This is a genomic window from Hydrogenophaga sp. NH-16, assembly GCF_004006415.1.
Lineage (GTDB): Bacteria > Pseudomonadota > Gammaproteobacteria > Burkholderiales > Burkholderiaceae_C > Hydrogenophaga > Hydrogenophaga pseudoflava.
In genome coordinates this window covers 4,657,775-4,710,000 of sequence record NZ_CP029344.1, presented here as the reverse complement: position 1 = coordinate 4,710,000, position 52,226 = coordinate 4,657,775, and the positions used below count along the sequence as shown (strand labels likewise).

Genomic DNA, 52,226 nt, shown 5'->3' with positions numbered 1-52,226 from the left:
GAAGGTACGCTAGGTACGGTCGGACATCGTGCTAATAGTGCAATGGCATAAGCGTGCTTAACTGCGAGACTGACAAGTCGAGCAGATGCGAAAGCAGGACATAGTGATCCGGTGGTTCTGTATGGAAGGGCCATCGCTCAACGGATAAAAGGTACTCTGGGGATAACAGGCTGATACCGCCCAAGAGTTCATATCGACGGCGGTGTTTGGCACCTCGATGTCGGCTCATCTCATCCTGGGGCTGTAGCCGGTCCCAAGGGTATGGCTGTTCGCCATTTAAAGAGGTACGTGAGCTGGGTTTAAAACGTCGTGAGACAGTTTGGTCCCTATCTTCCGTGGGCGCTGCAGATTTGAGGAAGCCTGCTCCTAGTACGAGAGGACCGGAGTGGACGCACCTCTGGTGTACCGGTTGTCACGCCAGTGGCATTGCCGGGTAGCTAAGTGCGGAAGAGATAACCGCTGAAAGCATCTAAGCGGGAAACTCGTTCCAAGATTAGATCTGCCGGGGCCTTGAGCCCCCTAAAGGGTCGTTGAAGACCACGACGTTGATAGGTCGGGTGTGGAAGCGCAGCAATGCGTTAAGCTAACCGATACTAATTGCCCGTGAGGCTTGACCCTATAACTTTGACGAAACCACGTGTCTGAAAAGACGGTTCGTGCAAATGTCTTATGCCCTCATGACTAATATCATGACGTTGGCAGCAATCAAAAACAGCTGATTCGAAACTCTATGAATTCGTCTGGCTGAACAGCCCGTTCAGCCAGGCAACAAGTTATGCCTGACGACCATAGCGAGTTGGTCCCACTCCTTCCCATCCCGAACAGGACAGTGAAACGACTTTGCGCCGATGATAGTGCGGGTTCCCGTGTGAAAGTAGGTCATCGTCAGGCTATTATTGAGAAGGCATGCAGGAACAGAAGATCGCCGGCGACGGCGTCGTCACCGGCTGGGGCACGATCAACGGCCGCCAGGTCTATGTCTTCTCCCAGGACTTCACCGTGCTCGGCGGCTCGCTGTCGGAAACCCATGCCCAGAAGATCTGCAAGATCATGGACATGGCGATGAAGAACGGCGCCCCGGTGATCGGCCTCAACGACAGTGGCGGCGCCCGCATCCAGGAAGGCGTCGCCTCGCTCGCCGGTTATGCCGACGTGTTCAAGCGCAATGTCGATGCCTCCGGCGTCATCCCGCAGATTTCCGTCATCATGGGGCCTTGCGCCGGTGGTGCGGTCTATTCGCCGGCCATGACCGACTTCATCTTCATGGTGCGCGATAGCTCCTACATGTTCGTCACTGGCCCCGACGTGGTGAAGACCGTCACCAACGAGATCGTCACGGCCGAGGAACTCGGCGGCGCCGGCACCCATACGAAAAAGTCCTCGGTCGCCGACGGCGCCTATGAAAACGACATCGAGGCGCTGGAACAGGTCCGCCTTCTGTTCGACTTCCTGCCGCTCAACAATCGCGAAAAGCCGCCGGTGCGGCCCTTCCACGACGACCCGGCCCGCATCGAGAACCGCCTCGACACGCTGATCCCGGACAGCTCAAACAAGCCCTACGACATGAAGGAGCTGATCTACGCGCTCGCCGACGAGGGCGATTTCTTCGAGATCCAGGAAGCCTTCGCCAAGAACATCATCACCGGCTATATCCGCATGGAAGGCCAGACCGTCGGCGTCGTCGCCAACCAGCCCATGGTGCTCGCCGGTTGCCTCGACATCGACAGTTCGCGCAAGGCCGCCCGTTTCGTCCGCTTCTGCGATGCCTTCAACATCCCGATCCTCACCCTCGTCGACGTGCCCGGCTTCCTGCCCGGCACCGCCCAGGAATATGGCGGCGTCATCAAGCACGGCGCCAAGCTCTTGTTCGCCTACAGCCAGGCCACCGTGCCGATGGTCACGCTCATCACCCGCAAGGCCTATGGCGGCGCCTACGACGTCATGGCCTCCAAGCATATCGGCGCCGACATCAACTATGCCTGGCCGACCGCCGAAATCGCCGTCATGGGCGCCAAGGGTGCGACCGAAATTCTCTACCGCTCCGAACTCGGCGACGCGGAAAAGATCGCCGAGCGCACCAGGGAATACGAGGTCAACTTCGCCAACCCGTTCAAGGCCGCCGAACGGGGTTTCGTCGACGAGGTGATCATGCCGCATTCCTCGCGCCGCCGCATCGCCCGCGCCTTCGCATCGCTGCGCAACAAGCAGGTCGGCACGCACTGGAAGAAGCACGACACGATCCCGTTGTAAGGATATTCAAAGTGCCCCACATCGAGACGCACAACGGTAACCCGTTCATTCCAGAAAGGTGTCCGTTGCCATACAGGACGAATCCCAGCATCGGAACTGAAAACAATGGCACGCCGTTTCTCATAAAGCCCGAGGGCTTCAGCGGAACGCGCCTGAGAACCCATGAGCGCGTAGGCGCGTATTTTGTTCATCTCCTATTCTTCTACTCACTCTGGAGAGCATTTGGCAGCCCCCCTTTTCCGCGACTGAATTTGGATGCGAAGCGTCTAGGGTATTTGATGAGCGACAATGTCGTGGAGTTTGCGGAACCGACGGCCGAGGACTGTGAAACGTCCTACACGGCGTCTTTAAGAATAGACGAATCCAACGCACGTTCAGCATTTCCTGCGGCCTTCATCGACTAAGCAGGATTAAACTACGATTCGCGAACTTTAACGACTACAGGCACTTATGTCTCGCTAAGGCCGCTTTGAGTTGAAGGCCGCCACCAATGAACTGGACCACAGCTAATGGCAAAGCCCCCCGAAATGACCAAGCATCGCGGCTTTCCGTCGGGCCTGCCCGGCCATGGTCATCATTTCACCATTCGGCGCGCCAATGAGAAGGGCGCGACGCCGCTCAAGCCCCTGCAGCGGCTCGCCCGCCCCAACACGATCGAGCAGAAGGTCGACGCCGCCTTCCTGCATGCGCTCTGGCATCACTTCGGCGACGAACCGTTTGAGCGCGGCAATCTCGATGCCGGGCGGCTCAACCTGCTGTTCGGCCGCGAGGTGGTGCCGGCGGAAACACCGTTCGACCCGACCTCCTACCAGGCCCTTCTGCGGATCGACGAACGGGTGGCCCGCAAGAATTTCCCCGAATCCTTCGAAGACGTGTTCGAGGTCTGACGCCATGGCCAAGGAACCCCTCATGCCCAAGCATCAAGGCTTTCCGGCCGGAATGCTCGGAACGCAATGGCAGTTCACCATTCGACGGGCCAACCCCAAGGTCACGCCGCTCACCGCCTGGCCGCGCCATCGCACCATGGACAAGTCGGTGGCGGTCGCCGACATCGAGTTCGTGCACGCCCTCTGGCGCTATTTCGGAACGGAGCCGTTCCAGCGCGGCAATCTCGATGGCGAGCGGCTGTGCCGCCTTTTCGGGCGCGAAGTGCTGCCGGCGGAACGGGCCTTCGACCCCGCCTCCTATTTCGCCCTGCTGAAACTCAATGAACCGCTGGCCCGGAAGAATTTTCCGCAAGCCTTCGACGACACAATGGAAGCCGGTAAGCCATGATCAAGAAACTGCTGATCGCCAACCGTGGCGAAATCGCCTGCCGCGTCATCAAGACCGCGAAGAAGATGGGCATCAAGACCGTCGCCGTCTATTCCGACGCCGACCGTGACGCGCTGCATGTGAAGATGGCCGACGAGGCCGTGCATATCGGCCCGGCGCCGTCCAACCAGTCCTATATCGTCATCGAGAAGATCCTCGAAGCGATCCGCCAGACCGGCGCCGATGCCGTGCATCCGGGCTACGGCTTCCTCTCGGAAAACGCCGTCTTCGCCGATGCGCTGGCCAATGCCGGCATCACCTTCGTCGGTCCGCCGGTCGGCGCCATCCAGGCCATGGGCGACAAGATCACTTCCAAGAAGCTCGCCGCCGAAGCCGGCGTCTCCACGGTCCCCGGCCACATGGGCCTGATCGAAGATGCCGACGAAGCCGTAAAGATCTCCGACCAGATCGGCTATCCGGTCATGATCAAGGCCTCCGCCGGTGGCGGCGGCAAGGGCATGCGCATCGCCTGGAACGCCGAGGAAGCTCGGGAAGGCTTCCAGTCCTCGCGCAACGAGGCGAAGAACTCCTTCGGCGACGACCGCATCTTTATCGAAAAGTTCGTCACCGAGCCGCGCCATATCGAGATTCAGGTGCTCGGCGACAAGCACGGCACGGTGCTCTATCTCGGCGAACGCGAATGCTCGATCCAGCGCCGCAACCAGAAGGTCATCGAGGAGGCCCCCTCGCCCTTCCTCGACGCCGCCACCCGCAAGGCCATGGGCGAACAGGCCGTCGCGCTCGCCAAGGCCGTCGGCTACCACTCCGCCGGCACGGTGGAATTCATCGTCGATGGCAAGCAGAACAAGTTCTACTTCCTGGAGATGAACACCCGCCTGCAGGTCGAACACCCGGTCACCGAACTCATCACCGGCCTCGATCTCGTCGAGCAGATGATCCGCGTCGCCTCGGGCGAAAAGCTGTCCTTCGGCCAGGACGACGTCAAGCTCAACGGCTGGGCGATCGAAAGCCGCCTCTACGCCGAAGACCCCTACCGCAACTTCCTGCCGTCGATCGGCCGCCTCACCCGCTATCATCCGCCGGTCGAAGGCAAGCAGGACGACGGCACCATCGTGCGCAACGACACCGGCGTCTATGACGGCGGCGAGATCTCGATGTATTACGACCCGATGATCGCCAAGCTCTGCACCTGGGCGCCCGATCGCCTGTCCGCAATCGACGCCATGTCGAAGGCGCTCGACAATTTCGAGGTCGAGGGCATCGGCCACAACCTGCCCTTCCTCTCGGCCGTGATGAGCCAAGACCGTTTCCGCTCCGGCAAGATCACCACCGCCTATATCGCCGAGGAGTTCAAGGACGGCTTCACCGGCGTCGCCCCGGACGAAGCCGCCGCCCGCAAGCTCGCCGCCATCGCCGCCGTGATCAACCAGACGCTCCAGGAGCGCGCCGTTTCCATTTCCGGCACGATCGGCAACCACCAGCGCAAGGTCGGCAAGGACTGGGTCGTCACGCTGGCCGGCAATGTATTCCCGGTCACGCTGTCGACCGGCGTCGACGGCATCGCGGTCGCCTTCGCCGATGACGGCAAGTGCGCCGTGACCGGGGGCTGGCTGCCCGGCCAGTTGCATTCGGTCTTCCACATCGACGGCGAGGCCGTCGGCGTGAAGATCAACCTCGTCGGCCCGGCCATCCGCCTGCGCTGGCGCGGCATGGACGTGACCGCCCGCGTGCGCTCGCCGCGCATTGCCGAGCTTGCCAAGCTGATGCCGGAAAAGATGCCGCCGGATACGTCGAGGATGCTGCTCTGCCCGATGCCGGGCGTGATCACCTCGATCGCGGTCAAGGAAGGCGATCAGGTCGAAGCCGGCCAGGCGCTCGCCACAGTCGAGGCCATGAAGATGGAAAACATTCTCAAGGCCGAGAAGCGTAGCGTGGTCAAGAAGATCGCGGTCAAGGCCAGCGACAGCCTCGCCGTCGACGAACTGATCATGGAATTCGAATAGCCATCCCGACCCCTTCTCCCCCGCGGGGAGAAGTGTCGAGCGAATGCGAGGCGATGAGGGGGCCACGGGCACAATGCTTCGCCCCCTCATCCGGCCCTGCGGGCACCTTCTCCCGTAAACTGGGAGAAGGCCGAGGCGGCAAGGCTTGCGCTACCCTCTCCCCGTCTGCGGGGAGAGGGCAGGGTGTGGGGCAAACAGTAACACTAGCCGTCGGTCCGCAGTTTGTGCGGAGCAGGGAGAAGACCGGATGACCGAGAAGACCATCAAGGACTGGGAAGCACTGGCCGAGAAGGAGCTGAAGCGTCCCGCCGACACGCTGACCTGGCACACTCCGGAAGGCATCGACGTCAAGCCGCTTTACACGGCCGACGACCTAGAAGGCATCGACCATCTCGGTTCGCTTCCCGGTTTCGCGCCCTTCGTCCGAGGCCCGCGCGCCACCATGTATGCCGGCCGCCCCTGGACGATCCGCCAATATGCCGGCTTCTCGACGGCCGAAGAATCCAACGCCTTCTACCGCAAGGCGCTCGCCGCCGGCCAGCAGGGCGTGTCCGTCGCCTTCGACCTTGCCACCCATCGCGGCTATGACAGCGACCACCCGCGCGTCGTCGGCGATGTCGGCAAGGCGGGCGTGGCCATCGACAGTGTCGAGGACATGAAGATCCTGTTCGACGGCATTCCGCTGGAAAACATCTCCGTGTCGATGACCATGAACGGCGCGGTCATCCCGATCCTCGCCAACTTCATCGTCACCGGCGAGGAACAGGGCGTCTCCCGCGACAAGCTTTCCGGCACCATCCAGAACGACATCCTCAAGGAGTTCATGGTCCGCAACACCTACATCTACCCGCCGGCCCCCTCGATGCGCATCATCGCCGACATCATCGAGTACACGGCCAAGGAGATGCCGAAGTTCAACTCCATCTCGATTTCCGGCTACCACATGCAGGAAGCCGGCGCGACGCTGGTGCAGGAACTGGCCTTCACACTGGCCGACGGTCGCGAATATGTGCGCGCCGCCCTTGCCAAGGGCCTCAACGTCGACGAGTTCGCCGGTCGCCTGTCCTTCTTCTTCGCCATCGGCATGAACTTCTTCATGGAGGCCGCGAAGCTCCGCGCCGCCCGCCTGCTGTGGACCCGCATCATGCAGGAGTTCGAGCCGAAGAAGGCGTCGTCCCTGATGCTGCGCACCCACTGTCAGACTTCGGGCGTGTCGCTGCAGGAACAGGACCCCTACAACAATGTCATCCGCACCGCCTATGAAGCGCTGTCCGCAGCACTTGGCGGCACGCAGTCGCTGCACACCAACGCGCTCGATGAGGCAATCGCGCTGCCGACCGAGTTCTCGGCCCGCATCGCCCGCAACACCCAGCTCATCCTGCAGAACGAGACCGGCGTCACCAAGGTCGTCGATCCGCTCGCAGGCTCCTACTATGTCGAAAGCCTGACCAACGAAATGGCGGAGAAGGCCTGGGCCCTGATCGAGGAGGTCGAGGCCATGGGCGGCATGACCAAGGCGGTCGATGCCGGCCTGCCGAAGCGCCTGATCGAGGAGGCCGCTACCCGTCGTCAGGCCGCCGTCGACAAGGGCGAGGAAGTCATCGTCGGCGTCAACAAGTTCCGCCTGGAAAACGAAGCGCCGATCGACATTCTCGACATCGACAACACCGCAGTCCGCGCCTCGCAGATCAAGCGTATCGAACAGACGCGCCGCCAGCGCGATCCCAAGGCCGTCGAAAAGGCACTCGCCCGCATCACGGACTATGCCCGCAGCGGCGAGGGCAACCTGCTGGAAGCCGCCGTCGAGGCCGCCCGCGCGCGGGCCACCGTCGGCGAGATCTCGGATGCCATGCGCGTGGTCTTCGGCGACCATGCCGCGACCCCGGAGGTCGTGCACGACATTTACGGCAAGGCCTATGAGGGCGATCCGGAAATGCAGATGCTCTCCGGCCGTCTGACCGACTATGCGAAGAAGGCCGGCCGGCCGCGCATCATGGTCGCCAAGCTCGGCCAGGACGGCCACGACCGCGGCGCCAAGGTGATTGCCTCGGCCTTTGGCGATATCGGTTTCGACGTCGTCGCAGGCCCCCTCTTCCAGACGCCGGAAGAAGCCGCCGAACTCGCCATCACCGAAAAGGTCCAGGTCGTCGGCATGTCATCGCTCGCCGCCGGCCACAAGACGCTCGCCCCGCAGCTGGTCGAGGCGCTGAAGGCCAAGGGCGCCAAGGACGTGATCGTCGTCGTCGGCGGGGTTATCCCGCGCCAGGACTACGACTATCTCATGCAGCACGGCGTCTCGGCCGTGTTCGGTCCGGGCACCAATGTCATGGAGGCGGCGCGCACCGTGCTCGACCTCATCGAGGGGCGCCTGCGCAACGCCTGAAGCGTCAGCCCGCCGCTCCGATGACCGGACGCCCGACTGTGGGGGGGCCGGTGAACGCTTCGGCGTGGCCGCCAACCACGCTGCGCAGGAACTCAATCACCGTGCGCACCCGCGCCACTTGCCTCAGGTCATGATGGCAGGCGATCCAGTAGTGGCGGCAGAGGTCGACGTCGTCCTTCAGCACCGCCTGCAGTTCGGGATAGCGCTCGGCAATGAAGATCGGCAACACGCAGAGGCCGAGACCGTTGAGGGTGGCCGTGAGCTGGGCAAAAATGCTCGAGCTTTGGATATGCGGCCGAATTCGCGGATGGATGTCGCCGAGATAGTCGAGCCCAGGCGCGAAGATCATGTCCTGGATATAGCCTATGAAGGCATGTTCCAGCAGTTCGTCCCGGTTCTTCGGCTCGCCGCGTCTGGCGATGTAATCGCGCGTCGCATAGATCTTCAGGTTATAGTCGGTGAGCTTCTCGGTAAAGTAGGGCCCGCCCTTCGGCGGATCGAGGACCACCGCGACGTCGGCCTCCTTGCGCGACAAGGCCATGATCTGCTGGATGGTCACCAGTTCGAGCGAGACGTTCGGGTGTCGGGTGGTGAAATCCGATAACATGTGCGTGAAGAAGAAGTTGGAAAACCCCTCCGGCGCCGAGAGCCGCACCACCCCGCGCTGCGCCGTCGGCCCGCCCGCCAAATCGGCCTGCAACCGCTCGGTCTCCTGCTCAATCTTCTCCGCCGTCTCGACGAAACGCTGCCCCATGGCGGTCAGCACATAGCCGCGCGGATTGCGCTCGAACAGCTTGACCTTCAGCGCGAACTCCAGCCGGTCGATCCGCCGCGACACCGTCGCATGGCTCGAACGAAGCTGCCGGGCGGCGGTCGACAACTGGCCCGTCCGCGCCACGGCGAGAAAGAATTGCAGGTCGTCCCAGGTAAAATTAAAATTGCTCATACAGCCTCCCTCTGTTCAAAAATGAACAGAGCCTGTTTGCATTTAGTCAGGAACTCCGCTTGCGTCAACGGTAGCTTTCCGGGATCATTCTGAAGCAAAAAACGCCTTGGGTTGCACCAAGGCGTCTCTTGTGTGCCCCCGCTCATCCGTTTTGACACGGACTGCAAGGGAGCCCTTTTTGCTTTTTGTTCAGCCCCTACACTCAACGCCATGTTTCGCAGCCCGATCCAGCACTGCCGCCAATGCGGCGCACCCGTGGTCTACCGCCTGCCCGACGACGGGGACACCAAGCCTCGCGCAGTCTGCACCGCGTGTGCCACCGTGCACTACGAAAACCCGCTCAACGTGGTCGGCACCGTGCCGGTCTGGGGCGAGGACGGGGCCCAGGTGCTGCTGTGCCTGCGCAACATCGAACCGCGGCGAGGCAAGTGGACGTTGCCGGCCGGCTTCATGGAACTGGGGGAAACCACCGCCGAAGGTGCACAGCGCGAAACCATCGAGGAAGCCGGCGCCAGCATCGAGCTCGGGCCGCTGTTCACTCTGATGAACGTCGCGCGCGTGGGTCAGGTCCACATGTACTACCGTGCACGGCTGCTGAATGATCGCTTCGACCCAGGCGTTGAAACCATCGAGGCCCGTCTGTTCACGGAAGAGCAGATCCCCTGGGACGAGATCGCCTTCCGCACCGTCCGTGAAACCCTGGAGTGCTACTTCGCCGACCGCCGAAAAGGGCACTTCGGTTTTCACACCATCGACATTGCCTGACCGACAGAAACGAAAAAGCCCGCAATCGAACGATTGCGGGCTTTTCAATAAATGGTCGGCGTGGCGGGATTCGAACTCGCTACCCCTTGCACCCCATCGAAATATACGTGAAATCTTGCGGGATTTACTGGGACGTTGTGGGACGGCGTTTTTTGTTTTAAATCATATAGATACAAAGAATACTTGATCCCAAAACGTCCCACAAAATACACTGACAGCGTTTTTTTGGTTTACCCCCCGGTTTACCCCCCAGGACCCGTATGACGCGATATCCGAAGTCAGGAAAAGGCAAAAAATGGACGGCGCTGGAGCTCAAGGCCGTGCCCCTGGCGTGGCGCGGCGACATGCTGAGCGACGGCGACGGACTGACCGGTGAAGTCCGCGTTGTTGGCGACCAGACCATCTCCATCCACTTCAAGTTCGCCTTCAAGTGGAACGGCAAAGTGGCCTGGCACTACTGTGGCACCTGGCCGGCCATGTCCATGGAACAGATCCGCCGGCAACGCGATGAGGCGCGTGACCTGGTCCGCTCCGGCGTCAACCCCAACGATCAGAAGAAGGCTGAGCGCATCGAGAACCAGGCCGCGGTCGAAGCGACGATCGCGCAGGCCGCCGCGGAGGCCAGCCAGAACAAGCCCTTCAAGGACATGTTCGACGCCTGGCTGGCCGATGGCGTGGCGCGCAAGGACGGCAACGCCGAACTGCGCCGCTCATTTGAAAAGGACGTGCTGCCCGTGCTGGGCGAGAAGCCCGTGCGCAGCATCACCGAGCACGACCTGCGCAAGGTCCTGCGGACCATGGTGGCCCGTGGCGTGAACCGCATGTCCGTGCGCGTGCACCAGGACCTGGTGCAGCTGTTCGCCTGGGCCGAGAAGCGCCAGCCCTGGCGCGGCCTGCTGATTGAGGGCAACCCGGCCGACTTGATCGAGATCCGCAAGATCGTCTCCAAGGACTTCGACATGGTCAACGAGCGCGACCGCGTGCTGACGGCCAGGGAGCTGCAGGAACTGCAGGCGATCTTCGAGCGCATGGAGGCCGACTACGAGGAGACCCCGGCGGGCCACAAGTACGAGGTGCCGCGCCCGCTCAAGCGCGAGACCCAGCTGGCGATCTGGATCTGCCTGGGCACGCTGTGCCGCATCGGCGAGCTATTGATGACGCGCTGGGAACACGTGGACCTGGTGGAGCGGTACTGGACCATCCCGGTCGAGAACGTCAAAGGGCCAATGGGCAAGAAGCAGGGTCACCGGGTCTACCTCTCGGACTTCTCGCTGCGCCAGTTCCGGGCGCTCAAGGTCCTCACCGGAACATCGCCCTACTGCTTCCCGGCCCGCAACCACAAGGAAGGCACCCACATCGACGTCAAGACCGTGTCCAAGCAGGTGGGCGACCGACAGATCCAGTTCAAGGTCCGCAAGGACCTGTCACGCCGTGCCAACGACAACGCGCTGGTGCTCAAGAGCGGCAGCCATCGCGAATGGACACCGCACGACATGCGGCGCACCGGCGCCACCATGATGCAGGCGCTGGGCATCCTGCCCGACATTATCGACCGCTGCCAGAACCACGTGATGGCCGGCAGCCGGGTGCGGCGGCACTACCTGCACCACGAGTTCGCCGATGAGAAGAAGGCGGCATGGGAGAAGCTGGGGCAGCGGATTGACGCCATCCTGGCGCAAGACAACACCTCGACGCCAGTCGTGCCCACATGAGAATCTGCGCAGATGGTCAGAGACTCAGAGAAAGAGTGAAACAACATCCATCTGCACGAGAACAAAGGCAAAGTTATCGTGCGAATCCGTTGTTATCCACTGCTCAGAGCTGACGCCGGCATCTGACGGCTGCAGTCAGGACCACGGCAGTGACCGATACAGCGCGTGAACTCGCGCCATCGCCTCGTCGAAGTCGGGCAGCTCGCCGTCCACATCGTCCTGAAGACCGGCATACCCTTCGCGCGCCATCTCGACCACCACCTTGTCGTCCATGGACGCGGCGGTCGGTTCAATGCCCTTGCTGCGACAGGAGTCCACCAGCATCTGGTGAATCTGGGCCTGTTCCTCTGCCGTAAACCCTTCAACCGATGCCAGCAGAAGCCAGATGTCGTAGACATCCTGGCGGCGCTTGCGCTTGCGGATGGGCTGTTGCAACAGGGAGCGCATCTTTTCTGCCAGGACGTTGTGCAGCGAGTACGAGTGGATGGTTGCTCCACCCTCCAGCTCCAGCAGTTCGACCTCGAACACTGCTTCATTGAAGCTGTAGTCGATCTCCACCACGCGTGGTGAGTTCTTCGCCTGCAGCCGGGCCATTGCACCCGCGTTGGTCCTGTCAGCGAACCCGATTGTCAACGCCAGGTTGTGGTGCGTCCGATCCTCGCCTTTGGGCTGAACCTTGCGCGACTGCAGACGACAGGCCGTCCCGTAGGGCAGCCGGTCCTCGGCCGCTACCAGCCCTGCTTCGAACTCGGCCAGCAAGGCATCGGCGTTCTCTGCCGTGTACCTCTCGCTGGTCGAAAAATCCAGGTCACGAGTGAATCGGGTGCTGTCGTAGCGGATGGCCAGCAGCAGGCCTCCCTTCATCACCATCCGGGCCTTCAGGTTCTGCGAATGGCCGATGCTGTCCAGGATGATGTGCACCGCTTCGCGGAACCCGCGCTGATCGGCCGGCGCCGCCTCCACCCAGGCTTCAATATCGATCTCGTTCACAAGGCGTCCTCAGTACCACCTGGCATCAGGGACGCCACGTTGATCGAGAGCCTCCACTTCTCCGAGTAATGAGGGACGTACTCCCCGAGGGGGTCCAGCAGCCTGGAGCCGCCGCGCTGGGCCTTCTGCGTCCAGCCATCCACCAGCGGGTGGCTAAGCCGGCAGACCTCGTCGAGCAGGTAGCCCGCACGGACTTTTTCGACCGCGTTGCCATGCTGCTCCACCTCATCGGCGATGAGCGCCAGGTACCTGGCGCCATGTTCGCGGTACGTGTCCACGACGTGCTGCATCCCGCCACAGTTGCCAGGCTCGCGCACCATGTCCAGGAAGGCCCTGCCAACCATGGCGACCCGGATCGTGGGTGACTTGATGGTCTTGAATGCCCCTCGGCTGGAGCGACGCATGAGCTCGACACGTACGCCTTCGACACGATCAAAGACGGGGCGCCTGAGCTGCGGCAACCTGGCCCGCTGAAAAGGCTCCAGATGCTCACTCAGGTCTTTCAGCATCCGGTCCTTCGCCAGCTCCTTCCACTCAGTGTCCGGTGGCGTGGTCAGGTACAGGATCTTGGAGAACCGGTCCGTCAGCCCGTGGAACTCCATGGCGCTGAGGTGAGAGATGTAGGCGAACGGGTCGGCCGCACACGCCACCTCCGTGGCCTTCGGCTTCGCGCGCCCGAACAGGTGGTACACCGTCCCCGGCTTGAAGTCCTTGCTTGGGGAGATCAGGCCAAAGGAACCCAGGCTCTCGACGACCTTCTCATAGAAGCGAAGGGTTGGCTGCTCTTCAAGATGTGCCATCTGTGAAGTCATCAGCACAGCCAGCTCGTAGTCGGTCACGACCGGACGCTCCCAGCTGCCCAGCTTTTCCTGGATGGCCTTCATCACTGATGGCAGATACACTGAGTGATTGACTTCGACCGCCAAGATGTATCCTTTGTGTCCTAAGGACACAAAGGATACATCTTGGCATCGCAACTTGTCAAGTCAACGATTTGACGAAGTTCATGGATCGTCATAAACTGCGTCCTTAGGACGCAGTTTATGACGATCCAGATGGAAATATAAGCTGTCAGCAATCCTAAGCAGGTGTTCCGTTGTCTCGTCGAATAGTTTGTTTCGACGAAAAACGGAACATTCCCGTAGTGCAGTCCGGTCGGGAAGAGGTGCCCAGGATGCATAGAAAAATCGCCGCAGTTGACCCAGGAGGACAACTGTCGCAAGAAAAACATCCATCCAGTCGACCGGACAAGACGGCCCATCGATTCACAACGCCTCGCCCAGAGACGTACCCTGCCCTCACCGCATCAAGCCAGAAAATCGCCCCAGCGCTCACGGCCCAACGCTTCCTCTTCAAAAACCAGCCCGAGACCTAGGATGATCGGCACATGGAAGCGTCCGACACCACCACACAACGCAACTACTACGACGACCTGGCCAGACGCGCCGTGGGCCACGGCCATCCCCTTGAAGCGGCCATCGAGCAGGCTGCAAGCGCCTATCTGGATGGGAAGCCTGCGACACAAGGGAAACGCAAGCTCACCAGAAGGGAACGCGACAGCCAGTTCTGGTTGAGTCGCACGGTGAAAGACTGCCCCACCAGTGCCTGGTCCACCGAACCCATGGTGCTGGCCCTGGCCCGGTACCTCAGTCAGGAGCAGCTTGCGGTCGAAGGCCTGATCAACGCGGTCGCTCGAATCGCGCCCGATGTCCTGATCCGGGCGGTCAGGTACTCCGGGCTGGTCCTGAACCAGGAATCACCCCGGCGAGCGGAACTCACGCTGGCGGGAGAAAGCTGCCCGGCAGTCAGAGAGCTGTGCAGCGTGCTGGACATCTTTGATCAGGCGCATCGGCTGCGAGTGGCGGCAGTGCAGGCCGAAAAGGATCGATTGACCCACCTATCGGCCTTCGACTTCCTGCTCTATGCGAGCCTCTACGCCTTCGAATGTCTGGTGGGCAAAGACATCGCAGCCATGAAGGCCGGGCAAGGGGACGAAAGCCGCACCGAGCTTGCCTGGCATGCCATCAACCATCTGCTGGCCTGGAAGCTGCAGACGGCGGATGAGTCGTCACTGAAGCTGAACGATGCAAGCATTGGCCTTTCCCTGGCCCGACATCTCCGCCCCATTCTGTTCGACGAGGAACGTGGCGGTGTTGATTCATCATCACAACTGAGCCAGTGATCACGTCGAATACTGAGCCACTGGGTTGATGGATGTTCTGGCTACTCGGTTGTGGATAAGTCTATCGGGTCTGCTGTTTTTCGGTCTCCTTTCTGGGCTTTGCTGCGTGGCTTTGATGGTGCCGCGCCAGCGGCACTGGAATGCTTGAATCGCCAGCTCTCATTGCCCGTCTCCACAATGTGGCAGTGGTGCGTGAGGCGGTCGAGCAAAGCCGTGGTCATCTTGGCGTCGCCGAAGACGCTGCTCCATTCGGAGAAGGTGTAGGCAGTCTGGGTCTTCGGTGCAAGCCTGCGCATCCGCATGTCTTCGAGCATGCGCTGGCGCAACGTAAGCGCGCGGTGAACCCATGTTGACCGCGGCCGGCGATCATAGCTGAGAGTCAGATGGCGCCGGGTTGCCAGTGGTGTGGCAAGAGCTCATCGATGCGGCTGGCCTTGTGCGTGGGCAGTCGCGTGAGCACGTCCTTGAGATAGGCATACGGGTCATGCCCGTTCATGCGCGCTGACTGGATCAGACTCATGACGGCAGCTGCCCGCTGGCCCGCGCGCAGGCTGCCGGCAAACAACCAGTTCGAGCGCCCGATAGCAATGGGTCGGATCTGGTTCTCGATCCAGTTGTTGTCTGCTGGCAGTTGCGGGTCATCAATGAATCGTGTGAGTGCCGCCCAGCGCTTGAGGCTGTAGTCCAGCGCCTTGGCCGTGGCCGAGTTGCCCGCCACCTGCTGGCGCTGCAGCACCATCCACTGGTGCAAGGCGTCCAGTATCGGTCGACTGTGCTGCTGGCGCACCTGCAGCCGCTGGGGTGCCGGTGTGTTCTGGACTTCCCGCTCGATCTCATAGACCCGCGCGAACTGCTGCAGGGCGAACTCGGCGATCTGGCTCTTGTTGGCCGCATGCAGCTCGAAGAACTTGCGCCGGGCATGAGCCAGGCAACCGGCTTCTGTCACGCCCAGGCTGAAGCTGGCCTTGTAGCCGGCGTAGTCGTCACAGATCAGGCTGCCGCGCCAGTCGCCCAGGAAAGTTCTGGCATGCTCACCGGCGCGCGACTCGCAGAAGTCATAGACCACTGCCTTCATGCCTTCAAACGCCCCCGGGGCGTAGGCCCACAGGTAGGCCCGGTGTGTCTTGCCGTTGCCCGGCTTGAGCATGGCCACCGGCGTTTCATCGCCGTGCAGCACCCGGTGCCCGAGCACTTCGGTCTTGAGGGCATCGACCAGCGGCTGCAGCCGCGCGCCGCAGGTGCCCACCCATTGCGCCAGGGTCGATCTGGGAATGGCCAGACCGGCGCGAGCGAAGATGTTCTCCTGGCGGTACAAGGGCTGATGATCAGCGTACTTGGCCACCAGCACCTGGGCCAGCAGGCCGGCGGTGGGGATGCCTTTGTCGATGACGTGGGCGGCCACCGGTACCTGTGTGAGGGTCTGGCACTGGGCACACGCCCACTTGCCCCGGATGTGACGCTCGACACTGAAGACGCCGGGCACGTAGTCCAGCTTCTCGGCCACGTCCTCACCGATGCGTTTGAGCTGGCAGCCGCAACCGGGTGTGCTGCAGGTGGTGGACGTGGGTTCGTGGCGGATCTCTCGCCTTGGCAAGTTCGCCGGCAGCGGCGCGCGCCTGGGTTGCTGCTTCTCGATGGCCGCTGGTTCTGGCCGCAGTTGCTCAATCTCGTGCTCGACGGCCGCCAGGTCGCCATCGAGTTCTTCTTCCAGCAGGTTGCGCTGATCAGCGCTGTGGCGCTCGGACTTGGCCGCGAACTTCAGCCGCTTGAGCAACGCGCATTCGTAGGCGAGCTTCTCGTTGAGGGCACGCTGGTGGCGCAGTTCGGCCAGCAGGTGCTGGCTGACTTCACGCAGTTGTTCTGTAAGCGTCGCCTCAACACCCTCTTGACGCAGAGGGCGGGAGGCAGTCAAACGTCCAGGACGTGGCGCAGCAGGGCAAAGCCCACGCGCCAATGGGTGCCGTCGCCGGGGTCGATGGTGGCGGTGCGGCTGTTGATGCGCACGATGGTGCCCACCACGGTCTGCAGGTACTTGTCCTCGAAGGCAACCTTCTCCCCACACCGGAAGTCGTTGCGCGTCGGTCGCGGCGCAGCGGGCGGCTCAGGCGCTACTGCTTGAACATGTGCCGCAGGATCGGGCTGCGGTGGTTCGATCGCGGCGTAGGGCAGCTTCCACTCCTTGCGTTCCCGCAAGTCCTGCAAGGTGACCTGTGTCTCGCGCATGGCCACGACCTTGCCCTGGCGCAGGCTGCCATCGCGCCAGTCCACAAAGCGCACCGTCTGCCCCAGGTGCATGTCCTTGCGCACGGCAATGATGCGCCGCGGATCGGCCAGCAGTCGCTCGATCAGCGTGCTCAGCTGGAACAGCTCCAGGCTGCTGGCGTTCTGCAGGGCGTCCAGCACCCGCGGGTCGATGCCGGGGGCGCTCATGCTGCCCGGCGCTGCTGTGCCCGGTTGGCCCCTGACTGCATCAGGTTCCAGGGCAACAGCTCATCGATGCGGTTGATGGGGTGCTCGGCAATACGGCTGAGCACCTCGCGCAGGTAGGCCTCGGGATCCAGGCCATTGAGCTTGGCCGTCTGCACCAGGCTGTAGATCGCGGCGGCGCGCTCGCCGCCAGCGTCCGAGCCCATGAACAGGTAGTTGCCCCGTCCCAGAGCGACTCCACGCAGCGCCCGCTCGGCGGCGTTGTTGTCCATCTCGATACGGCCGTCATCGCAATAGCGCGTCAGGGCCTGCCAGCGCGTGAGGCTGTAGCCGATGGCTTGCGCCAGTTCCGATTTGGCCGACACCCGCCCCAGCAGGTGGCTCAGCCAGGCGTGCATCTCCTGCAGCAGCGGGCTCGCCCGTGCCTGGCGTTGGACTCGTCGCACCTCTGGTGGCTGCCCTCGGATCTCACGCTCGATCGCATACAGCTCGGCGATGCGCCGCAGCGCCTGCGCCGCGATGGAGGTCTCGTCGCGGCCGCTGCTGAGGTACAGATCCCACCATGGCCTTCGCGCGTGTGCCCAGCAAGCGGCCTCGGTGATCTGGCCTGAGCCGTAGAGCTTGCCCCAACCGCCATAGGCGTCCGCCTGAAGGATGCCCCGGTATTGCCGCAGGTGCCGCTGTGGGTGTTCGCCCTTTCGGTCCGGCGTGTACTGGTACCAGGCCGCAGGCGGCTCGCTCGAACCGATCGGGCGGTCGTCTCTGACGTACACCCACAAGCGCCCGGTCTTGGTCTTGCCCCGTCCGGGCTCAAGCACCGGTACCGGCGTGTCGTCTGCGTGGATCTTGGAGGCTGCCAACGTATAGCGCCCCAGCGCCGCCACCAGCGGGTCCAGCAACTGATCGGCCTGCTCGACCCAGCCGGCCAGCGTGGAGCGCTCCAGCTCAACACCGCTGCGGGCGTAGATGCCGCTCTGGCGGTACAAGGGCAGGTGGTCGCAATACTTGGAGACCAGCACATGGGCCAGCAGGCCGGCGCCGGCCACACCACGTGCAATCGGGCGAGCCGGTGCGCTGGCCTGGAAGATCGTCTGGCAAGCCACACAGACCAGCTTGGGCCGTACATGCCGGATCACCTTGAAGTGCGCCGGCACGTACTCCAGCTGCTCGGACACGTCTTGCCCGATCTTGCGCAACCGGGCACCGCAGGCTGTGCAGCCGCAGGGCTGGCCAGCACTGTCGTGCTGACTGTTGCTGACCTGTGGCAGGTGTTCCTGGACCTCGCGCGGCAGATGCGCCGGCAGGCTGCGATCGATCTGCGCGTCGTTGGCTGGTGTCTGTGTCGATGTGAGCTTGGATCGGGAGGCCATGGCGGCATCGCCGCCATCGATCAAAGGCATTTGTGCCGCCCACTGTTCGCTGGAGTGGCCGAACTCGGCGCGAACGCGACGCAGCAGTTGCAACTTGAGCTTCTCGACCATCAGCTTGAGCAGTGCCACCTCGCTGTCGCGCGCCTCGATGATGCGCAGCAACTCTTCGCGGCTCGGCTGTGATGGGGTAGCTCTGGACACGGCCTCGATTGTGCCGCTCCCCCGCGCGGCAGGCGATCGGGAATCACCCGCAACGGCGACCCTACGCAGCCAACTCTGGCCGGTGCGTGCGCGCCGGCATGCGCCAATCGATGCCTTCGAGCAGCATCGACAGCTGTGCCGGTGTCAGCGATACGCCGCCGCCCGAGGCTTGGGGCCAGACGAAACGCCCGCGTTCGAGTCGCTTGCTCAGCAGCAGCAGGCCCTGGCCATCGAACCACAGCACCTTGAGGATGTCGCCGCGCCGGCCGCGGAAGACGAAGACGTGGCCACTGAATGGGTTCTCGCTCAGCGCGGTCTGCACCATCGCGGCCAGACCATCGAAACCCTTGCGCATGTCGGTGTGTCCGGCCACGATCCACACCCGCGTGTTCGCTGGCAAGCCGATCATGCGCGCAACGCGGTCAGCACCGCCCTCAGTTGCGCGGCATCGACCTGACCGCACAGGCGTATGACGGCGCCGCACAGTTCGATCTCCACCGTGCCTGTGGACGGTTGGGCAATGGTGGTCGCCACCACATCGGCACATGGCTGCTGCGCGAGAACCGTGACGGGTAACAGCGCCTGGGTGTCCGATTGCCAATGCCCCAGCTTCATCCAGTGACGCAGCAGATTGGCGTTGACGCCGTTGCGCAGCGCCAGACCCGCGACCGATGCGCCCGGTCTGCTGGCCTGTTCGACCAGCCAAGCCTTGAACGCCGAGAAATAGATGTGCTTGCCGTTGCGAAGGGTGCGCTCAACCTTCGGGCCGTTCCACTCAGGGGTATGTCCACTGCCTTGCATATGGACACATGCTGCCGTGCTCCTGCCAACCGAGCAACAAGGGCCTTGAGGCCACGCTTACCCTTCGTGGGGACGATCCTCGATTACAGCACTCGCTTCAAGATGGGTTGGCCGGACGCATACGGCGCAACGGCGAAACCGTCGGATGGGGTGCGTTCATGATGGTGCTCCTGTCGTGAACGAGGCCAATTGCCTCGGCTCACAACATCGGCACGTGCGCCCACGCCGTCAACCAACCATCCCGGCTCGGAGACTACCGCGCGAGCGGTTTAGTCCCAAGGCTGGTTCCTGACATTCGTTTACGGTGACCGAGCCGTTCTGGGGTGCGCCAAACGGTCTTTCATTGCGGCGCAACTCCAACGACCGCTCGACCACTTTCACCGGTCACTCTTTAGGGGATAAATTCACCACTTTGAGCGCTATGGTTGGATGCCGGTGCCCCATCAGCAGCGTCCCTTGGCGAGAACCCTAGCCCATGCTCAGATAGTCGGGCTCAGGCTGCGAACTTCAGAGGTCATGGAAGCTGCGCGCTAAGAACGATCGTCTCGATATTGCGGTAGATGCACCTCAAAAGAGGAGCCCGCACCGAGTACAGACTGCACAGTGAGGGTTCCACCATGAGCCTCAACAATTTGCCGACAAAGAGCCAAGCCAAGGCCTGAGCCTTCAAACTCACGGCGCAAGTTCAGTCGCGCGAAAGGTTGAAACAATTTCTCAATATGATGAGGAGCGATGCCGATGCCGTTGTCTTGAACCCTAATGGTCACCAACCCATTGGAGAGTCGTGAGGAAACGTTGATCTTCGGTGCACGGCCTTCTGGAACGAACTTCATCGCGTTGGACAAGAGGTTTTGAAACAGCAGCGATAGCAAGCTTGCATGTCCCATGACCGTGGGCAATGGGTGAATGCTCAGCTGCGTGCCGGTTTCGATGAGTGGAGCGGCCAGAGCATCACACAGATTCGCCAAAAGAAGATCGAGCTGCACCGGTTTGGGTGGGTCACTCTCGCCGCGCTGTAGGCGGGAATAGCGGACCACGTCATCAAGAAGTGAGCGCATTCGTTCGCCGGCATTTCGCATGAGTCGCAAGTAGCGTTGCGCCCCGTCCGGTAACTCCGTGCCATGGTCTTCCTCCATCAGACCAGCAAACTGAACCACCGTGTTAAGCGGTTCCAGCAAATCATGTGAGGAAATGCGTACAAACTGCAGTAGGCCCTCATTGGCCAGCTTGAGAGCTTCGGCGGTCTGTTGGAGTTGAGCATGACTTGCACGCAGGTCTACCATGGCCTGGGCCAGATTTAGACGATCCACCTCCGAGATCTGCTTGAGCGTGTCGTTCGCACGTTTGAGATTCACCTGAGTCTGCACACGAGCACGCACGATAGCGGTTTGGACCGGCTTGGCAATGAAATCCGCTGCACCTTGCTCCAGACCGTTCAGCTCGAAGGCCGGATCAGACTGGGTAGTCACGATGATCACAGGTACGTCAGCGAGCACTGGGTCGCGTTTGATCATCCCCAACAACTCGAAACCCGACATTCCAGGCATCTGGTTGTCGAGCAACACCAAGTCGGGCGGATCATCTTCCATGAGTCGGAGCGCCTCGGCGCCGCTCGTGGCAAAGCGCACGTTGTGCGGTGGACGAACGGCCTTGTCCAACGCTCTTAAGACGCCAATGTCGTCGTCCACAATCAGGATGTCAGCTGCCCAAGAAGATGTGTTCATGTACTCCTTTTGCCAGGTCGGCCTTTGAGGCGGCTTCCACGCCCCCTTGTCTCAGTGCGGGACTGCCGGCACAGCGAAAGCAACCCCGCCTCTCATGAGGGATTAACTATTCAATCTGCATTTTTTGCAGCGCTGAAGGGAAAGCCTGTGCATCAAAAAAAGCTGAGGGTCTAAGCGCAAACAGCGCATTTACGGGTGGCCAAGCAGATCGATCAGAGATGCGGCCACAGTACGATCGAGAGGCTTGTTCAAGAAGCCCTTCACCGATGCATATCGGGAAGCGCGCTCTCGGTCTACTGGGTCCGAGGAAGAAGTCAATAGAACCACAACGGACTCACCACGGTGTGCTACTGGCATCGTTTCAAATACTTCGAGAAAATCGAACCCTCCCATGCCTGGCATGTTGATGTCCAGCAGGATTAAATCGATGCCGTGGGCTGGTTCACTGGTCAGCCACTTCAGAGCTTCTTCAGCTCGCTCAAATTTGAAGACCTCATACTCAACGCCGCACCGCTGCAGCGAAATATGAGTGAATAGCAAATCATTTTCACTGTCATCAATCAACATGATCCGTGTCGGCACGACGTCACCTTCTTGCGTTAAGCGAACCTGTCACCAGCCGCATGTAGGGTTGGATCTGCCCGCGAGCCACAGCCATATTGTCCCCGCACTACGTCTCAGACACAAACCGGCAAACTTGTTCGCCTCATGCTGCAAGTACTCCTCGATTTGTAAAGCGCTTCAACTTGGGGTTACGCCATCCAACACGCTGAAAGCCTGCTGAAACTCCAAGGCTTGCAAGGCCAGCTCGAACTTCTCGGCCGCAGGTCCTCCCATCGAAACAACAAGCGCGGGTCTCAGAACCTCCAAGCGATCCAACGCTTCCATGTTTCTGGCTTGCAGCAGCCTGAGCAATTCCTCCCTCTCGCTGGCAGTGAGTGGAGGCACGTCATCCTGCGGCTGCGCTGATGTACAGCGAGACGCTTCAGCCGCAATCATGGGCTCGGCCGCTTTTTGCAGTGACGCAAGCAAGCCAGCAAGCCTCTGCAGTCCGGAGAGCGCTTGCGAGCCGGGCGTTCGAACGACCATTTCCAGCTCGGTCGCCATTTGGTGCACAGTGGTGGCCCCGACCAATCCGGCGCTTCCACGCAGTTTGTGCAATCTCGCAGCCAGAGCTTCGCGACCGCCCTCCTCAGGCTCCAAAACCGGCGCCACGCTCAGATCACCGTACTCACTGAACAAGCGCGGCAAGATGGAAAAAAAGAGCCTTAGATCACCCCCCAGGCAGCCAGCGGCCACGGAAGTGTCGATGCCTACGATCTGAGGCCATCCCAGTGGCTCCTCAGCGGCCGCCTCCCCATGGGTACCTGACACTGAAAGCCTTGGGTGAACGTCCTGAAGCCTGCTCATTTTGTGCAACTTGTTCTTTTGCGCCAAGCGTTCACTGAGGAAAAAATCCGCACCCTCAGTCTGCGCACTTGCGCTCGTAAGTGGCCCGGTGGGATTGACGAAGTCCTATGGATAGCGCCTAGAGGTTCCCACACAGACCCTGAGTCGAATTCAAATTGTGCGCTCAGATCCGCTCTTCAGCCGAGAAAATTGAAGCGTTTCCGTTGTCTAATTCACCACTTTGCTGTGTTTCCACCGACCGAAGGGGCGCACAGCAGCCTGTCCATCCGCATAGCGGTCAAGAGACCGACCCTATGGTCGATACTATCTAGCAGGCCGTTGAAAAATCCCCCGCCGACGCTGGCGTCGGCCAGTACGATCTGAAGCCATCGGCGAACCACGCAGGTTGTCATTGTGTTTACGGACAAGCAGGCTCTCGCCTGCGGTGGATTGTCCGTTTACACAAAATTCTGCACACCCTCGTTGATGCGCTCCAGGATCGGCTTCTTCTTCTCATTGAAGACCGCCTTGTTTTCCTCGATCAGGTTCTTGCCCTTGGTGTCGATGGAGATGATCAGCGGGCCGAACTCCTTCACGCGATTGACCCACAGGGTCTCGGGCATGCCCAGGTCGGTCCATTCCGCGGCCTCGATCTTCTCCACCTGCGTCGCAGCCAGCACGGCGCAGCCGCCGGGGAAGATGGCGTGCACGGCCTTGTTCTCCAGGCAACCCTGCTGCGTCTCGGGGCCCATGCCGCCCTTGCCCACGATCAGCTTCACGCCGGTCTGTTCGATGAAGGCTTTCTCGAACTTCTCCATGCGCATGCTGGTGGTCGGGCCGATGGAGACCATCTCGTATTCGCCGTCGTCCTTTTTGCGCACGATGGGGCCGGCGTGGAAGATCGCGCCGCCCTTGAGCTGCACCGGCAGTTCGCGGCCCTGTTCGATCAGGCGGCGGTGAGCCACGTCGCGGCAGGTCACCAGCGTGCCGGTGAGGTAGACCACGTCGCCGATGTTCAGGGCTTCGAGGTCTTCGTCTTTGATGGGGGTCGTCAGAATTTTTTTCACGACTGGAATCCTTCGTGCGAAATGACTTCGTGCGTCAGGTCGGCGTTGATCTTGATGCGGCCGCGGCGGTGCGCCCAGCAGCCGGTGGAGACTGCCACGCCGATGGTGGACGGGTGGCGCGCGGACGATTCGATGTTCACGCCCATCACGCTGTTGTTGCCGGTCAGGCCTTGCGGGCCCAGGCCCAGTTCGTTCAGGCCATCGGCCAGCAGCTCTTCCATGAGGGCGGCCTTTTCATTCGGGTTGCTGGACGTGACGGGCCGCAGGATCGCCTTCTTGGACAGGCGCGCCGCCGTCTCAACCGAGGTGGACACGCCCACGCCGACCAGCAGCGGCGGGCAAGCATTGACACCACGCGAGGTGATCACGTCAAACACGAACTCGGCCACGCCTTCGTAGCCCTGGCCCGGCATCAACACCGTGGCCTTGCCAGGCAACGTGCAGCCGCCGCCGGCCATGTAGACGTCGACGATCACGCTGTCTTCGTCAGGCACGATCTCCCAGTCCAGCCATGGAATCTTGCTACCAGTGTTGGTGCCGGTGTTCTTCTCTTCAAAAGTTTCCACCGCGTTGTGGCGCAACGGGCCCATGCGGGTGGCCCCGGCGGTGGCTTCTTGAAGGATGCCCTCCAACTCGCCCAGCAGCGGGAACTTGGCCCCGGCCGTGAGGAAGTACTGGATCACACCGGTGTCCTGGCAGCTGGGGCGGTCCAGCTTGTCGGCCGCTTCCTGGTTCTGCCGCATCGACTCGTAGACCTCTTTGGCGAGGAAGTTGACTTCCTTCTCGCGCAGTTCGCCGAGCTTCTGGGTGACGTCGGTGGGCAGGCGCTTGCCGATGTGGGAGGTGAATTTCGCCAGCAGATCGGTCAGATCGGCGACGGCGGTGGCTTTGTCCACGGTGGGCTCCTGTGTGGGGGTGGGGGTGTTCACTCGATGACGACTTTGGCGTCTTTCACCAGCTTGCCGAACTTCTCGGTCTCGCTGGCGATCTGCTGCGCCATCTGGGCGCTGGTGTTGCCGATGGGTTCGGCGCCGATGTCGGCCATCTTGGCTTTGAACTCGGGCGACTGGATGATCTTGACCATCTCGGTATTCAGGCGCGCCACGATGTCCTTGGGCGTGGCCGCAGGGGCCAGCACGCCGAACCAGGTGCCGATGTTGAAGCCCTTGAGGCCGGCCTCTTCGAGCGTGGGCACGTCGGGCAGCGCGGCCGAGCGCTTGGCGGTGGTCACGGCCAGCGGACGCAGCTTGCCGGCCTTGATGTGCGGCAGCACCGGCGTGATGGTGTCAAAGCTCATCAGGATCTGACCGCCCAGCAGGTCGGTGGAGAGCGGGCCGCTGCCTTTGTAGGGGATGTGGATCACATCGGTGCTGGTGAGGTTCTGGAACTGCGTGCCGATCAAGTGCTGCGCCGTGCCGTTGTCGTTGGAGCCGAAGGCGTATTTGCCCGGGGCGGGCTTGATCATGGCCAGCAGCTCGGCCACGTTTTTGGCGGGTGTGCTGGCGTTCACCACCAGCACGTTGGGCACCAGGGCCACGGTGGTGACGGGCGCGAGGTCTTTCGAGAAGTCGTAGGGCAGCTTCTTGTAGACGGCGGGGGCGATGGTGTGGTGCACCGCGCCCATGAGCAGGGTGTGGCCGTCGGGCTTGGCCTTGGCCACGTAGTCGGCGCCGATGGTGGCGCCGGCGCCCGGTTTGCTTTCCACAATGACCGGCTGGCCCAGCGCCTGCGAGAGCTTGTCGGCCAGCGCGCGGGCCAGCACATCGGTGGTGCCGCCGGCCGCAAAGGGCACGACCAGGCTGATCGGCTTGCTCGGGAAGGCTTGCGCCATGGCGCTGCCGCCGGACACGGCCAGGGTCAGGGCCATCGCTTGCACGACGCGGCGGCGGGAAAAGGTTTGAACAGCTTTCATGCTTGTCTCCAAAAATGGCGCGGGATGCGCTCTGGTGGACCGAACTGTAGGAGTCCGGCGACATGCCGAATCACCCAAAAAGTGAATCCGGCGTGAACTTCAAATCAACAATCAACGGGGTTCAATCCACCTGTGCAATGCGCAGCAGGTTGGTGCTGCCCGGGGTGCCGAAGGGCACACCCGCAGCGATCACCAGCGTCTGACCCGGAACCGCAAAGCCCAGGGTCTTGGCGGTGTCCACGGCCAAGCGGGTCATGCGGTCCACGTCGGGCACATCGGGGCTGAGCACGGGCTGAACACCCCACACCAGTGCCAGGCGGCGCGCGGTGCTGGCCCGCGGTGTGATGCCCAGGATGCTGGCGCGCGGACGCTCGCGCGCCATGCGCAAAGCCGAAGAGCCGGAGCTGGTGTAGGCCACCAGGACGGCCACATCGAGCAGGCCGGCCACTGAGCGCGCGGCCCAGCCGATGGCGTCGGCCGTGTTGGCCGCGGGCGGTGTGTGCGAGGCGTCGATGGCCTCGCGGTACTGCGGGTCGGCCTCGGTCTGGGCAATGATGCGGTCCATCATCGCCACCGATTCCACTGGGTATTTCCCAGACGCCGATTCGGCCGACAGCATCACGGCGTCTGCGCCGTCGTAGATGGCGGTGGCCACGTCGGAGGCTTCGGCACGCGTGGGCACCGGCGCGCTGACCATCGACTCCAGCATCTGCGTCGCCACGATCACCGGCAGGCCGCGCTGGCGGCAGGCGCGCACGATGCGCTTCTGGATCGCGGGCACCTGCTCGGCTGGCATCTCCACGCCCAGGTCGCCGCGCGCCACCATCACCGCGTCGGTCACGTCGAGGATCGCGTCCAGGCTGTGGATGGCGGCGGGTTTCTCCAGCTTGGCAACGATGCCAGCACGGCCCTGCACGATGGCCTTCACCTCTTCGATGTCGGCCGCGCGCTGCACGAACGAGAGCGCGATCCAGTCCACGCCCAGGCTGAGACCGAAGTCCAGGTCGGCGCGGTCCTTGGCCGTCAGGGCCGAGAGCGGCAGCACCACGCCCGGCACGTTCACGCCCTTGCGGTCCGACAGCGGGCCGCCGTTGAGCACGCGCGTCTCGGCAAAGTCCGGCCCGCAGCGCTCCACCACCAGGCGCAACCGGCCGTCGTCGAGCAGCAGCTCGGCGCCGGATTGCAGCGCGGCAAAGATCTCGGGGTGCGGCAGGGGCGCGCGGGTCGCGTCGCCCGGTGTGGATCGGTCCAGGTCGAGACGGAAGGACTCGCCCTCCACCAGCGTCACCGGTCCGTTCGCAAAGGTGCCGACGCGCAGCTTGGGGCCTTGCAGATCCAGCAGCACGCCAATGGGACGGCCCAGGTCGGTTTCGATGCTGCGGATCAGTTCCAGGCGCTGCTGGTGGTCGGCGTGCGTGCCGTGACTGAAGTTGAGGCGGAACACGTCAGCCCCGGCCTTCACCAGGGCTTCGATGGTGGCGCGGTCGGCGCTGGCGGGGCCCAGCGTGGCGACGATCTTGGCGTTGCAGGGGCGGTTCATTCAGGGGGCCTCGGTTGGGGGGCCGTCGATGACGATGGCCCGAAAGTCGTTCACATTGGTCAGGGTCGGGCCGGTGATCACCGCGTCGCCCAGCGCTTCAAAGAAGCCGTGGCCGTCGTTCGCGTCCAGCCGTTCGCGCGGGTTCAGGCCCAGCGCCCAGGCGCGGTCCAGCGTGTCGGGCCCGATCAGGGCACCGGCGATCTCTTCCTGGCCGTCCACACCGTCGGTGTCCCCGGCCAGCGCGTGGATGCCGGGCTCGCCTCGCAGCGCCACGGCAAGGGCCAGGAGGAACTCGACGTTGCGGCCGCCGCGCCCCTGGCCTTTCAGCGTGACCGTGGTCTCGCCGCCCGAGAGCAGCACGCAGGGCCCCAGGAAAGGCTGGCCCCGACGGGCGGTCTGCAGCGCGATGCCGGCCAGCGCCTTGGCCACGTCGCGCGCTTCGCCTTCGATGGCATCACCCAGGATGTGGGCATGCAAGCCCGCTTGTCGAGCGACAGCGGCTGCGGCCTCCAGCGCTCTCTGCGGCGTGGCGATGAAGTGGGTGTCGATGAGCGGCAGGCGCAGATCGCCGGGCTTGAGCGATTCGCCGTCACCGCTTTCCAGCCAGGCCAGCGCGGTCGGCGGCACGCGGATGCGGTAGCGCCGCAGGATGGCGAGTGCATCGGCGCAAGTGGTCGAGTCGGGCACGGTGGGGCCTGAGGCGATGTCGATCGGGTCGTCGCCCGGCACATCGGAGAGCAACAGGTTGAGCACACGCGCCGGGTGGCAGGCGGCGGCCAGGCGACCGCCCTGGATGGCCGAAAGGTGGCGCCGCACACAGTTCATCTCGGTGATGCTGGCGCCGCTGGCAAGCAGGGCCTGGTTCAGCGCCTGCAGGTCCGCCAGCGTGAGCCCTGGCAGCGGCAACGGCAACAGCGCCGATCCACCGCCAGAGATCAGGCACAGCACCAGGTCGTCGGCACCAAGACCTTGAACCGTCTGCAGCAGCCGAGCGGCCGCTTTTTCACCTGCCGCATCGGGCACCGGGTGCGCCGCCTCAACGATCTCGATGCGTTCGCAGGGCACGGCGTAGCCGTAGCGCGTGACCACCAGACCGGACAACGGGCCAGGCCAGTGCTGCTCCACCGCGCGCGCCATGGCGGCCGACGCCTTGCCCGCGCCGATCACCACCAGCCGGCCTTTGGGCGCCGGGGGCAGCAACGGCGGCACGCACAGCGCGGGCTGAGCGGCGGCGATCGCGGCATCGAACATGCGGCGCAGCAACCGCTGGGTATCGGTCGGTTTCATGGCGTGTACCCGATACCGGTTCAAACGCCCGCTGATGCGACGGGCTTGAGCACGGTGCTGGCTGGCGGGGCGTCTCGCTCGTACAGCCCGTGCAGGTCTTCAGGATCGGTCTTGCCGTCGAGCACCTGCTCCAGGCGCTCGCGGTCCACCGAGCCGACCCAACGGGCGATGGCCACGGTGCCGACGGCGTTGCCGATGGTGTTGGTGATGGCACGGGCTTCCGACATGAAGCGGTCCACCCCCAGCAACAGCACCATGCCGGCGACCGGGATCTTGCCCATCGACGCCAGCGTGGCCGCCAGCGTGATGAAGCCCGATCCGGTCACACCCGCAGAGCCTTTCGAGGTCAGCAGCAGCACGCCGAGCACCACCAGCTGGTCGGTCAGCGTCAATGGTGTGTTGGTGGCCTGGGCAATGAAGATCGCCGCCATCGTGTAGTAGATGCATTGGCCGTCGGGATTGAAGGTCAGCCCGGACGGCACCACCAGGCCGACCACCGGTTTGGAGACACCCGCGTTTTCCAGCTTGCGCATGAGCTGCGGCACCACCGATTCGGACGAACTGGTGCCCAGCACGGTGAACAGCTCGTCCTTGATGTACTTCAGGAATTTCCAGAGGCTGAAGCCCGAGAGACGCGCGATGCCACCGAGCACGATGGTCACGAACAAGAAGCAGGTGATGTACATCGTGCCCATCAGCTTGCCCAGTGAGACCACCGATCCCAGCCCGTACTTGCCGACGGTGAACGCCATGGCGCCAAAGGCGGCGATGGGCGCCAGCCGCATGATCATGCCGACGATGGAAAACACGCCGTGGGTGAACGAGTCGAGCAGGTCCACCACAGGCCTGGCGCGTGGTCCGATGTGCGAGAGCGCCACGCCAAAGAAGGTGGCGAAGACCAGGATCTGCAGGATGTCGTTCTTGGCGAGCGCGTCCACGATGCTGGTTGGCACCAGATGGAGCATGAAGTCCACAAAGCCAGCGGGCTTGGTGGAGGTGGCCGTGTAGTTGGCGATGGCCGTGGTGTCGAGCTGGGCCGCGTCGATGTTCATGCCCTCGCCGGGGCGCACCAGGTTCACAACCACCAGGCCCAGCACCAGCGCAAACGTGGAGAGCACTTCAAAGTAGATCAGGGCGCGCACACCGACGCGGCCCAGTTCCTTCATGTTCTCCATGCGCGCAATGCCCAGCACCACCGTGGCAAAGATGATGGGCGCAAACACCATCTTGATGAGCTTGATGAACACGTCGCCCAGGGGCTTGAGGTCGCTGCCAAGCTGGGGCCAGAAGAAGCCCAGCGCCACACCGGCGAACACGCCGATCAGGACCTGGACGTAGAGTTTTCCGAAGAAGCGGCGCATGGCGATATTCATGAAAAAGACAGGGACGCAAAAAGGCCTCGCGCCAGTGCGAGATGACTGGCTCGGAATGGAGCGGGCGCCGGACGCGCCGCTGGGACGGAATGAAGAACCAACGCGCAAGACCGGGCAGCTGCCGGCCTTGCGTGTTCAGCCTGTCAGCATCAGGCGGCTTTGCGCAGTGCGCTGGCGTTGAGCAGGTCGCACACCGCCTGCGTGACCTGGGCCGTGGTGGCCTTGCCACCCAGGTCGCCAGTGTGCAACGCGGGGTTGGCGGTGACCTGTTCGATGGCGCTCATCAGGCGCTTGGCAGCGTCGAATTCGCCCAGGTGTTCGAGCAGCATCACGCAGCTCCAGAAGGTGCCGACCGGGTTGGCCAGGCCCTTGCCCATGATGTCGAAGGCCGAGCCGTGGATGGGCTCGAACATGCTGGGGTAGCGGCGCTCGGGGTCGATGTTGGCCGTGGGCGCAATGCCCAGGCTGCCGGCCAGCGCAGCAGCCAGGTCGCTCAGGATGTCGGCGTGCAGGTTGGTGGCGACGATGGTGTCCAGCGTGGCCGGACGGTTCACCATGCGCGCGGTGGCCGCGTCCACGATTTCCTTGTCCCATTTCACGTCCGGGAACTCCTGCGAGATCTGCACGGCGATCTCGTCCCACATCACCATGGCGTGGCGCTGTGCGTTGCTCTTGGTGATCACGGTGAGTTGCTTGCGCGGGCGGCTCTGCGCCAGCTTGAACGCAAAGCGCATCACGCGCTCCACGCCGGCGCGGGTCATCATGGTCACGTCGGTGGCGGCTTCGATCGGGTGCCCTTGGTGCACGCGGCCGCCCACGCCGGAGTACTCGCCTTCGGAGTTTTCACGCACGATGACCCAGTTCAGGTCTTCGGGCTTGCAGCGCTTGAGCGGTGCGTCAATGCCGGGCAGGATGCGCGTGGGTCGCACGTTGGCGTACTGGTCGAAGCCCTGGCAGATTTTGAGGCGCAAGCCCCAGAGCGTGATGTGGTCGGGGATGTCCGGGTCGCCGGCCGAGCCAAACAGGATGGCGTCCTTGTTGCGCAACGGCTCCAGCCCATCGGCCGGCATCATCACCCCGTGCTGACGGTAGTAGTCACCGCCCCAGTCGAAGTTTTCAAATTCGAAGCGCAAGCCGCTGCTGGAAGCAGCGATGGCTTGCAGAACTTGCTGGCCAGCGGGCACGACTTCTTTGCCGATGCCGTCTCCGGGAATGGTCGCGATGGCGTAGATCTTCATGGCTTGTCTCCTTGTTTGGACGGGAACGATGGCGCAACTGTAGGTGGGTTCCGGCGTGCTGATTCAGGGCTATAGTGAATGCATTGTTCACCTTGATTCAACAGTGGAGCACCCATGAGCAACCCTGTTCAGCCCGCCGATCTCGGCTTTTTCTCGGTGCTGGCCAGTGCTGGCAGCCTCAGCGCCGCCGCACGCGAACTGGGCATCACCACCCCGGCGGTCAGCAAGCACCTGGCACAGATGGAAGCACGTGTGGGGGTGTCGCTGGTCAACCGCACCACGCGGCGCATGGGCCTCACGCCCGAGGGCGAGCTGTACCTGGAGCACGCGCGCCGCATCCTGGGCGAAATCCAGGACCTGGGTGAGCTGCTGGGCGCCGCCAAGTCCAGCCCGCAGGGCCTACTGCGCGTGAACGCCACGCTGGGTTTCGGCCGCAGCCACATCGCACCGCTGATCTCGCGCTTCGCACGCCAGAACCCCGGTGTGGACGTGCAACTGCAGCTCTCCGTCAACCCGCCTCCGCTGACGGACGACGCGTTCGACGTCTGTATCCGCTTCGGCGCGCCGCCCGACGCGCGCGTGATCGCGCGCCACATCGCACCCAACCGGCGCCTGCTCTGCGCTTCACCGGCCTACCTGAAGCAACATGGCACGCCGCGCACGCCGCACGAACTGGCACGGCACAACTGCATCGGCATCCGCCAGGGCGAAGAGGCCTACGGCACCTGGCGGCTGACTCATGGCCGCGGTAAACAGGCGGTGACTGAGACAGTCAAGACACGCGGCAGCCTGACCACCAACGACGGCGAGATTGCGGTCAACTGGGCACTGGACGGTCACGGCATCCTGATGCGGGCGGAATGGGACATCCAGCGTTACCTGAAGAGCGGCCGGCTGGTACAGGTGCTCCCGCAGTGCTTCACGCCCGACGCCGACATCTACGCGGTGTACCCGCAGCGCCACCAGATGGCCGCGCGCGTGCGGGCCTTTGTGGATTTTGTCGCTACGGCGTTCTCGCAGCCGGCCGGCCAGGCCACCAACTGAGTGAATCGCCCCTCATCTGTTCAACAAACTCGAAGCTCTTATCTGCGAGACCGGTCATCGAACGGCAAGTTCAATGACCGGTTTTGGAGATCGCGAACGTTCGAAACGCTGATATGTACGTCCGGACTCAGCCTTCAAGCGACATTGGCAGCTGGAAGGCAGGTTTGCAGCGATTGCCGTCGGTCGGGGCCATCCGCTTAGATCACCGAGCTCAGCACTAAGCTGTCATCGGCTAACCCGGCAGTGCAGCAGCCTCAAAATCCGGTAACGAAGGAGTAGCAGTCACGGACGCACTGCTTCGCGCACCAACTCGCTCGACACCTCTTGGCAATCCTGACTCATGGCTCGATACTGTGGTCATTCTTGGATCAGTGGGGGCAGCGCTGCGAATGCGATTGGTCCGCATTGAGCATAGCTGTTACCTAGCCAAGTTCCCTTGACGTCTCAAAGCAGCCTGGCACCGACTTTGCAAAAACCGAGAGGCAGCGCTGCAGCGATTCCAGTCGGCCTCTTCTTCAGACGCGAGGCGAGCCTTGCGCGCGTTGACTGATCACTGGTTCACAGGTTCACAGGTTCAACAAATGTGCGCTTGCTGTGAACGCAAGTTGGCCACCGCTGTGGATTCCGAAGACGAGCTGAGCCGCTGGGCGGAATCCTCTCCGAGAGTGTGCCGACTTGCCCTCGCTGATGAGGGCGGTCGCTGGCCGGCGCAGGCAAATGATCACCTTTTGCCGACCTCATCCACGCAATGGAATGAGTTGAGGAAAAAGGCTTACCCTTTTATTTTGGTGGACTGGCGTCGGTTGTTGAGGCGGAAGATGCGCACCGCTTCCTGCACCACCACCGCCTGGGCCTGCAGCGAGCTGGCCGCTGCGGCCAGTTCTTCGACCATGGCCGAGTTCTGTTGGGTCACCGAGTCGAGCTGACCCACTGCCTGGTTGATCTGCGCGATACCCATCGACTGTTCATTGGCAGCGCTGGTGATGTCGGTGATAAGGGCGTTCACCTGTTCCACCGCCCCGACCACGTTATTCATGGTCTGTCCGGTGCTATGTACCAGGTGGCTGCCCTGAGAAACTTTTTGTGCCGAGTCGTCGATCAGCACCTTGATTTCCTTGGCGGCAGTCGAGGTGCGCTGCGCCAGGCTGCGCACTTCGGCCGCCACTACGGCAAAGCCACGGCCCTGCTCGCCTGCACGGGCCGCTTCCACGGCGGCGTTGAGTGCCAGGATGTTGGTCTGAAAGGAAATGCCTTCGATTACCTGGATGATTTCCCCGATGCGGCTGGATGAGCGACTGATGTCGTCCATGGTGCTGACCACGTGGCCCATGGCGTCGTTGCCTTCGCGGGCGACGGTAGCGGCACGCTGCGACAGCGAAGCCGCCTCGCGGGCCGAGTTGGTGCTGTGCTCCACGGTGCTGGTCAGCTCTTCCATGGATGCGGCCGTCTGCTCAAGGCTGCTGGCCTGCGACTCGGTCCGGGCCGAGAGGTCCTGGTTGCCGCTGGCGATCTCGTTGGACGCGACCTGAACGCCTTCTACTTCGTGGCGTACATCGGACACCACCGCCTGCAGGTTCACATTCAACTGGTTCAGGGCCTTGGCCAGTTCGCCGAATTCACCGCGGCTGGTAGTTTCAAACCGGGCCGAAAGGTCGCCGGCGGCCATGGTGTTGGCGAACAAAATGGATTGCCGCAGCGGAGTGACCATTGAGCGCCGCAGCATCCATGTGGCCAACAAGGCCACACCGATGAGAGGTGCGGCCATGGCCATATGAGCGGCATCGCTCAGGCGTGATCCGACTTCACCAATGACAAGTCCAGCCAGTGACAGCCCCACGCACACCGCGCCAATGGTCCGGCCTATGGTCATCTGGGCCATGCTTTGCAGCCTGCCCATAAACCCGGTGCGCGCCACCAGACCTCGGTGCAGCCCCATGGTGAAATTGCCGCTGTCGCGTTCTGAACGCATGCGTGCGTACAGAGCCTCGGCTTCCTGCACCTGGACTGGGGTAGGCTTGGTGCGCACCGACATGTAGCCCACTGCTTGGCCGTTCTCCATGATCGGCGTGGCGTTGGCAACCACCCAATAGTAGTCGCCGTTCTTGCGCCGATTTTTTACCAGGGCCGACCAGGGTGATCCGCTTTTCAGCGTATCCCACATGTCCCTGAACGCCTCCTGGGGCATGTCGGGGTGGCGCACCAGATTGTGTGGCTGCCCGATGAGCTCTTCTTTCTCGTAGCCACTGACCGCTATGAACGCCGGGTTGCAGTAGGTGATGTGACTTTGCAGATCAGTGGTGGAAACAAGCGTGACGCCATCTGGGATCACGAATTCATTTTGGGTGACTGGCAGGTTGCTGCGCATAGTTCGCCTCACAAGGAGTTGGTTCGTGAGCCTGCGGATGTGCCAATACGCACCTTGCGCACCTCACGGATGCAACATCGTCACGATTTGGAAAAAACTTGAGACCAGTAAAAGACCGCAGATTGCGCTTCTCCAATGGGTACAGATCGCGACTCATAAGTCGCATATTGGACAAATAGGTAACCGTATGAAATACTGTTCGAAATCAGGACTCTTGTTTCAAAGGCGGCGAATTTACTTACCTGTTACCGATCAAGGAGCGTGAAAATTCAAGATTGATACAGGGTAGACGAAATAGCAAAAAACCCAGGAAAGCGATCAACACAGTGCGCGCACCCATCATGCCCACCCCAGCCTGGTTCTGGCGGTACGAACCATCGAGGGCGTACGGCGCAACATCGACCACAAAATGGCAGCCACCTGAATGGATTGCCAAACTGACGTGGGACGGCTTGAGTGGTGCCAAGAGGTTGCGGTGTACGAAGTGGTCTGCGATCGTAGAAGTCGTATCCATCTGTGCGGGCTGTGCGGCAGAAGCTGTCGATCAGATTGGAGGTCTGATTGCAGCCAGACACATGACCTGTGGCAAGACGCGACAAGGGTGGATGGAGCCAGCTCAGCCATGAATGAAGTGCTCCTGGCAATCGGGTACAGGACTGATGTCTTCTTTTGAACAAAGCAGACAAGCTCTGGAAAACAGCTACGCCGCACACCAAGATGCCCAACTCTCAACAGACACGACGCGCTCGCTGGCCCGTTACGGCTGCGCTCTTGCTGGTCGTGATCACACTGGCGGTACTCAATATTTTCAGCATGCAAGTGCTATCAGCTGTGAGGGCGTACGTGAGTGGCGAAAGCCTTTGGTCCAAGGGGCAGAAGGACGCGACCTTCAGCCTGCTGTTTTACGCCGACACTCAAAATCCGGAGGACTTTGCACAGTTTGAAGCCGCATTGTCGGTTCCTCTGGGCGATCGCATGGCTAGGGAGGCGCTGGATGCGGCAACGCCAGATCGGGTCGTGGCTCGGAAGGGGTTCCTGCAAGGACGCAATCAACCCGAGGACATCGAGCCGATGATCGACCTGTTTCTGCGCTTTCGGAATGTCAGCTTCATGGCCCGCACCATTACCATCTGGGAAGAAGGCGATGCCGAACTTGATCGGCTCAGGCTGATCGCCGGACAGCTGAAAGCAGCGGTGCTGACCGGCTCGCAAAGAAGCGAAATCTTGACACTGCGGGACCAGATTCTCGAATCCAATGCCCGATTGACAGTGATCGCCCAAAGGTTCTCTGACTCCCTGGGTGAGGCCTCCCGCTCCGCGCAGCGGATCGTTGCTTCATTCACGGTGGGACTTTCGTTGCTGCTGGGGATAGGCGGGTCGCTGCTGATTCGCATCATTTTCAGAAGGGTCGCTGAAGTGGAACGATCACTTCGTGATACCAACGACCTCTGGTCCATGGCAGCAAGGGCCGCCAAAGTGGAGCTACTCGAGTGGGACTTGCCAACCGATGCTGTGATCTCTCATCAAGTGAACGGCATTCGAACCACTCGGTATTCGGATTTTCTGGATGCACTGTCGGAGGAAGACCGCTCCCGCCTGAAAGAGGCGCTAGACGAAGCGCGAAAGACGCGAAGTCCGTTTGTCAGCAGCCAGCAGGTGAGCGGGGCGGATGGAACCGATGTGTGGATCGACTTCATCGGGCAGTTCTTGTATGACGACGAGGGCAGGCCTTATCGAATGATTGGGGTCCGGATTGATATCACGGACCGTGTCAGGGCGGAGTCCACTCGCCGCGTCCTGCTTGAGCAACTACGACAGTCACAAAAAATGGAGTCACTGGGCACGCTGGCTGGTGGCGTCGCACATGACTTCAACAACATCGTCGGCGCGATTCTGGGTAACGTTGCACTGGCACGAGAGGATTTGCAGCCGGACGATCCCGCCTGCGAGAGCATCGACCAGATCAAAAAGGCCGCCCTGCGAGCACGTGACCTCGTGAGCCAGATCCTGGCTTTCAGTCGCCAGCGTCCGCCCACGCTCATTGTGCAGCCCTTGCAGCCCATTGTGATTGAGACTCTGCAACTGATGCGCTCCACCCTGCCCGCCGGCGTTGCGCTCGAGTCCAACATGTCCGACGAACCCCTTTATGTGCGCGTCGACGCGACTCAGATCGAGCAGGTCTTGATGAACCTGTGCACCAACGCATGGCATGCCTCCAAGGCTGGGGGCACGCGGGTGGTGATCGGCGCAGAAAAACATGTCGTTCGGCAAGGCAAACCCCAGCGAACCGACGGCTTGGCACCCGGGGCATACGCACACCTCTTCGTAGCCGATGACGGTGTGGGCATGGACGCCGCCACCCGCGCGCGGATTTTCGAGCCTTTCTTCACCACGCGAAAGGTGGGCGAAGGCACGGGACTCGGCCTGTCTGTGGTTCATGGGATCGTGGTTGCGCACGGTGGGGCCATCACGGTCGACAGTGAAACGGGTCGTGGCACCACGCTGCACGTCTATCTTCCGCTACAGCAGAAAGGCGAAGATGCGAACATGGCGACGCCGGTGACGGATTCGGGCTCGGTACGCGGACATGGGGAGCACATCCTCTACATCGACGACGAAGCGCTGATGATCCTGATGGTGGATCGCCTGCTCCAGCGCGCCGGCTATCGGGTAACGCCGGTGCCAGACCCCCAGGCCGCACTTGAAGCAATCAAGCGCGATCCAAACCAGTTCGATCTGGTACTGACCGACTACAAGTGTCGGCGCCGACTGAATCTTGACCCACCCTGCCGATTGAACTTTGACCCAGGGCTGGTGGCCGGAACCGCGTGATTTCTGAAGCAAAAAACGCCTTGGGTTGCACCAAGGCGTCTCTTGTGTGCCCCCGCTCATCCGTTTTGACACGGACTGCGGAGGGCGGTTTTCTTTTTTTGCTGGCAGCGCACCGTTTCAAACGGCGGACCGGAGAACCGGTCCGGGCTGGTGCACGTCGCCCGATCAGGCGGCGGCGGTGGCCAGGGCCTTGACCTTGGCGGACAGGCGGCTCTTGTCGCGAGCGGCCTTGTTCTTGTGGAAGATGCCCTTGTCGGCGACGCTGTCGACCACGGCCTGCATCTTGCCGAACAGCTCGGCGGCCTTGGTCTTGTCACCGGCCAGAACAGCCTTCTCGACGTTCTTGACGGCGGTGCGGTACTTGGAACGCAGCGAGGTGTTGGCGGCGTTCAGTTTGACGTCCTGGCGGACGCGCTTGCGGCCAGACGCCAGGCGGGGGTTCTTTTTCTTCGGCTTGGTTGCCATGTGTATATCCTTTGAATGTTTGGGGATGTTGCCAGCAAAGCCCGCGATTCTATCACGCACCCCCAGGTGAGGCCAGTTCTGGCCGCCGGGCGGCGACCGGGTGGTTACACTGCCGCGGTGTCGCTCTTCAAGTCCGCCTCCCTGGTTTCCCTGTTGACCCTGGCCTCGCGCATCACCGGTCTGGTGCGCGAGCTGCTGATGGCGTCCACCTTCGGCGCCAGCGCCCTGACCGACGCCTTCAACGTCGCCTTCCGAATTCCGAACCTGCTGCGCCGGCTGTTCGCAGAGGGCGCGTTCAGCCAGGCCTTCGTGCCGGTGCTCGCCGGCGTGCGCGCCAAGGACGGTGACGATGCCACCCGCGAGCTGGTGAACCAGATCGCCACCGTGCTGGTCTGGGCCCTGGTGGCCACCTGCGTCGTGGGCGTGGCGATCTCGCCGGTGCTGGTCTGGGCCATGGCCAGCGGCCTCAAGCAGAGTCCCCAGGGCTTCGAGTCGGCGGTGCTGATGACGCGCTGGATGTTCCCCTACATCGGCTTCATGTCGCTGGTGGCGCTGTCGGCGGGTGTGCTGAACACCTGGAAAAAATTCGCCGTGCCAGCTGCGACGCCGGTACTGCTGAACGTGGCCATGATCGGGGCCGCCTGGCTGGGCGCACCCTGGTTCGAGTCCTTGGGCATCGAGCCGATCTACGCGATGGCGGCCGGCGTGATGCTCGGCGGCGCCCTGCAGCTGGGGGTGCAGATCCCGGCGCTGTTGCGCATCGGCATGCTGCCGCGCGTGGGCCTGCGCTGGTCGTCGCTCAGGGCGGCCTGGGCGCACCCGGGCACGCGGCGCGTGACCACGCTGATGCTGCCGGCCCTGCTGGGCGTGAGCGTGGCGCAGGTCTCGCTGCTGATCAACACGCAGATCGCATCCCACCTGGCCACCGGCAGCGTGAGCTGGCTCAGCTACGCCGACCGGCTGATGGAGTTCCCGACCGCGATGCTGGGTGTGGCTCTGGGCGTGGTGCTGCTGCCTCAGCTGGCGGCCGCCCGGGCTGCCGACGACGGCGAGCGCTACAGCGCGCTGCTGGACTGGGGTCTGCGGCTGGTGGTGCTGCTGGCGGTGCCCTGCGCGGTGGCCCTGTTGACCTTTGCCAAGCCCCTGGTGGCGGTGCTCTACCACTACGGCGCGTTCTCCGAGCGCGACGTGGCCCAGACCACGACCGCCCTCATGGGCTACGGCGCCGGCCTGCTGGGCCTGGTGGCGATCAAGGTGCTGGCGCCGGGCTTCTATGCGCGCCAGGACATCCGCACGCCGGTGAAGATCGCCATCGTGGTGCTGCTGCTGACCCAGGCCATGAACCTGCTGTTCGTACCCCGTTTGGCCCATGCCGGCCTGGCGCTGGCCATCGGCCTGGGCGCGATGGTCAACGCGCTGTGGCTGCTGATCGGCCTGGTGCGGCGTGGCGCCTACCGTCCGGCCCCGGGCTGGGCGCGCTTTGCGATGCAGGTGCTGGCCGCCAGCGCCTTGTTGGCGGTGTTCCTGATGTGGAGCGCAGGTTCGGTGAACTGGGTGGCGTTCGAGGGCGGTGCGCTGCTGCGGGTCGGCTTGATGGCCGCGATCGTGGTGGGGGCGGCGCTGCTGTACTTTGTCGCGCTGATGCTCTCGGGTTTAAAACTTCGGCAATTCGTCCGAAAATGAACCCATCATGCCTTCTCCCTTTGAACTTCCCTCGTCGACCCCGCTGGCGTATTTCGCCTCGCTGGTGAAGGACGACGACAGCCTGCCCCTGCTGGAGGCGGCCGCCTCCATCGCCCAGGACGAGTACCCGGACCTGGATGTGCAGGAGGTGCTGGGTGAGGTCGATGTGCTGCTTTCCCGCCTGCGCCGGCGCAGCCCCTCGGACGCCGAGCCTTTGCAGCGTCTGCGCGCGCTGAACCAGTTTTTCTTCCGGGATCTCGGCTTCGGCGGCAACGTCAACGACTACCACGACCCCGACAACAGCCACCTCAACGTGCTGCTCCGGACGCGCCGCGGCATCCCGATCTCGCTGGCGGTGCTGTGGCTGGAGCTGGCACAGGGGCTGGGCCTGAAGGCGCGCGGCATCAACTTCCCCGGGCACTTCCTGGTCAAGATCAATCTGCCCGAGGGGCAGGTGGTGATCGACCCCTTCACCGGCCAGTCGCTCAGCCGCGAGGAGCTGTCCGAGCGGCTGGAGCCCTACAAGCGGCGCAACGGGCTGGTCGACGACTTCGACGTGCCGGTGGGCCTGTACCTGCAGGCGGCGCCCTCGCGCGACATCATCGCCCGCATGCTGCGCAACCTCAAGGAAATCCACCGCACGCAGGAAGACTGGCTGCGCCTGATCGCGGTGCAGGACCGGCTGCTGATCCTGCTGCCCGATGCCTGGATCGAGTACCGCGACCGTGGCCTGGCATGGGCCGAAATGGGCGATGCGGCCCTGGCCGCGCAGGACCTGGAGGTCTACATCGCCCACACCGAAGACGCGCTGGACCGCGACGCCATCCAGTCGCGGCTGAACGAGCTGCGCCGCGCCCGCAGCTGACCGCTCAGCGGGCCGCCGCTCTGTGTGTGTTGCCGGGCGTGCCCGGCTGCCCATGCCGGTGCCAGGCGCGGCGCAACTGCGTGTCCGAGCCGAACCCCGAGATCTGCGCGGCCTGCGTGACGTTGTGCCCGCTCTGGAGTGCCGCTTGGGCCACGGCGAGCCGGATGCGCTGCAGGTAGGTGAGCGGTGACACCCCTGCGTGCTCCTCGAACAGGCGGGTCAGATGGCGCGCCGAGGTGTGGCCCCGGTCGGCCATGCGCGGCACGGTCCAGGCCTCCTGCGGCGCCTGGCTCACCGCGTCCTGCACCCGGTGAAGGACGGGGTGCAGGTGGTCGCGGTGGTGCAGGAAGGGCGAGAGTTCGGGGTCCTGCGGGCCGCGGCGCAGCGCCACCACCATGGTCTGTGCCACTTCGGCCGCCAGCGCCGGCCCCAGGCGGGCGGCGATGCGGTGCAGCGTGAGATCGATGCCGGTGGTCACGCCGGCGCTGCTGAACACCGGCGTGTCCAGTACGAACACCCGGTTGGCCAGCACCTCGCAGTCGGGCGCGGACTGGCGCAGTTCGTCCAGATGGTGGTGGTGCGTCGTGGCTTTGCGGCGCGCCAGCAGGCCGGCGCGGGCGGCCACCACGGCGCCAGCGCAGATGCACATCAGCTCCACCTGGCCTTCGGCCAGGCGCAGGCCATGCAGCCAGTGCAGCAGCTCGCGCGCGGCGGGGCTGTCCAGCGCGACCTGGTCACCCGGCTGGCCCACCAGCACCACCCACTGCGGGCGCTGGGGCCGGGACAGGTCGGGCAGCGGGACCAGCCCCGACACCCGGGCGCCCACCGAACTGACCGTTTCGGTGCGCGGGCCGGTGAAATGCAGCGCAAAAGCCGCCGGCTGGCCTTTGGCCTGCAGCGACTGGTTGGCCATGCGCAGCGCCTCGGCCGGACCCGCCCAATCGAGGATCAGGCTGTCGTCCAGCAGCACGAAATGCACGTCCACCACAGTGGCGGGCGTCAGTCGGGTCGGTTCATCCATCGGTAGTCCATCTGTCGTGCGGTGCGTTCGGCCAGTTCGGGGCAGGTCAGGCGGGCCACGAGGTGCAGCGACAGGTCGATGCCGGCGCTGATGCCCGCCGAGCTGAACACGCGGCCGTCCTCGACCCAGCGCATGCCATCGACCACGTCCAGCGAAGGCCACTGGCGGCGCAGGTCGTCCAGGTCTTCCCAGTGTGTCGTCACCCGGTGGTTGGTCACCACCCCGGCGGCGGCCAGCACGAACACGCCCGTGCAGACCGAGGCCGTGAGCGTCGCCTGCGCACTGGCGCGCCGCACCCAGTCCAGCGTGTCCGGGCAGTGGGCGGCGGCGTCGACCACACCGCCGGGCACGATCAGCAGGTCCACCGGTGTCTCGTCGCTGAAATCCCGGGTCGGCAGCACCTGCAGCCCGGCGCGGGCGCGCACCGGCGCCCGGGTGCGCGCCACGCAGGCCACCTGCCAGCCCGCCGCGACCGGTTGGCCGGGCCAGTCCGCGGCCTCGGGGCGGGCCGCCATGCGGGCGGCCGTGGTGAACACTTCGTAGGGACCGGCCAGGTCCAGCGCCTCGACATCGTCGAAGGCCAGGATGGCGATGCCGAACGGACGGGTCACGCCGAGGCCCCGGCGCGTGCCAGCGCCTCGTCCACCGAGGTGAGGGTGCAGAAGCGGCCTTGCAGCACGGTGGCGGTGCGCGCCTTGATCTCGGCCGCGGTCAGGGGCGAGCCGTCGGGCTGGGTCATGTCGAAGGTCAGCGTGGCGTCCAGCACATAGTCGACCTCCCAGCCGAGGTCGGAGGCGTGGCGGGTGGTGGTTTCGCAGCACTGCTCGGTGCGGATGCCGCTGACGATCAGGCGGCGGATGCCGTTTTCGGTCAGCCAGACGTCCAGCCCGGTGCCGACCAGGGCGCTGTGCCGGCGCTTGACGAAGCTGGCGGCCGGATCAAAAACGGACAGCTCGGCCAGCGGGCGGACATGGCCGCTGGCGTGAGAGAAGGAGTTGTCCGACGTCTCCGGTCCGTCGCTGTGCAGGATGCGCACGACCGGGATGCCCTGGGCGACGCAGCCGTCGATCAGGGCGTTCTGCTCGGCCATGTAGGCCGGCAGTGCCGAGGCGTCAAAGTAGGGACGGTGGCGGAAGGATTCCTGGACGTCGATGACCAGCAGGGCGGTGTTCATGGGGCAGCTCCGTTGAAAAGATGGCTGCATTGTTCCCGCCGGGACGCCGCCTGTCCGCCACCACCGCGGACAGGTTTCGATCAGATCAGGACATCAGGCCACGACCACCGAGGCACCGTCGCCCTTGGGCGCGATGGCGCCGATCTCGTAGACCGTCTCGCCCAGTTCGCGCAGCGTGGCGGCGCAGGCCGCGGCTTCGGCGGCGTCGATGACCACCACCATGCCGATGCCGTTGTTGAAGGTGCGGTTCATCTCGATGTCGTCGATGCCGGCGACCTTCTGCAGCCAGGCGAACAGCTCGGTCTGCGGCCAGCTACCCTTCCTCAGGTGGGCGGCCGTGCCTTCGGGCAGCACGCGGGGAATGTTCTCCAGCAGACCGCCACCGGTGATGTGGGCCAGCGCCTTCACCGGGTGCTTGGCCAGGGTGGCAAGCACGTTCTTCACGTACAGGCGGGTCGGGGCCATGATGGCCTGGCGGAAGGGCTGGCCGTCCAGCGTGGCGGGCAGGTCGCTGCCGGCGCGCTCGATGCACTTGCGCACCAGCGAGAAGCCGTTGGAGTGCACGCCGTGCGAGGCCAGGCCCAGCACCACGTCGCCGGGTTTCACGTCCTTGCCGGTCAGGATCTTGGACTTTTCGACCGCGCCGACGCAGAAGCCGGCCAGGTCGTACTCGCCGGCTGGGTACATGCCGGGCATTTCGGCGGTTTCGCCGCCGATCAGGGCGCAGCCGGAGAGTTCACAACCCTTGGCGATGCCGCCGACCACGGCCGCAGCGGTTTCCACGTCCAGCTTGCCGCAGGCAAAGTAGTCGAGGAAGAACAGCGGCTCGGCGCCCTGCACCAGCACGTCGTTGACGCTCATGCCCACCAGGTCGATGCCCACGGTGTCGTGCAGGTTCCATTCAAAGGCCAGCTTGAGCTTGGTGCCCACGCCGTCGGTGCCGCTCACCAGCACCGGTTCCTGGTAGCGCTTGGGCACTTCGAACAGCGCGCCGAAGCCGCCGATGCCGGCCAGCACGCCTTCGCGCATGGTCTTCTTGGCCAGCGGCTTGATGCGCTCGACCAGCGCGTCGCCCGCGTCGATGTCGACGCCGGCGTCTTTGTAGGAAAGGGGGGTGGTGCTGGAGGTCATAGGGGGGAGGGCGGGGAGAGGGCCCGCGCGGGCCGGGGACTAGAATTTGCGGCTGATTTTAAGGGTTCGCCCTCCGGCCCCCGTTCACCTGAGCTTGCACCCCATGACCCTTTCCCCCGCGCAGATCCGTTCCCTGACCTGGGTCGCCATCGCCGTGGCGATCTGGGCGCTGCTGACGGTGCTGGCGCCGGTGCTGATGCCCTTCGTGCTGGCCGCAGTGATGGCCTACGCGCTGCATCCCCTGGTGGAAAAGCTCAACGACCGGCGGATTCCCCGCTGGCTCGGGGCGGGTGTGGCCATCGCCCTGCTCATGCTGGTGCTGCTGGCGGTGGTGCTGCTGATCGTGCCGGTGATCACCAAGCAGGTGCCGCTGCTCAAGGAACAGGTGCCGGCGCTGCTGGACCGGGTCAACGACAGCCTGGTGCCGCTGGCGGGGCGCTTTGGCATCGACCTTCAGATCGATGTGGCCCAGGTGCGCGAGTGGCTCAAGGAACTGGTCACCGGTCACGAGCAGGAATTGATCAACGGCCTGCTGTCCTCGCTGCGCATCGGCGGCAGCGCGCTGGCGGCGGTGTTCGGCAACCTGGTGCTCACCCCCATCGTGGCCTATTACCTGCTGCTGGACTGGGCGGGGCTGGTGGAGCGCAGCAAGCGGCTGATTCCGCCGCGCTGGCTGCCCTCGGTGCAGAGCTTCCTGGATGAGACCGACGAGGTGCTGGGCCAGTACCTGCGTGGCCAGCTGCTGGTGATGGGCGTGCTGGCGGTGTTCTACACCGTGGCGCTGGCCCTGGTGGGCCTGAAGCTGGCGCTGCCGATCGGCGTGTTCACCGGTCTGGCCGTGTTCGTGCCCTACCTCGGCTTCGGCCTGGGCCTGGTGATGGGCCTGCTGGCCGCCGTGCTGCAGTTCCAGAGCCTGACCGGTGTGGCGCTGGTCGGTGTGGTCTACGCAGTGGGTCAGGTGGCCGAGAGCATGTACGTGACGCCGCGCCTGCTGGGCGAGCGCATCGGCCTGCACCCCATCGCGGTCATCTTCGCCCTGATGGCCTTTGGTCATCTGTTCGGCTTCGTGGGGGTGCTGATCGCGCTGCCGGCCAGCGCCGTGCTGCTGGTGGCGATCCGCCGCGCCAGGGCCGGTTACCTGGCCAGCGACCTGTACCTGCCCGGCGCAGCCACCGCCCCGGCCGCGCCGGCCCAGCCGAAGGACGGCGCGGAATGAAACCGGTTCAGCCGCCCATGAAACAGATGGCGCTGGACATCGGGCTGGCGCCCGTGCCCACGCTGGACAACTTCGTGGCGGCGGGCAACGAGGCCGTGCTGGAGCACCTGCGGCTGTGGACCTACAACCCCTTGCGGTCGCCGGTGCCCACCTACCTCTGGGGCGAGCCCGGCAGCGGCAAGACCCACCTGCTGCGGGCGGTGCGCGAAACCCTGCGCGACCTGGGCGCCCGCACCGGCTGGATCGGGGCGGGCATCCTGCACCCGATCGAGTTCGACGAGAGCTGGGACGCGGTGATCCTCGACGACTGCCATCTCTACACCGCCGAGCAGCAGGCCGCGGCTTTCAACTGGTTTGTCAACGCCCAGACCCCGGCCCACGGCCCGGCGCGCTGGGTGCTGGCCGCGGCCGACCGGCCGCCGGCCGACCTGCGGCTGCGCGAAGACCTGCGCACGCGCCTGGGCTGGGGCCATGTGTTCCAGCTCAAGGCCCTGGGCGAGACCGAGCGCCGATCCGTGCTGCGGCGCGCCGCCGACGAGCGCGGCGTGTTTCTGGGCGACGAGGTCATGGACTTCATGCTCAACCGCTTCTCGCGCGACCTCTCCAGCCTGATGATGCTGCTGGAGCAACTCGACGCCTACGCCCTGCGCACGCAGCGCGCCATCACGATTCCGCTGATCAAGTCCATGCTGGACAACGAATGAAGACTTCCCCGAATGAGACTCGCGCTGTTTGACCTGGACCACACCCTGCTGCCCCTGGACTCCGACCACGCCTGGGGCCAGTTCACTGTGGCGCTGGGCTGGCGCGACGCCGAAACCCACACCCGCGCCAACGACGCCTTCTACGAGCAGTACAAGGCCGGCACGCTGGACATCCACGAGTACATCCGCTTCTCGGTCGCCCCGCTGGCCGAGCACGGGGTGGACAAGTCCAACGCTGCGCACCGCCGTTTCATGGACCAGGTGATCCGCCCCGCCATCCGGCCGGTGGCTGTCGAGCTGGTGCGCCGCCACCAGGCGGCGGGCGACCAGGTGCTGATCGTCACCGCCACCAACGAGTTCGTCACCCGACCCATCGCCGCGGCCTTCGGTGTTTCCGAGCTGATCGCCATCGACCTGGAGCGCGACCCGCAGGGCAACCCGACCGGTGCCATCTGGGGCACCCCCTCGTTCCGCGAGGGCAAGGTCGCGCGTGTGGAACAATGGCTGGCTTCCCGCGGCCTGTCCTGGGCCGACGTGGAGCACAGCAGCTTCTACAGCGACTCCCTCAACGATCTCCCGCTGCTGGAGAAAGTGACCGAGCCGGTGGCGACCAACCCGGACCCCCGCCTCAGCGCCATCGCCACCGAGCGAGGCTGGCGCATCCTGAACCTATTCGAATGATCAAGAAATTCATCGACAAGCTGCTGGGCAAGGCCTCCGGCAAAAGCGCCAAGGCCAGCAAGTTCGGCAAGCGCGAGGACGTGCCGGTTTCCGTCCACGGCATCGACCCGAAGCTGGTCGACCAGCGCGCCCTGGACGTGGTGCGCACCCTCAAACAGGCTGGCTTCGAGGCCTACATCGTCGGCGGCGCGGTGCGCGACCTGCTGCTGGGCCTGCGGCCCAAGGACTTCGACGTCGCCACCAGCGCCACGCCCGAGCAGGTCAAGAACCTGTTCCGCCGCGCCTTCATCATCGGCCGGCGCTTCCGCATCGTGCACGTGATCTATGGCCGCGGCCGTGAACACGAGGTGATCGAGGTCTCGACCTTCCGCGCCTACCTCGACAGCGCCGACGCCGAGCAGGTCAGCGGCAACGAGCGCACCAGCAAGGGCGAGCTCTCGGGCATGAAGCACGCGGTGGACGCCAGCGGCCGGGTGCTGCGCGACAACGTGTGGGGGCCGATCGAGCAGGACGCCGCGCGGCGCGACTTCTCGATCAACGCCATGTACTACGACCCCGAGGCGCAGGTCGTGGTCGACTTCCACCAGGGCATCCGCGACGCGCAGAAGAAGACGCTGCGCATGATCGGCGACGCCGCCACGCGCTATCGCGAAGACCCGGTGCGCATCATCCGCGCCGTGCGTTTCGCCGCCAAGCTCAATGCCCTGGGTTTCAAGTTCGACGCCAAGACGCGCGAACCCCTGGTGTCCTCGGTGGACCTGCTCAAGGAAGTCCCGCAGAGCCGATTGTTCGACGAGATGCTCAAGCTGCTGCAGACCGGCCACGCGCTGGCCAGCGTCGAGGCGCTCAAGACCCACGGCCTGGCTCGCGGCATCTACCCGCTGCTCGACCTGGTGGTGGAGCGGGCCGAGGACGACTTTGTCAAGCTGGCGCTGCAGGACACCGACCGCCGCGTCGGCGAGGGCAAGCCGGTGGCGCCCAGCTTCCTGCTGGCCTGCGTGCTGTGGGCCGACGTGCGCAAGGGCTGGGAGCGGCGGCTGCAACCGCGCGGCAACCAGCGCCCGCCCACGCCGTTCGCGGCGCTGCAGGACGCGGTGGACGAGGCCTTCGACGCCCGCATCGGCGACGTGTCGGGCCGCGGCAAGCTGGGCACCGACATGCGCGAGATCTGGATGATGCAGCCGCGCTTCGACAAGCGCGTGGGCACCGGTCCGTTCAGCCTGGTCGAGCAGCCGCGCTTCCGCGCCGGTTTCGACTTCCTGCGCCTGCGCGCCCAGACCGGCGAGGTGGACGAGGAGCTGGCGCACTGGTGGGAAACCTTCAGCACCGCCGACGACGACCACCGCCAGGACATGGTGGATGCGCAGCGCAAGGCCGGCCAGCCCAAGGGGGCTGGCGGTGGCGGCAAGGCCCGCCGCGTGAAGAAGACCGACACCGACCGTCCGGCGTCGGGCGTCGCCGAGCCGGTGCGGGACGATCCGCGTTTCCGCCCCGCGGAGGGCGGTGACGAGCAGGACGAGAGCCCTGCGCGCACCGTGTTCTATGGCAGCGCTTTTGCTCCCGACAGCGACCATGTCGACGACGCCGCCGCGCCCGGCGAGGGCGAGGCGCCGGCCCGCAAGCGCCGCCGTCGCCGCCGCAAGCCGTCCGGTGGTGGTGAAGGCGCCCCTCCTGCGCCGTCGGCCGACTGACAATAGACCTCTTGCAGATATGAGCGACACCGGGCGCCCCGAGGTCACGGCCTACGTGGCCCTCGGTGCCAACCTCGGAGATGCCGCCGACACCCTGCGCAAGGCGCTACAGGCGCTGGGCAGCACGCACGGCCTGCGGCTCGTCAAGGCCTCCAGCCTCTACCGCACCGCGCCCATCGAGTCCAGCGGTCCCGACTACCTCAATGCCGTGGCCGAAGTGGCCAGCGCGCTCACCGCGCCCGCGCTGCTGGCGGCCCTGCAGGGGATCGAAAACGCCGCCGGTCGCGAGCGCCCCTACCGCAACGCCCCGCGCACGCTGGACCTGGACCTGCTGCTCTATGGCAGCGCTCGCATCGACTCACCCGAACTGACCGTGCCGCACCCGCGCATGCGGGAACGGGCGTTTGTGCTGGTGCCGCTGGCGGAGATAGCGCCCGGCCTGGTGGCTGCGGACCACCTCTCAGCCGTTGCCGACCAGGCGATCGAACGACTCTGAGGGGGCGCTCACGGCGCCAGGCGCTCCCGCAGCCATTCACCGTCGGCTTGCAGGGAATAGCGCAGCCGGTCGTGCAGGCGGCTCTTGCGGCCCTGCCAGAACTGCCAGGTGTCGGGTTTGAGGCGGTAGCCACCCCAGTGCGGCGGGCGGGGCGGGCGCAGCATGAACTGGGCGCCGTACTTCGCGGCGTTGGTGACCAGCACTGTGCGGTTCTCGATCACCTCGCTCTGCGGGCTGGCCCAGGCGCCGATGCGGCTGTCCAGCGGGCGGCTGTGGAAATACTCGTCGCTCTCTTCGTCGCTGACCTTCTCCACGAGGCCTTCGATGCGCACCACGCGCTCGAGTTCGACCCAGTGGAACTGCAGCGCGGCGTACGGGTTGCCAGCCAGCTGCCGGCCCTTCTGGCTGTTGTAGTTGGTGTACCAGACGATGCCGCGTTCGTCGTAGCCCTTGATGAGCACCACGCGCGTGGTGGGCCGCAGGTTGGCGCCCACGGTGGCCAGCGTCATGGCGTTCGGCTCGGGCACTTCACCACGGATGGCCTCGTTCAGCCATTGGTCGAATTGCTGCAGTGGGTCGGCGTGCGAGGCGGATTCGCTGAGTTCGGCTTTTTCATAGCTCTTGCGCAGGTCGGCGATGTTCATGGTGGGTCCTGGTGGTGTCGTGTTCAGGGCAGATCGTCGGCAATGCTGAGCAGCTTGGCCAGCGCGCGGTCCTCGATGCCGTGCGCGCGCAGGCCCTGCAGGGTCTGGCGTGCGTAGTCCAGCGTGGTGCCGTAGCGGCCGCGTGCGTGTTCGAAGATGTCGCGGTACTGAGCGTCGCTCAGCGGTCCGGTGTGGTTGGGGCTGCGGGGCGAGAGGGTGAAGGCCAGGGCGCAGACCGGCCCCTGCGCGGTCCGGCAGAGCAGCCACTTGGGGTCGTAGACCGGGTTCGGCATCTCGCGCGCCCACAGTGCGGGCATGGCCGCCTCGACCTGGTCGTGCGGCAGGCGCAGCGCCATGCCGGTGCAGCTGCCGCCGGGCATGAGCGCGAACACCAGGCCCGGGCGCTCGGGCGTGCCGCGGTTGACGCGGCTGTACATGTTCAGGCAGCGGTGGTAGCCGTGCACCTGGGCCAGGCGCTGCTCGGCGGCCTCGAACTCGGGGCGCCAGACCAGCGAGGCGTAGCCGAACACCCAGAGGTCGGCGTCGGGGCCGAGCGAGCGCCACTGCGCCAGGGTGTCCGCCATCATCTGCCGTCCATCGCGTTGCGAGGGTTCCCAGGTGCTCTGGGGGCGGTTGCGGGGCATGAAGGGCAGCGGTCGGGCGCGAGGGGCAGCCATTTACAATCTTCGGGTTTTTGCGCCTGTCGGACTCCTTCAGGGAGGAGCTGCAGGGGGCTGAAGTTCAATCCCTCATTATTCTTCACGGAGTGTTGCCCATGTCTTCCCAGGACGAACAACAGGAATACCGCGTCGCGGCGGTGGTGCTGATCGCAGTGGTGCTGATGGCGGTCGGTCTGGCCATCGGTGTGGCGATCCAGAAGGTGCGTGGCTCGGGCGCAAAGGCAGCCCCGGCCGCGGTGGCTGCAGCGACGGCGGGAGACGCCTCCGCAGGGGCAGCGAACGGTGCCGCGGCCAGCGCCCCGCCCGCGGCGGCACCCGAGGCCGCGGCCCCGGCGGCGGGCAGCGACGATGCCAGCGTGGTGGTGGAAAACGGCGTGGTGAAGTTCTACTTCGCGTCGGGCAAGTCCGACCTGGCGCCGGGCGCTGTGGAAGCGCTGGCCGATGCCATCGCCGCCGGCAAGGCGGGCCAGAAGCTGGTGATCTCCGGTTTCCACGACTCCACTGGCGATCCGGCCAAGAACGCCGAGCTGGCCAAGCAGCGTGCCCTTGCGGTGCGCGACGCGCTCAAGGCCGCCGGCGTGGCCGAGTCGGGCATCGAACTCAAGAAGCCCGAGACCGCCACGGGCTCCGGCAACAACGCCGAGGCCCGCCGTGTGGAGGTGGTGATCGCTCTCTGAGCGACCCCTTCGCCAACAAAAAAGCCCGCTGTCCAGCGGGCTTTTTTGTTGGTGGTCCGGCTCAGCGCAGGCCCTGACCGGCGCCGGTGTCGGCGCGCTGGATGAGTTCGATCTTGTAGCCGTCGGGGTCGGTGACGAAGGCGATCACCGTGGTGCCGCCCTTGACCGGGCCGGCCTCGCGCGTGATGGTGCCGCCGGCGGCGCGGATCTTGTCGCAGGCCGCATAGGCGTCGGACACGCCCAGCGCGATGTGGCCGTAGGCCGTGCCCAGCTCGTACTGCTCGACGCCCCAGTTGTAGGTCAGCTCGATCTCGGCCTGGCCGGGGTTGCCGCCGTCGAAACCGAGAAATGCGAGGGAGTATTTGTATTCCGGGTTCTCGGACGTGCGCAGCAGCTGCATGCCCAGCACCTGGGTGTAGAAGTCGATGGAGCGTTGCAGGTTGCCGACGCGCAGCATGGTGTGGAGGATTCGCATGGTCTTGATGGTCAGGGAAGAGTGGCGCGCACGCCGGTGAGGGCCTGATAGCCCTCCCGCGTGGCAGGGGAAACCGCCTGCAGCACCTGCGCGTAGGCGGTTTTGTGGCGGGCCAGCAGCCGAGCCGACGCCAGAGCGTGCGAGCGGCAGAACCAGTGGCAGCTGTGCTGCATCAGGTAGAGCTCGGCCAGCAGGGTGCGGGCGCGCTCGCGCACCGGCCACTGCTGCGGGTTGGCGACCACACGCGCGATGCCCTGCGCGTGCAGCTGCATCAGGGCCCGAGCATCGAAGCCCGGGGCCAGCCAGGCGGGCAGCCAGCGGTGGGCCTGGGGCAGCGGGTTGCGGTTGACCCAGGTGGAGGAGGCGTCGGCCTGCGAGAACGCCTGCGCAAAGCGCTCGAACTGCTGGGCCAGCGCTTCCTCGGTGGCGGTGTGCAGCGACCAGATCTGCTGCTGGCGCTGCTCGTCCGGCTCGTCCAGCGCCCTCAGGTAGCCGTCGTTGAGCCGCTCCATCAGCTTCTCGATCTGGAACTGTCCGAGGTGGGCGCCCAGCAGGGCGATGCGCTGGCGCTGTTCGCGGGTCTTGAGCAGGAAGCTGCCCACCGCAAACAGCAGGGCGAGGGTGAGGATGTCCATGCAGCGGGCCAGCGCGTCAGGGCTGCATGCCCAGCCAGCTGGAGAGACCGGCGGTGTCCATGGAGCCTGCGCGGGTGATCACCTGGCCGCTGCCCGCATGGCGTGCCACGATGAAGGGCACCGAGTCGGCGCCCAGCCGGTCCAGCAGGGCGGTGTTGGCCTTGATGGTGGCCTCGACCTCGGCCGGGATGCTGGCCGAGGCGGACATTCCACCTTGTCCCGCCAACAGCGATTTTTCGTGCGCGGTCATGGTCTCGACCGGGTTGGCCGCCTGCATCAGCGCCGCGCCCTGCGGCAGGCTCTTGGGACCGATGATGGCCACCGGTGCCCAGACGAATTTCACCTTGGTCTGCAGCGGCAGGGACGACGCCCAGAGGTGGCTGCAGTGCGGGCACTGCGGGTCGAACAGCACATAGACCGTGTGGGCACTCATCATCGCGCCGGCGGTGAACCCCTTGGCCTCCCGGGACACGGTGTCGTAGGCCTGGGCGGGATCGATCGGGGCGGCGGCCGCGGGCTGTCCGCTGGCAGCATCTTCTTTGGAGCAGGCCATCAGCCCGAGGGCGGAGGTGGCCAGCAGGGCGAGCGAGAGGCGGCGGGTGATCATGGTGTTCTCCGGAAAATGGGTTGGGATCGGCCGGCAGAGAGGAAGTTCGTCAGGCGCGGGCGCGCAGGCCCTGCAGCAGGGCGCCCAGGGCAATGCCGCCCAGCGCCCACAGCAGGTCCCAGTTGCCGGTGCCCAGCCCGGCGATGGCCGGACCCGGGCAGACGCCACACAGGCCCCAGCCGGCACCGAACAGGGCGGCACCCATCAGAGTGTCGCGGTTCCAGACACTCACGTGCTGGTGAAAGTAGCCGCCCAGCAGCGGCTGGCGCAGCAGTGCAGGGCTGAAGCGGTAGGCCAGCAGGGTG

At 64.3% G+C, this 52,226-nt stretch carries 47 protein-coding genes, 2 rRNA genes and 2 pseudogenes (2 of these 51 running past the window's edge); 20 read left to right on the top strand and 31 right to left on the bottom strand.

Annotated features, from left to right (window positions below; all coding sequences use genetic code 11):
- The 7 genes and pseudogenes from DD542_RS22735 to scpA form a co-directional block, all read left to right on the top strand.
- Positions 1-618 (top strand): 23S ribosomal RNA (locus DD542_RS22735) (it extends 2,259 nt beyond the left edge of the window).
- A 160-nt stretch (positions 619-778) separates the two neighbouring features.
- Positions 779-891 (top strand): 5S ribosomal RNA (gene rrf / locus DD542_RS22730).
- A gap of 12 nt (positions 892-903) precedes the next feature.
- Positions 904-2,250 (top strand): annotated as a pseudogene (locus DD542_RS22725) (acyl-CoA carboxylase subunit beta); the annotation flags it as partial.
- Between the two features lie 527 nt (positions 2,251-2,777).
- A complete protein-coding gene (locus DD542_RS22720) occupies positions 2,778-3,137 on the top strand; it encodes a hypothetical protein (protein WP_206610703.1) in 360 nt (119 codons plus the stop codon).
- A gap of 4 nt (positions 3,138-3,141) precedes the next feature.
- Positions 3,142-3,525 (top strand): hypothetical protein, encoded by a 384-nt coding sequence (locus DD542_RS22715; RefSeq protein ID WP_127807171.1) that lies wholly within the window; start codon positions 3,142-3,144, stop codon positions 3,523-3,525.
- Positions 3,522-5,528 carry an acetyl/propionyl/methylcrotonyl-CoA carboxylase subunit alpha gene (locus DD542_RS22710; RefSeq protein ID WP_127807170.1) on the top strand — a complete coding sequence of 669 codons (2,007 nt, stop codon included), beginning with the start codon at positions 3,522-3,524 and terminating at the stop codon, positions 5,526-5,528. Before DD542_RS22715 ends, DD542_RS22710 begins: the two co-directional genes overlap by 4 nt.
- 247 nt (positions 5,529-5,775) lie before the next feature.
- Complete coding sequence (scpA, locus tag DD542_RS22705) at positions 5,776-7,911, top strand: methylmalonyl-CoA mutase (protein WP_127807169.1); 2,136 nt, start codon at positions 5,776-5,778, stop codon at positions 7,909-7,911.
- A 4-nt stretch (positions 7,912-7,915) separates the two neighbouring features.
- Here scpA and DD542_RS22700 read toward each other — a convergent pair whose 3' ends face one another.
- Complete coding sequence (locus tag DD542_RS22700; RefSeq protein WP_127807168.1) at positions 7,916-8,857, bottom strand: LysR family transcriptional regulator; 942 nt, start codon at positions 8,855-8,857, stop codon at positions 7,916-7,918.
- Between the two features lie 210 nt (positions 8,858-9,067).
- On the opposite strand from DD542_RS22700, the gene DD542_RS22695 reads away from it, so the two are divergent.
- Positions 9,068-9,622 carry an NUDIX hydrolase gene (locus tag DD542_RS22695; protein WP_066151467.1) on the top strand — a complete coding sequence of 185 codons (555 nt, stop codon included), beginning with the start codon at positions 9,068-9,070 and terminating at the stop codon, positions 9,620-9,622.
- Between the two features lie 260 nt (positions 9,623-9,882).
- The gene (locus DD542_RS22690) at positions 9,883-11,334 is read left to right on the top strand and encodes a site-specific integrase (RefSeq protein WP_127807167.1); all 1,452 of its coding nucleotides are present in this window, start codon (positions 9,883-9,885) and stop codon (positions 11,332-11,334) included.
- A gap of 135 nt (positions 11,335-11,469) precedes the next feature.
- Here DD542_RS22690 and DD542_RS22685 read toward each other — a convergent pair whose 3' ends face one another.
- Positions 11,470-12,324 (bottom strand): nucleotidyl transferase AbiEii/AbiGii toxin family protein, encoded by an 855-nt coding sequence (locus DD542_RS22685; protein WP_127807166.1) that lies wholly within the window; start codon positions 12,322-12,324, stop codon positions 11,470-11,472.
- Complete coding sequence (locus DD542_RS22680; RefSeq protein WP_241559628.1) at positions 12,321-13,250, bottom strand: hypothetical protein; 930 nt, start codon at positions 13,248-13,250, stop codon at positions 12,321-12,323. Before DD542_RS22680 ends, DD542_RS22685 begins: the two co-directional genes overlap by 4 nt.
- A gap of 461 nt (positions 13,251-13,711) precedes the next feature.
- Here DD542_RS22680 and DD542_RS22675 point away from each other — a divergent pair, with 461 nt between their 5' ends.
- A complete protein-coding gene (locus DD542_RS22675; RefSeq protein ID WP_127807165.1) occupies positions 13,712-14,506 on the top strand; it encodes a hypothetical protein in 795 nt (264 codons plus the stop codon).
- Between the two features lie 41 nt (positions 14,507-14,547).
- Here the strand turns inward: DD542_RS22675 and DD542_RS22670 are convergent.
- From DD542_RS22670 to DD542_RS22595, 16 genes and pseudogenes are all read right to left on the bottom strand, one after another.
- A pseudogene (locus tag DD542_RS22670) lies at positions 14,548-14,766 on the bottom strand (ATP-binding protein); the annotation flags it as partial.
- Between the two features lie 119 nt (positions 14,767-14,885).
- On the bottom strand, positions 14,886-16,361 hold the full coding sequence (locus DD542_RS22665) for an IS66 family transposase (RefSeq protein ID WP_241559828.1): 1,476 nt from the start codon (positions 16,359-16,361) through the stop codon (positions 14,886-14,888).
- Positions 16,362-16,414: 53 nt separating this feature from the next.
- Positions 16,415-16,936: a hypothetical protein gene (locus DD542_RS22660; RefSeq protein ID WP_127807164.1), complete on the bottom strand. Its 522-nt coding sequence runs from the start codon at positions 16,934-16,936 to the stop codon at positions 16,415-16,417.
- On the bottom strand, positions 16,933-18,504 hold the full coding sequence (locus DD542_RS22655) for an IS66 family transposase (protein WP_127807163.1): 1,572 nt from the start codon (positions 18,502-18,504) through the stop codon (positions 16,933-16,935). The genes DD542_RS22660 and DD542_RS22655 overlap by 4 nt, the downstream gene beginning before the upstream one ends.
- A 61-nt stretch (positions 18,505-18,565) precedes the next feature.
- Positions 18,566-18,913 carry an IS66 family insertion sequence element accessory protein TnpB gene (gene tnpB, locus DD542_RS22650; protein ID WP_054258153.1) on the bottom strand — a complete coding sequence of 116 codons (348 nt, stop codon included), beginning with the start codon at positions 18,911-18,913 and terminating at the stop codon, positions 18,566-18,568.
- On the bottom strand, positions 18,910-19,305 hold the full coding sequence (locus DD542_RS24060; RefSeq protein ID WP_241559627.1) for a transposase: 396 nt from the start codon (positions 19,303-19,305) through the stop codon (positions 18,910-18,912). Before DD542_RS24060 ends, tnpB begins: the two co-directional genes overlap by 4 nt.
- A gap of 530 nt (positions 19,306-19,835) precedes the next feature.
- Complete coding sequence (locus DD542_RS22640; RefSeq protein ID WP_127807162.1) at positions 19,836-21,029, bottom strand: hybrid sensor histidine kinase/response regulator; 1,194 nt, start codon at positions 21,027-21,029, stop codon at positions 19,836-19,838.
- A gap of 189 nt (positions 21,030-21,218) precedes the next feature.
- Positions 21,219-21,596, bottom strand: a complete 378-nt coding sequence (locus DD542_RS22635) for a response regulator (protein ID WP_164868458.1) — start codon at positions 21,594-21,596, stop codon at positions 21,219-21,221.
- Between the two features lie 174 nt (positions 21,597-21,770).
- Positions 21,771-22,466: an Hpt domain-containing protein gene (locus DD542_RS22630; protein WP_127807160.1), complete on the bottom strand. Its 696-nt coding sequence runs from the start codon at positions 22,464-22,466 to the stop codon at positions 21,771-21,773.
- A gap of 410 nt (positions 22,467-22,876) precedes the next feature.
- Positions 22,877-23,485, bottom strand: coding sequence for a L(+)-tartrate dehydratase subunit beta (gene ttdB, locus DD542_RS22625; protein WP_127807159.1), 609 nt, complete (start codon positions 23,483-23,485; stop codon positions 22,877-22,879).
- Complete coding sequence (ttdA, locus tag DD542_RS22620) at positions 23,482-24,381, bottom strand: L(+)-tartrate dehydratase subunit alpha (protein ID WP_127807158.1); 900 nt, start codon at positions 24,379-24,381, stop codon at positions 23,482-23,484. The genes ttdB and ttdA overlap by 4 nt, the downstream gene beginning before the upstream one ends.
- Positions 24,382-24,410: 29 nt before the next feature.
- Complete coding sequence (locus DD542_RS22615; protein ID WP_241559827.1) at positions 24,411-25,352, bottom strand: tripartite tricarboxylate transporter substrate binding protein; 942 nt, start codon at positions 25,350-25,352, stop codon at positions 24,411-24,413.
- A gap of 166 nt (positions 25,353-25,518) precedes the next feature.
- Positions 25,519-26,937, bottom strand: coding sequence for a pyruvate kinase (gene pyk, locus DD542_RS22610; protein WP_127807156.1), 1,419 nt, complete (start codon positions 26,935-26,937; stop codon positions 25,519-25,521).
- On the bottom strand, positions 26,938-28,224 hold the full coding sequence (locus tag DD542_RS22605; RefSeq protein ID WP_127807155.1) for a glycerate kinase: 1,287 nt from the start codon (positions 28,222-28,224) through the stop codon (positions 26,938-26,940). It lies immediately after the preceding gene.
- Positions 28,225-28,244: 20 nt separating this feature from the next.
- Entirely contained in the window at positions 28,245-29,585 is a 1,341-nt protein-coding gene (locus DD542_RS22600) for a dicarboxylate/amino acid:cation symporter (protein WP_127807154.1), read from the bottom strand.
- Positions 29,586-29,746: 161 nt separating this feature from the next.
- Positions 29,747-30,835, bottom strand: a complete 1,089-nt coding sequence (locus DD542_RS22595) for a tartrate dehydrogenase (protein ID WP_127807153.1) — start codon at positions 30,833-30,835, stop codon at positions 29,747-29,749.
- Positions 30,836-30,949: 114 nt separating this feature from the next.
- Here DD542_RS22595 and DD542_RS22590 point away from each other — a divergent pair, with 114 nt between their 5' ends.
- Positions 30,950-31,879, top strand: coding sequence for a LysR substrate-binding domain-containing protein (locus DD542_RS22590; RefSeq protein ID WP_127807152.1), 930 nt, complete (start codon positions 30,950-30,952; stop codon positions 31,877-31,879).
- Positions 31,880-32,651: 772 nt separating this feature from the next.
- Here the strand turns inward: DD542_RS22590 and DD542_RS22585 are convergent.
- Entirely contained in the window at positions 32,652-34,244 is a 1,593-nt protein-coding gene (locus DD542_RS22585) for a PAS domain-containing methyl-accepting chemotaxis protein (RefSeq protein ID WP_127807151.1), read from the bottom strand.
- 669 nt (positions 34,245-34,913) lie between these two features.
- Between DD542_RS22585 and DD542_RS22580 the strand changes: the two genes are divergently transcribed.
- Positions 34,914-37,076: a PAS domain-containing sensor histidine kinase gene (locus tag DD542_RS22580; protein WP_127807150.1), complete on the top strand. Its 2,163-nt coding sequence runs from the start codon at positions 34,914-34,916 to the stop codon at positions 37,074-37,076.
- A 165-nt stretch (positions 37,077-37,241) separates the two neighbouring features.
- Here the strand turns inward: DD542_RS22580 and rpsT are convergent, their stop codons facing one another.
- Positions 37,242-37,541: a 30S ribosomal protein S20 gene (gene rpsT, locus DD542_RS22575; protein ID WP_066149844.1), complete on the bottom strand. Its 300-nt coding sequence runs from the start codon at positions 37,539-37,541 to the stop codon at positions 37,242-37,244.
- Between the two features lie 117 nt (positions 37,542-37,658).
- Here rpsT and murJ point away from each other — a divergent pair, with 117 nt between their 5' ends.
- Positions 37,659-39,224: a murein biosynthesis integral membrane protein MurJ gene (gene murJ / locus DD542_RS22570; RefSeq protein WP_127807149.1), complete on the top strand. Its 1,566-nt coding sequence runs from the start codon at positions 37,659-37,661 to the stop codon at positions 39,222-39,224.
- Between the two features lie 7 nt (positions 39,225-39,231).
- On the top strand, positions 39,232-40,089 hold the full coding sequence (locus tag DD542_RS22565; protein WP_127807148.1) for a tetratricopeptide repeat protein: 858 nt from the start codon (positions 39,232-39,234) through the stop codon (positions 40,087-40,089).
- Between the two features lie 4 nt (positions 40,090-40,093).
- Here DD542_RS22565 and DD542_RS22560 read toward each other — a convergent pair whose 3' ends face one another.
- From DD542_RS22560 to purM, 4 genes are all read right to left on the bottom strand, one after another.
- Positions 40,094-41,110, bottom strand: coding sequence for a helix-turn-helix domain-containing protein (locus DD542_RS22560; RefSeq protein WP_127807147.1), 1,017 nt, complete (start codon positions 41,108-41,110; stop codon positions 40,094-40,096).
- Entirely contained in the window at positions 41,089-41,721 is a 633-nt protein-coding gene (locus DD542_RS22555; RefSeq protein WP_127807146.1) for a DJ-1/PfpI family protein, read from the bottom strand. Before DD542_RS22555 ends, DD542_RS22560 begins: the two co-directional genes overlap by 22 nt.
- A complete protein-coding gene (locus DD542_RS22550) occupies positions 41,718-42,284 on the bottom strand; it encodes an isochorismatase family protein (RefSeq protein WP_127807145.1) in 567 nt (188 codons plus the stop codon). The genes DD542_RS22555 and DD542_RS22550 overlap by 4 nt, the downstream gene beginning before the upstream one ends.
- 93 nt (positions 42,285-42,377) lie before the next feature.
- Positions 42,378-43,415, bottom strand: coding sequence for a phosphoribosylformylglycinamidine cyclo-ligase (purM, locus tag DD542_RS22545; protein WP_127807144.1), 1,038 nt, complete (start codon positions 43,413-43,415; stop codon positions 42,378-42,380).
- Positions 43,416-43,518: 103 nt separating this feature from the next.
- Here purM and DD542_RS22540 point away from each other — a divergent pair, with 103 nt between their 5' ends.
- From DD542_RS22540 to folK, 5 genes are read left to right on the top strand one after another with little or no spacing between them, the layout of a single operon-like run.
- Positions 43,519-44,631: an AI-2E family transporter gene (locus tag DD542_RS22540; protein ID WP_127807143.1), complete on the top strand. Its 1,113-nt coding sequence runs from the start codon at positions 43,519-43,521 to the stop codon at positions 44,629-44,631.
- A 17-nt stretch (positions 44,632-44,648) separates the two neighbouring features.
- On the top strand, positions 44,649-45,335 hold the full coding sequence (gene hda, locus DD542_RS22535; RefSeq protein WP_127807478.1) for a DnaA regulatory inactivator Hda: 687 nt from the start codon (positions 44,649-44,651) through the stop codon (positions 45,333-45,335).
- Positions 45,336-45,347: 12 nt separating this feature from the next.
- Positions 45,348-46,016 (top strand): HAD family hydrolase, encoded by a 669-nt coding sequence (locus DD542_RS22530; RefSeq protein WP_066149872.1) that lies wholly within the window; start codon positions 45,348-45,350, stop codon positions 46,014-46,016.
- The gene (gene pcnB, locus DD542_RS22525; protein WP_127807142.1) at positions 46,013-47,707 is read left to right on the top strand and encodes a polynucleotide adenylyltransferase PcnB; all 1,695 of its coding nucleotides are present in this window, start codon (positions 46,013-46,015) and stop codon (positions 47,705-47,707) included. The genes DD542_RS22530 and pcnB overlap by 4 nt, the downstream gene beginning before the upstream one ends.
- 19 nt (positions 47,708-47,726) lie before the next feature.
- Entirely contained in the window at positions 47,727-48,203 is a 477-nt protein-coding gene (folK, locus tag DD542_RS22520) for a 2-amino-4-hydroxy-6-hydroxymethyldihydropteridine diphosphokinase (RefSeq protein ID WP_127807141.1), read from the top strand.
- A gap of 8 nt (positions 48,204-48,211) precedes the next feature.
- On the opposite strand, the gene pdxH is transcribed toward folK, so the two are convergent.
- Entirely contained in the window at positions 48,212-48,847 is a 636-nt protein-coding gene (gene pdxH / locus DD542_RS22515) for a pyridoxamine 5'-phosphate oxidase (RefSeq protein WP_127807140.1), read from the bottom strand.
- 23 nt (positions 48,848-48,870) lie between these two features.
- Positions 48,871-49,434, bottom strand: coding sequence for a gamma-glutamylcyclotransferase (locus tag DD542_RS22510; protein ID WP_241559826.1), 564 nt, complete (start codon positions 49,432-49,434; stop codon positions 48,871-48,873).
- Positions 49,435-49,622: 188 nt separating this feature from the next.
- Here DD542_RS22510 and DD542_RS22505 point away from each other — a divergent pair, with 188 nt between their 5' ends.
- Entirely contained in the window at positions 49,623-50,204 is a 582-nt protein-coding gene (locus DD542_RS22505; protein WP_127807139.1) for an OmpA family protein, read from the top strand.
- 61 nt (positions 50,205-50,265) lie between these two features.
- Here the strand turns inward: DD542_RS22505 and gloA are convergent, their stop codons facing one another.
- The 4 genes in view from gloA to DD542_RS22485 are tightly spaced (at most 49 nt apart) and all read right to left on the bottom strand, a layout consistent with a single transcriptional unit that may run on beyond the window.
- Positions 50,266-50,679, bottom strand: coding sequence for a lactoylglutathione lyase (gene gloA / locus DD542_RS22500; RefSeq protein ID WP_127807138.1), 414 nt, complete (start codon positions 50,677-50,679; stop codon positions 50,266-50,268).
- Positions 50,680-50,690: 11 nt separating this feature from the next.
- Positions 50,691-51,314: a hypothetical protein gene (locus tag DD542_RS22495; RefSeq protein ID WP_127807137.1), complete on the bottom strand. Its 624-nt coding sequence runs from the start codon at positions 51,312-51,314 to the stop codon at positions 50,691-50,693.
- Positions 51,315-51,330: 16 nt separating this feature from the next.
- Positions 51,331-51,921, bottom strand: a complete 591-nt coding sequence (locus DD542_RS22490; protein WP_241559626.1) for a thioredoxin fold domain-containing protein — start codon at positions 51,919-51,921, stop codon at positions 51,331-51,333.
- Positions 51,922-51,970: 49 nt separating this feature from the next.
- Positions 51,971-52,226 carry the 3' portion of a DUF6691 family protein gene (locus DD542_RS22485; protein ID WP_127807136.1) on the bottom strand. It continues 170 nt past the right edge of the window, so the window shows 256 of its 426 coding nt (coding positions 171-426); its start codon lies off the right edge, out of view; the stop codon is at positions 51,971-51,973.

Coding starts and splice junctions, on each gene's coding strand:
- DD542_RS22695 (WP_066151467.1), top strand. CDS start 9,068: ATGTTTCGCAGCCCGATCCAGCACTGCCGCCAATGCGGCGCACCCGTG.
- DD542_RS22600 (WP_127807154.1), bottom strand. CDS start 29,585: ATGCGCCGCTTCTTCGGAAAACTCTACGTCCAGGTCCTGATCGGCGTG.
- DD542_RS22675 (WP_127807165.1), top strand. CDS start 13,712: ATGGAAGCGTCCGACACCACCACACAACGCAACTACTACGACGACCTG.
- DD542_RS22605 (WP_127807155.1), bottom strand. CDS start 28,224: ATGAAACCGACCGATACCCAGCGGTTGCTGCGCCGCATGTTCGATGCC.
- DD542_RS24060 (WP_241559627.1), bottom strand. CDS start 19,305: ATGCAAGGCAGTGGACATACCCCTGAGTGGAACGGCCCGAAGGTTGAG.
- DD542_RS22715 (WP_127807171.1), top strand. CDS start 3,142: ATGGCCAAGGAACCCCTCATGCCCAAGCATCAAGGCTTTCCGGCCGGA.
- DD542_RS22660 (WP_127807164.1), bottom strand. CDS start 16,936: ATGAGCGCCCCCGGCATCGACCCGCGGGTGCTGGACGCCCTGCAGAAC.
- pdxH (WP_127807140.1), bottom strand. CDS start 48,847: ATGAACATCGCCGACCTGCGCAAGAGCTATGAAAAAGCCGAACTCAGC.
- gloA (WP_127807138.1), bottom strand. CDS start 50,679: ATGCGAATCCTCCACACCATGCTGCGCGTCGGCAACCTGCAACGCTCC.
- DD542_RS22710 (WP_127807170.1), top strand. CDS start 3,522: ATGATCAAGAAACTGCTGATCGCCAACCGTGGCGAAATCGCCTGCCGC.
- scpA (WP_127807169.1), top strand. CDS start 5,776: ATGACCGAGAAGACCATCAAGGACTGGGAAGCACTGGCCGAGAAGGAG.
- DD542_RS22495 (WP_127807137.1), bottom strand. CDS start 51,314: ATGGACATCCTCACCCTCGCCCTGCTGTTTGCGGTGGGCAGCTTCCTG.
- DD542_RS22585 (WP_127807151.1), bottom strand. CDS start 34,244: ATGCGCAGCAACCTGCCAGTCACCCAAAATGAATTCGTGATCCCAGAT.
- DD542_RS22690 (WP_127807167.1), top strand. CDS start 9,883: ATGACGCGATATCCGAAGTCAGGAAAAGGCAAAAAATGGACGGCGCTG.
- DD542_RS22560 (WP_127807147.1), bottom strand. CDS start 41,110: ATGGATGAACCGACCCGACTGACGCCCGCCACTGTGGTGGACGTGCAT.
- DD542_RS22595 (WP_127807153.1), bottom strand. CDS start 30,835: ATGAAGATCTACGCCATCGCGACCATTCCCGGAGACGGCATCGGCAAA.
- DD542_RS22640 (WP_127807162.1), bottom strand. CDS start 21,029: ATGAACACATCTTCTTGGGCAGCTGACATCCTGATTGTGGACGACGAC.
- DD542_RS22720 (WP_206610703.1), top strand. CDS start 2,778: ATGACCAAGCATCGCGGCTTTCCGTCGGGCCTGCCCGGCCATGGTCAT.
- folK (WP_127807141.1), top strand. CDS start 47,727: ATGAGCGACACCGGGCGCCCCGAGGTCACGGCCTACGTGGCCCTCGGT.
- DD542_RS22635 (WP_164868458.1), bottom strand. CDS start 21,596: ATGTTGATTGATGACAGTGAAAATGATTTGCTATTCACTCATATTTCG.
- DD542_RS22490 (WP_241559626.1), bottom strand. CDS start 51,921: ATGATCACCCGCCGCCTCTCGCTCGCCCTGCTGGCCACCTCCGCCCTC.
- hda (WP_127807478.1), top strand. CDS start 44,649: ATGAAACAGATGGCGCTGGACATCGGGCTGGCGCCCGTGCCCACGCTG.
- DD542_RS22550 (WP_127807145.1), bottom strand. CDS start 42,284: ATGAACACCGCCCTGCTGGTCATCGACGTCCAGGAATCCTTCCGCCAC.
- DD542_RS22590 (WP_127807152.1), top strand. CDS start 30,950: ATGAGCAACCCTGTTCAGCCCGCCGATCTCGGCTTTTTCTCGGTGCTG.
- pyk (WP_127807156.1), bottom strand. CDS start 26,937: ATGAACCGCCCCTGCAACGCCAAGATCGTCGCCACGCTGGGCCCCGCC.
- DD542_RS22565 (WP_127807148.1), top strand. CDS start 39,232: ATGCCTTCTCCCTTTGAACTTCCCTCGTCGACCCCGCTGGCGTATTTC.
- DD542_RS22540 (WP_127807143.1), top strand. CDS start 43,519: ATGACCCTTTCCCCCGCGCAGATCCGTTCCCTGACCTGGGTCGCCATC.
- DD542_RS22510 (WP_241559826.1), bottom strand. CDS start 49,434: ATGATGGCGGACACCCTGGCGCAGTGGCGCTCGCTCGGCCCCGACGCC.
- purM (WP_127807144.1), bottom strand. CDS start 43,415: ATGACCTCCAGCACCACCCCCCTTTCCTACAAAGACGCCGGCGTCGAC.
- tnpB (WP_054258153.1), bottom strand. CDS start 18,913: ATGATCGGCTTGCCAGCGAACACGCGGGTGTGGATCGTGGCCGGACAC.
- DD542_RS22700 (WP_127807168.1), bottom strand. CDS start 8,857: ATGAGCAATTTTAATTTTACCTGGGACGACCTGCAATTCTTTCTCGCC.
- pcnB (WP_127807142.1), top strand. CDS start 46,013: ATGATCAAGAAATTCATCGACAAGCTGCTGGGCAAGGCCTCCGGCAAA.
- DD542_RS22505 (WP_127807139.1), top strand. CDS start 49,623: ATGTCTTCCCAGGACGAACAACAGGAATACCGCGTCGCGGCGGTGGTG.
- DD542_RS22615 (WP_241559827.1), bottom strand. CDS start 25,352: ATGGCCCTGACCCTGGCCGTGTCCGGCGGCAGCGCCATGGCGCAAGCC.
- DD542_RS22530 (WP_066149872.1), top strand. CDS start 45,348: ATGAGACTCGCGCTGTTTGACCTGGACCACACCCTGCTGCCCCTGGAC.
- rpsT (WP_066149844.1), bottom strand. CDS start 37,541: ATGGCAACCAAGCCGAAGAAAAAGAACCCCCGCCTGGCGTCTGGCCGC.